We start from the raw sequence: 56655 nt of genomic DNA, 5'->3' as shown, positions 1-56655 counted from the left end.
CCTGCTGAAGGTGGCCGAGTTCAAGGAGGGCGACGTCGTCTTCGTCTCCGGTGCGGCTGGCGCAGTTGGTTCCATGGTGGGCCAGATCGCCAAGGCCATGGGTGCCTCCAAAGTCATCGGCAGCGCCGGTTCGGCGGAGAAAGTTGCCCGCCTTGTGGAACTCGGATTTGATGCCGCGTTCAACTACAACGACGGCCCGGTCCTCGAGCAGCTCCAGGAAGCTGCGGAAGAGCGCGGGATCGACGTGTACTTCGACAACGTCGGCGGGGAACACCTTGAGGCCGCCTTGGCCACCCTCACCGTCGGTGGGCGGGTGGCAATGTGTGGCGCCATCGCCCAGTACAACTCCACCGAGCCGCCGGCCGCCCCCCGGAACCTGGCCGTGGCCATCGGCAAGCAGTTGACCCTCCGCGGTTTCCTGGTGGGCGGACAGCGCCAGCACGCTGCCGAGTTTGCCCGGAAAATGGCCGGATGGCTTGCAGATGGAACCATCAGCTACGACGAGACGATCGTGGACGGCTTGGAAAACGCCCCGCAGGCCTTCATTGATCTGCTGGACGGAGCCAACACCGGAAAGATGCTCGTCCGGTTGTAGTCGCGGGTAGCCGGGTGTGACTTGCACACCCGGCTACTGCTTGGTAACAAAAAGTCAACAATCTGTCCGGGAGGGCGGCTTTGTGCTACTCCGGTGTGTTCCAGGCCACTAGGGTTGTTGCTATAAGTGCGCTTCGGCGCAGTGCTGCGAAGCCTCAGTGAAAACAGAATTTCTGCCCCGAAGTTTTTGGAAACGGACACTCATTGACCATCCGTCGTAGCGCCAATCACTTTCTTCCTGGAGGAAAATTGAAGAAACCACTGCGTGCCACCCTGAAGCGCGGTTCAATGGCCGGTGTCGCAACCGTCGGCGCAGCAGCGCTCCTGCTGACCGGCTGTGGCCAGGCCCCCGATGCCGGATCCGGCACCGCTACCAAGAGCGATTTCCTCGGATGCATCGTTTCCGACTCCGGCGGATTCGACGACCAGTCCTTCAACCAGTCCTCGTACGAGGGACTGAAGAAGACTGAGAAGGACCTTGGCATCCAGACCAAGTCGGCCGAGTCAAAGGCCAACAGCGACTTCGAAACCAACCTCAACGGCATGGTTTCCGCGGGCTGCAACCTGACCATCACTGTGGGCTTCCTCCTGGGCGATGCCACCAAGGCTGCCGCCGAGAAGAACACTGATAAGCACTTCGCCATCATCGACTTCGCTTATGACACCCCTGTAGCCAACGTCAAGCCGGTTGTCTACGACACCGCCCAGGCTGCCTACCTGGCGGGCTACGCCGCAGCGGCAACGTCCAAGACCGGCAAGGTGGGAACCTTCGGCGGCATCAAGATCCCGACCGTGACGATCTTCATGGACGGCTTCTACGACGGCGTCCAGGCCTACAACAAGGCCAAGGGCAAGAACGTCCAGGTTGTCGGCTGGGACAAGAACACCCAGGACGGCTCGTTCACCGGTGACTTCGAGAAGCAGGACACCGGCAAGCAGGTCACCATCAACCTGCTGGACCAGGGCGCGGACATCGTCATGCCCGTGGCAGGTCCGGTCGGCAAGGGTGCAGGCGCAGCCCTCAAGGAAGCCAAGGCTGCCGGCAAGGACGTCAAGCTCATCTGGGTTGACTCCGACGGCTACCTGACTGCTCCCGAGTACAAGGACCTCATGCTGACCTCCGTGGTCAAGCAGATGGGCGAGGCCGTTGAAACCGTGGTGAAGGACGACAAGGACGGCAAGTTCAGCAACGAAGCGTACGTTGGCACACTCGCCAACGACGGCGTGGCCATCGCCCCGTTCCACGACCTCGATTCCACTGTTTCTTCCGAAACCAAGTCCGAACTCGACGCCATCAAGGCGGACATTGTTTCCGGCAAGCTCGTTGTCGAATCGAAGGCAAGCCCCAAGAAGTAAGCAATTCCTGGACGCGCCGCCAGTACCGTGCCCCGGTACTGGCGGCGCGTTTTTGCCCTGACTAGGCTGATCCCAAAGCTCGTGGCTTTGGAGCTGTTCAGCCGTCCCTCGGACTCAAAGAACGGTGGGAGTTGTGAAACTCGAATTGAAGGGGATCTCGAAAGCGTTCGGGAACTTCTACGCCAACCAAGACATCGACCTTGTGGTCGAATCCGGCCAGATCCATTGCCTCCTCGGCGAAAACGGTGCCGGCAAATCAACCCTCATGAACGTGCTCTACGGGCTGTATGAGCCCACCGCCGGCCAGATCCTGGTGGACGACCAGCCGGTGAACTTCCGCGGCCCGGGCGACGCCATGGCTGCCGGCATCGGCATGGTGCACCAGCACTTCATGCTTGTCCCGGTCTTTACGGTGGCCGAAAACGTAGCGCTCGGTGCTGAGCCGACGTCGTTTGGCGGTGTCCTCAGCATCGACGAAACCCGGAAGCAGATCCGGGAAATTTCCGACAAGTATGGCTTCGACGTCGATCCAGACGCCCTGGTGGAAGACCTCCCGGTGGGCGTCCAACAGCGCGTCGAAATCATCAAGGCCTTGGTCCGGAAAGCCAAGGTCCTCATCCTGGACGAGCCCACAGCCGTGCTCACCCCGCAGGAGACCGACGAACTGCTGGACATCATGCGCCAGCTCAAAGCCGGCGGGACATCCATCGTCTTCATCTCGCACAAACTGCGGGAAGTGAAGGCCGTCTCCGACGTGATTACCGTGGTCCGTCGCGGCAAAGTCGTTGGCGACGCACCTCCCACAGCCTCACCTACTGAACTCGCCTCGATGATGGTGGGCCGCCCGGTCAGCCTCAGCCTCAACAAGGCCGCCGCGCAGCCGAAGGACACCACGTTCGTCGTCGAAAACCTGACGGTCCGGGCCGCCAACGGAACCAATGTGGTGGACGGGATCAGCTTCGACATCGCCCAAGGCGAGATTCTGGCCATCGCCGGGGTGCAGGGCAATGGTCAAACCGAACTGACCGAAGCCATCCTCGGAGTCCAGGAACACGTGACAGGTTCGGTGGTCCTGGACGGGAAGCAACTCCTGGGACTCCCCGTCAAGGACGTGCTGCGCTCCGGCGTCGGCTTTGTTCCCGAAGACCGTACCGTCGACGGTTTGGTGGGTCCTTTCTCCGTCGCAGAGAACCTGGTGCTTGACCTGTACGACCAGGCTCCGTTTGCCAGCGGTATCAGCATGAAGCCCGCCAAGGTGGCCGAACATGCCAAGGCCAAGATCGAGGAATTCGATATCCGCACGCCCTCGGCCGGTTCGGCTGCGGGAACCTTGTCCGGTGGCAACCAGCAAAAGGTGGTCATGGCCCGGGAGCTTTCCCGGCCGCTCCGGTTGTTCATCGCAAGCCAACCAACCCGTGGCGTGGACGTCGGTTCCATCGAATTCCTGCACAAGCGCATTGTTGCCGAGCGGGATGTCGGAACGCCGGTCATGATCGTTTCCACGGAACTGGATGAAGTCATCGAACTCGCAGACAGGATCGCCGTGCTCTACAAGGGCAAACTCGTGGGAATCGTCCCGGCGGGAACACCCCGCGACACCCTTGGCTTGATGATGGCCGGCGTCGGCCCGGAAGGAGGCTCCGATGACCACTAGCAGCGATGGGTCTACCAAGGACCAAACCCCTGAAGAGTCCACAGCGGAAGTACGGGCAGCAGACGTTGCCTTGGATACCGCAGGAGGGACCCTTGAGCCGTCCATTGTCCCGGTTTCGTCCCAGAGCGGAGATCCAGGACACCAACAGGGCAATCTGATGCGGCGCATTGTCATGGGCAATGGCTTCGTGTCGGTTTTGGCCGTCATTGTGGCGCTGTTCCTCGGTGGCCTGCTGATTGCCAGCACCGATTCCCAAGTTGCGAAGACCGCGGGCTACCTCTTCGCCCGTCCCAGCGATTTCCTGACCGCGCTGTGGGCTGCCATGACGGACAGCTATGTGGCGCTCTTCCAGGGCTCGGTCTTCAGTCCCCGGCAGGGCTTCAAGCCGCTCCTGGAAACGATGACGGTTGCCACGCCTCTCATCTGTGCCGGCCTGGGCGTTGCCCTGGCCTTCCGTGCGGGCCTTTTCAACATCGGTGCGCAGGGGCAAATCATCATCAGCGCCACCCTTGCCGCCTACGTCGGGTTCACCTGGCACCTGCCCTTCGGCCTGCACCTGCTGCTCGTTATCATCATGGGTGTCCTCGGCGGCGCCGCTTGGGGCGCGATCGTCGGTATCCTCAAAGCCCGGACCGGCGCGCACGAGGTCATCGTGACCATCATGCTGAACTACGTGGCCTTGTTCCTGCTGGACTTCCTCCTGAACACCGCAGCGTTCCGGCGGCCTGGGGACAACAGCCCCATCTCGCCGCGTTTGGATGAATCCGCAACCTACCCGGTGCTCATTCCGGGATCCCGGCTCCACCTGGGCTTCCTTGTGGCCATCGCGCTGACCTACGGCGTGTGGTGGATGTTGAACCGGTCCACCATCGGCTTTGAATTCCGTGCCGTTGGTGCGAACCCCATCGCAGCCCGCACGGCGGGCGTCAAAGTACCCCGGGCCACCATCCTCGTGATGGCACTGGCCGGTGCCTTGGCCGCATTCGGTGGCGTCGCGCAGGTCGCCGGCACCGAAAAGGTGCTGACCGGCGGTGTGGCGGCTCAGATCGGCTTCGACTCCATCACTGTTGCCTTGCTCGGCCGCAGCACGCCGTGGGGGACCTTCTTCGCGGGACTGTTGTTCGGTGCCTTCCGCGCCGGTGCCGTGCAGATGCAGATCCAAACCGGAACGCCCATCGACATCGTGCTGGTGGTCCAGTCCCTGATCGTCCTGTTCATCGCTGCTCCGCCACTGATCCGATCGATCTTCCGGCTGGAAGGCAAGAAAAAGAAGAAGGACAAGACGCCGAAGGCGGCCCCTGAAGCTGCCCTCGCCAACGCCACCGGAGGTGCCAAATGAGCGCGACAACCACTGCACCCAAGTCGGGTTCCACGGCCCTGCCGGCGTTCCGACCGTCCTTGAAAGTTCCCGTTTCACTGGGCGTCCTGGCCCTTGTTGCACTGGTCTTCTTTGGCTTCCTCGGCTCGGACAAGACAGCGGAGATGAAGATCAGCGATACCGGCGACGCGGTAGCCGTCCCGGCGCTGATGATTCCCGGCCAAGTGGGTGGCATCGTGCTCGGCATCCTGTTGCTGGCCATGGCTGCCTACTCGATCTACCTCTGGACACAGGGAGAAAAGTCGCCGAAGTGGCTTCCCATCGCGTTCGCCGTGGTCTTTGTTTTTGCCCTTTTGGTGTGGATTGTGGCCGGCGCCCGTCAGCCGTCCATTTCCCTGGCGGGCCTGGTGGCCGGTTCGGTGACCCTCGCGGTTCCGTTGGTCTTCGGCTCGCTTTCGGGTGTCCTGTGTGAGCGCGTTGGCGTGGTCAACATCGCCATCGAAGGCCAGCTCCTGGGCGGCGCTTTCACGGCGGCCCTGGTGGCGACCATGACCGGAAGCCCGTACATCGGCCTGATCGCCGCGGCAGCCGCCGGCGCGGTGGTCTCCATGGTCCTTGCGGTGTTCAGTATCAAATACCTCGTTAACCAGATCATCGTCGGTGTTGTGCTCAACGTCCTGGTGTCCGGCCTGACGGGCTTCCTGTACGGCACGCTCATGGTCCCCAACAAGGAACAGTTCAACACTCCGGGCCGCTTGGACATCCTGCCCATCCCGCTGCTCTCGGACATCCCCATCATTGGGCCCATCCTGTTCGAACAGTCCATCGCCGGCTACCTCATGTACATCGCTGTGGCCGTCGTCTGGTTCGGCTTGTTCAAGACCCGCTGGGGCCTGCGCGTCCGCGCCGTCGGCGAGCACCCGCAGGCTGCCGATACCTTGGGCATCAACGTCAACGCAACGCGTTTCTGGAACGTCACCCTGGGCGGTGCAATTGCCGGTATCGGTGGTGCGGTGTTCACACTGGTGACCATCGACTCCTTCACCAAGGACATCTCAGGCGGCCGCGGCTTCATTGCGCTGGCTGCCCTGATCTTTGGCCGATGGAATCCGATCGGAGCGTTCCTGGCGTCGCTGCTGTTCGGTTTTGCCTACAACCTGCAGTCCATTCTGGGCATCATCGGAACGCCCGTTCCCAGCCAGTTCATGGCCATGCTGCCGTACCTGGTGACCATCTTCGCCGTCGCCGGCCTGGTGGGTAAGTCGCGGCCACCGGCCGCAAGCGGCATACCGTACGTGAAGGGTTGACGATGCCAGCGGATGACGTCGACTGGAAGGCCCTGGAATCTGCCGCGGTCCAGGCGATGGCCAATGCCTATGCTCCCTATTCGAAGTTCCCGGTGGGGGCTGCGGCCCTCACCGAGGACGGCAGGATCGTCAGCGGCTGCAACGTGGAGAACGCCAGCTACGGGCTGACCCTGTGCGCCGAGTGCGCCCTGGTGGGCCAGCTTCACATGAGCGGCGGCGGCAGGATCGCCGCATTCTATTGCGTGGACGGCCAAGGCAACGTCCTCATGCCATGCGGACGTTGCCGCCAGCTGCTCTACGAATTCCGGGCACCCGGGATGCAGCTCATGACCACCCAAGGCATCAAAACCATGGACCAGGTGCTTCCTGACGCCTTTGGTCCTGAACACCTGGAGGAGACCCTTGACCAGCACTGAAGCCTTCGACGCTGTCCAGATCATCACGATCAAACGGGACAAGGGCACGCTCACCCCGGAACAGATCGACTGGACCATCGACGCCTATACGCGCGGCGTCATCGCAGAGGAGCAGATGGCGGCCTTGAATATGGCCATCCTGCTTAACGGCATGGACTGCCAGGAGATCTCGCGCTGGACCTCGGCGATGATCGCCTCGGGTGAGCGGATGGACTTTTCGTCGCTGACAACGCCCGACGGCGGCCGGAAGGCTACCAGCGACAAGCACTCCACCGGTGGGGTGGGGGACAAGATCACCCTGCCGCTGGCACCGCTGGTGGCTGTCTTCGGCGTCGCTGTACCGCAGTTGTCCGGCCGGGGCCTTGGCCACACAGGCGGAACCCTGGACAAGCTCGAAGCGATTCCCGGGTGGCGGGCCAACCTCAGCAACGACGAGATCATGGCCCAACTCCAGGACGTGGGCGCTGTGATCTGTGCTGCCGGATCGGGGCTGGCTCCCGCGGACAAGAAGCTCTACGCCTTGCGGGATGTCACCGGGACAGTGGAGGCCATTCCGCTGATCGCGTCCTCGATCATGAGCAAGAAGATCGCCGAAGGCACGGGCTCGTTGGTGCTGGATGTCAAAGTGGGCTCCGGAGCCTTCATGAAGGACGAAGCAAAGGCCCGGGAGCTTGCCGAGACGATGGTGGCCCTGGGCAAGGACGCAGGAGTACACACCGTTGCTTTGCTCACCGACATGTCGACGCCGTTGGGACTCACAGCGGGCAACGCCATCGAAGTGGAAGAGTCGGTGGAGGTCCTCGCGGGCGGCGGTCCGGAAGACGTCGTCGAACTCACCGTCCGCTTGGCCGAGGAGATGCTGGCCGGTGCCGGTATCCACGATGCTGATCCGGCGTCCGCGCTCAAGGACGGCCGCGCGATGGACGTCTGGAACCGGATGATCGAGGCCCAGGGCGGCGATCCCCGGGCGGCGTTGCCGGTGGCCAAGGAGTCCGAAGTGGTTTACGCCCCGGCGGATGGTGTCCTGGTCGAACTGGACGCATTGTCCGTGGGTGTCGCCGCTTGGCGCCTCGGAGCGGGCCGGGCCCGCAAGGAGGACAAGGTACAGGCCGGGGCGGGCGTCCGCATGCATGCCAAGCCGGGAGCTTTGGTGCGCGCGGGGGAGCCGTTGATGACGCTCCTGACGGACACCCCGGAGAAGTTCGATCGGGCCAAGGAAGCTCTCCGCGACGCGGTGGTCATAGCCCCCGAGGGTTCGCGCCCGGGCAGTCAGCTGATTATCAGCCGAATCGCCTAGGCTTAATTGTTCCGGGTCATCCTAGCGGGTGGCCCGGAACATTTGTCATCCGGCGCCTGTGGGGGAGCCGCCTACCTTAAGGAAACCGTGCAGGGCATCAACGATTTCATCCTGGCCGCGGCGGGACAGCCGTGGGTGCTGTTCCTGGTGTTGGCGTGCTGCCTGATTGACGGCTTCTTTCCGCCCATACCCAGCGAGTCCGTGGTGGTGGGCCTCAGCGCTGTATCCGGCAGCAGCGGAGTGCCGAACATCTGGATGCTGGGCTTCATGGCGGCCCTTGGAGCCTTCGCCGGGGACAACATCGCCTACATCATCGGCAGCCGCATCGGTACGCAGCGATGGCGCTGGATGCGCAGGCAACGGATGCAGGGTGCCTTCCGCTGGGCGGGCAAGGAACTCCGACGCCGAGCGGCCTCGCTCATCATGGTGGCCAGGTTCATTCCCATCGGCAGGGTGGCAGTCAACCTCACGGCAGGGGCCACGCACTTCAACCATCGCCGCTTTGTGCTTCTCACCGCAGCCTCTGCTCTTCTGTGGGCCTCGTATTCAGTGGTCCTGGGGTACTTCTTCGGCGTGTGGTTCGAGCACAACCACCTCCTGGGCGCCGTCATCGCCATTGTGGTGGCCGTGATCCTCGGCATTGTCATTGACCGCATCATCAGCAAAGTGCGCGGTGCGGCCCCCTTGGACGGAAAGAACATCCCCGAACAGGATGCCCCGCCTCCACCCACGGTATGACGCCCACAGCCTCCCAAGATCAGTCCGCCGGTTGACGCCTCAGCAAGGCCCGGCCGATAGCGTTAAGCGTGTGATTCCACGGCTGGGGCGTAGCGAACGACGTCCCGGCCATGGGACACTAAGAGCGACTTCGATCACACTGTCAAGTCATATTCATCTAGGAGCTACCGCCGCGTGGAGTTTTTGAACCAAATGCTCGAGCATGCAGCCGGGCAGCCCTGGATATATCCCGTACTTCTTGTCTTCTTCTTCATTGACGGATTTGCCACCATCCTTCCCAGCGAAACGGCCATTGTTGGGCTCTCGGCGCTGTCCCTTCACAGCGGAGAACCCAATCTTTGGATCCTCGGCGCCACCGCGCTGGTGGGAGCCATGGCGGGTGACAACATGGCGTACATGCTCGGCCGCAAGATCGGCCTGACCCGCTGGAAGTGGATGCGCCGCCCCAAGGTCCAAAAAATGTTCGCCTGGGCCCAGTACGAGCTCGACAAGCGCGGCGCAGTGCTGATCTTCACAGCCCGCTACATTCCCTGGGGACGGGTGGCTGTGAACTATGTAGCCGGCCAAACCGGATTCCGGCACCGGACCTTCTTCTGGCTGGACGCCTTTGCCTGCATCACGTGGGTGGCCTACTCCATCGGCATCGGCCTGCTTGCCGGTCAGTGGGTGCACCACAATCCGCTGCTGGGTGTTGGTATCGCCGTCGCCTTCGCTGTGGTGCTGGGTATCATCGTGGATCACACGCTTCGCTGGTGGCACAAATACCTCGAGAAAAGGGATCACTCCAAGGAGGCCGCCGCAGCCGCGCAGGCACCGTCGGTAGACGAGTCCCACAAGGCCGTAGTCGGCGTCGACCGTTCGAAGCCCGCTGGCTAAGGTCCGGCCGTCCCCCTAGTCTTAGTACGTGACTGAGCCCATACTTGACGCTGCCCCTGCCCTCGACTTCGATCTGAAGAGCCTGCCCAAGGTTTCTCTTCATGACCACCTGGATGGGGGCCTCCGCCCCGCCACCATCATTGAACTCGCCCGGGCTGTGGGCCACACGCTGCCCTCCACCGACCCCGTGGCCCTCGGCCAGTGGTTCCGCGACTCCGCCGATTCCGGTTCCTTGGTCCGGTACCTCGAGACGTTCGACCACACCATCGCCGTGATGCAGACCAAGGAAGGCCTGTTCCGGGTTGCAAAGGAATTCGTCGAGGACCTGGCTGAAGACGGCGTGGTGTACGGCGAAGTCCGTTGGGCGCCGGAGCAGCACCTCCAGAAGGGCCTGACCTTGGACGAGGTCGTAGAGGCAGTACAAACGGGCCTCGAAGCAGGCGTGGACGCTGCCGAAGAGCGCGGTCAGCAAATCCAGGTAGGCCAGCTGATCACCGCCATGCGCCACGCTGACCGTGGCCAGGAGATCGCCGAACTCGCGGTCCGTCACCGGACCAACGGAGCCGTTGGCTTCGACATTGCCGGTGCTGAGGACGGCTTCCTGCCCTCACGCTTCAGGGACGCCTTCACTTACCTGGCGGAAAACAACTTCCCCGCTACCATTCACGCTGGAGAGGCTGCCGGCCTGGAAAGCATCCAGTCAGCGCTCGTTGATGGCCGGGCCCTGCGTCTGGGCCACGGCGTGCGGATTGCCGAGGATATTTCGGTTGAGTTCGAGGACAACCCGGACGACAACGGCGAGGACACGGTTGGCATGGTGACCATTGGCAACATTGCCGGTTGGGTCCGCGACCGCGGAATCGCCCTGGAGATTTGCCCGTCCTCGAACCTGCAGACCGGGGCGATTTCCGGTTTCGGCGAGGGCATCGAGAGCCACCCGGTGGACATGCTCTTCCAACTGGGCTTCAACGTGACCATCAACACTGATAACCGCCTGATGAGCGGGGTCACGCTGACGGACGAGTTCGAGCTCCTGGTGGAAACCTTCGACTACGACCTCGATGACCTGCTGGAGCTGACCCTCAACGCAGCTGAGGCAGCGTTCCTGCCGCTGGATGAGCGCGAAGCCTTGGTTGAGTACATCAACGATGCCTACGCCAACCTCGGCTAACGAATCCAGCCTCGACGCACTGATTGGGACAATCGCTGCCCTTCGTGAGCACTGCCCCTGGATGGGGGCGCTCACGCACGAGTCGTTGGTTGAGTACCTGATCGAGGAAGCCTATGAAGTAGTGGACTCGATCGAAGCCGGTGCCGTTGATGATGAGCTCCGCGGCGAGCTGGGTGATGTGCTGCTCCAGGTAGTGCTTCATGCCCGGCTCGCCGAGGAACGCGGCAGTTTCGACTTCGCAGCTGTGGCCCAGGGCATCAACGCCAAGATGGTCCGGCGCAACGGGCACGTCTTCAAGGCCGACGGTTCCCTCCAGGAGACATTCCCGGCGAGCGTCGAGGAAATCATCGTCAAGTGGGACGCCGCCAAACGTGCCGAGAAGCCCGAACGCAAGGATCCCTTCGAGGGCATTCCGCCGCACCTCCCGGCGCTGGCGGCCGCGCAGAAGTCCCTTGACCGGGCGGAGCGCGCAGGGCTCGACACCCAAGGCGTCGCGTCCGCCGTCGAAATTCCTGTCATTCCGGACTCTGAAGAGGCCCTCGGTGAGTTGCTCCTGGGGATCGTCGCCGGAGCCCGGGAACAGGGATTCGACGCCGAACGGGCTCTCCGTGCCGCTGTTCGATCGTTTCAGAACCGCCAGGCCCGGCCTTCATGACGTGAAAGGTTGGAATTCGTTCCGTAACCTGAGCCACTCTGGACTACGCTAGTAGCGACGAGGACGTTGAGAATTTCCCTCCTCATTCCTGTAATTTGCCCATAAGGAGCACATCCATGGCGCTTATCGATGCCATCCACGCACGCGAGATCCTTGATTCCCGCGGAAACCCGACCGTAGAAGTTGAGGTTCTGCTCTCCGACGGCCAGATCGGCCGCGCAGCAGTTCCCTCCGGTGCTTCCACCGGCGAGCACGAAGCTGTCGAACTCCGCGACGGCGACAAGGGCCGTTACCTCGGCAAGGGTGTCCAGAAGGCCGTCGACGCCGTCATCGACGAGATCTCCCCGGCACTCATTGGCTTCGACGCCACTGACCAGCGCAGCATCGACCAGGCCATGATCGACCTCGATGGCACCCCGAACAAGGGCAAGCTGGGCGCCAACGCCATCCTGGGTGTTTCCCTGGCTGTGGCCAACGCTGCCGCAGCCTCGGCCGACCTCCCGCTTTACAAGTACCTGGGCGGCCCGAACGCCCACGTGCTGCCGGTTCCGCTGATGAACATCCTCAACGGTGGCTCGCACGCCGACTCCGACGTTGACATCCAGGAATTCATGATCGCCCCGATCGGCGCCGAGACCTTCTCCGAGGGCCTGCGCTGGGGCGTCGAGGTCTACCACAACCTCAAGGCCGTCCTCCAGGAGAAGGGCCTCTCCACGGGCCTCGGCGACGAAGGTGGTTTCGCTCCCAACCTGCCGTCCAACCGTGCAGCACTGGACCTGATCACCGAAGCCATCAAGAACGCCGGCTACACCCCGGGCACGGACATCGCCCTGGCACTGGACGTTGCCTCCTCCGAGTTCTACAAGGACGGCGCTTACCAGTTCGAAGGCAAGGCACTTTCGGCCACCGAGATGAGCGCCTACTACGCCGAACTCGTTGCCGACTACCCGCTGGTGTCCATCGAGGACCCGCTGGACGAGAACGACTGGGAAGGCTGGAAGACCCTCACCGACACCATCGGTGACAAGGTCCAGCTGGTGGGCGATGACCTCTTCGTCACCAACCCGGTCCGCCTGCAGCAGGGCATCGACGCCGCAACGGCAAACTCCCTGCTGGTCAAGGTCAACCAGATCGGCTCCCTGACCGAAACCCTGGACGCCGTTTCCCTGGCCCAGCGTTCGGGCTACACCACCATCACCTCGCACCGCTCCGGCGAAACCGAGGACACCACGATTGCTGACATCGCCGTTGCCACCAACGCCGGTCAGATCAAGACCGGTGCCCCGGCCCGCTCCGAGCGCGTTGCCAAGTACAACCAGCTGCTGCGCATCGAAGAAGAACTCGACGACGCCGCACGCTACGCCGGCCGCAGCGCGTTCCCGCGTTTCAAGGGCTAGCCTTCAGCGAAAACAGCTGACCGGTGGCTATGGTGGAAAGACCATGGCCACCGGTTCTGTTTAAGGCTGGCCAGGTTCGAAAGCAAGCGCTGCAACCCCGCCAGGCAAGCACCGGGCATTACAGGAGTGTCATGGCCACCCGTCGACCAAAAGTACCCAGGGCCGACGCCCTTGGCCGCCCTGCCGGCTCTGCACGCCCTGCCGGGGCATCCGCTTCCGGCCGTCCCGCCTCCCAGGGGACCGACGACGCCGACGTCATTACCTTGGGTGCGTCGCGCACCACCGACAAAACCTCGACGAAGACAAAATCGTCGACGGCGACAGGCACCAAGGCGGCCGGAAAGTCGGCCCCCGCTGGTGCAAAGGCAAAGAGCGGCAGCACCGGTGATGCGCACAAGCGCCCGGACAAAGGGCACTCCAAGGATGGGGCGGGCAGAGGCTCAGAACAGCTTGATCCGGTACCTGCGAAGGCATTTTCCGGCAGGATGCTGGCCTTGGCCGTGGTGATGATCGCCATCACTGTCCTCTTGGCTCCGACGGTGAAGATTTTCCTCGAGAAGCGCTCCGAAATCTCGGCCCTGGAAGCCGAGATTGCCAGCCGGAAAGCCGAGCAGACTGAACTGAACAAGCAGATCTCCCGGTGGCAGGATCCCAACTATGTGAAACAGCAGGCCCGAGACCGCATTAACATGGTTATGCCGGGTGAAACAGGTTACTGGGTGTTTGGCGGGGATGACGCCGCTGGCACCCCAGGTGGCCGCACCGGCTCCGGATCAACTGCAAACCCGGAGAATCTGCCCTGGGTGGATGCTCTCTGGGAGTCCATCAGACGATCGGCAACTGACTAGACGCGGCGCCCACCGCCGTCGTGTCCGCATGGGACACGGCAAAAAGGGCAGGAAGGTTGGCAGCGCAAGTGGAAGAGAACACGGCAGCCGTGCCGCAGGAATCCCGCCAGCCATCAGCACACGATCTTGAGGTCCTCAGCCGCCAGCTCGGCAGGCCGGTCCGGGATGTCGTTGAGATCCCCGCACGCTGTGTCTGCGGCAACCCGTTGGTAGCGGCAACTGCTCCACGGCTCAGCAACGGAACTCCGTTCCCCACCACCTTCTACCTGACGCATCCCGTGATCACGTCCGCGGTGTCGCGGCTCGAAGCGGGCGGACTCATGAACGAGATGAACGATCGCCTGGCCGGGGACCAGGAGCTGGCGGGCGCCTACAGGGGTGCCCACGAAGCCTACTTGCAGGCCCGCAACGACATTGCTGACCGCTCGGGCACCGGCGCCGTTCCTGAGATCGATGGGATCTCCGCCGGCGGCATGCCCACCCGCGTGAAGTGCCTGCATGTCCTGGTGGGCCACTCGTTGGCTGCCGGTCCCGGCGTGAACCCGCTGGGCGATGAAGCTTTGGAAGCCATTGCCGAGTGGTGGACCAAGGACCGCTGCTATTGCGACGGTGCCTGGGATACTGCGGGTGAGGCACCCTCAAGGGACTTGAGCCGCCATGGACCGCAAGGCCTTCCGGACATCGTGGGCCGTCCCGCCCCGGTGCGGAAGTCAGCGTCTTCGGCCGACGAGGGAACAGCATGAGCCGTGTCGCCGCCATCGATTGCGGCACCAACTCCATCCGCCTGCTTATCGCCGACGCGTCGGCGGGCGGGGCACCCGGGCCGCTGGCCGACGTCGTGCGTGAAATGCGGGTGGTACGGCTGGGGCAAGGCGTGGACGCTACGGGGGAGCTTGCTCCCGAGGCCCTGGAGCGGACCTTCGCGGCCACCCGTGACTATGCAGAACTGATCAACGACCATGGCGCGGAGCGGGTCCGTTTCGCGGCTACTTCCGCAACCCGCGATGCCCGCAACCGCGACGTCTTCGTGGACGGCATCCGGGACCTTCTGGGGGTGGAGCCCGAAGTCATCAGCGGTGACGAGGAAGCTGCGTTGTCCTTCGCCGGGGCCAGCAGCGCATTGCCCGCGATGGGGGAGAATGCTGTCCTGGTGGTGGATCTTGGCGGCGGAAGCACAGAGTTTGTCCTGGGTGACTCGGCAGGTGTCATCGCGGCTCGCTCGGTGGACATTGGCTGCGTGCGGCTCACGGAACGTCACCTTCGCAATGATCCGCCAACGGCTGCGCAGATCGCCGCGGCGGAGGCCGACGTCGATGCCGCGCTTGACCTCGCAGCGGAAACTGTCCCGCTGAACCGCGCCACAGCCGTGGTTGGCGTGGCGGGGTCCATCACCACCATCACAGCCCACGCGTTGGGCCTGAGCGCGTACCAGCCCGAGCGGATCCACGGTGCCTCCCTGGACCTTGCCACCATCAGCGACGCCTGCACCAACTTGCTTGAGATGACGCGGGCCGAACGCGCAGCGCTTCCCTACATGCATCCCGGCCGTGTTGACGTCATTGGCGCTGGTGCGCTGGTGTGGCGTCGTATTCTGGCGCGCCTGGCCGAGGTCAGCGATGGCAGCATCCGCACAGCCGTTTCCAGTGAGCACGACATCTTGGACGGCATCGCGCTCAGCATCCGGGACGCCGTATGACGGTGCCTCACCGGCGCACCATCTCCGCCGCGCTTGCCGCCGTGATGGCCGGCGGCGCGCTGCTTGGCGCCCTTGCGACGGCGCCAGCCGCTGCCGCGGATGCCTGGCGGGACAAAGAGTTCTGGCTCAAGGATTCCGGTGTCACCAACGCCTGGCAGGTCTCCAAGGGTGCAGGGGTCAAGGTGGCCGTCATCGATAGTGGCGTCGATGGAAACCACCCCGATCTCAAAGGTGTGGTCGTGGGCGGGACCGACGTCTCCGGAGCCGGGGCGTCCAATGGGCAGAAGAGCATTGGAGCCAAGACCGAGCACGGAACACTGGTGGCCACCATGTTGGCGGGCCGGGGACACACGACCCCGACGCCGCCACCATCAGCGCCCGCATCTGCCTCGGCATCCCCTGCCCCTGCGCCCACCACCCCTCCTGCGGGAGGACCGGAGGGGACCATCGGCGTGGCACCTGAGGCGGAGATACTCTCTGTGTCCACGTGGCTTGGCTCGCCGAACCCCGGCGGCAAGACAGACCAGGAACAGATTCCCGATGCCGTTCGCTGGGCCGTGGACAACGGTGCGAAGGTCATCAACATTTCCCTTGGCAGTACGTCTCCGGACTGGCCGCAGAGCTGGGATGCAGCGTTCCTCTATGCCGAGCAGAAGGACGTGGTGATTGTTGCTGCCGCCGGTAACAGGGTGGGTGGCAACATCCAGGTTGGTGCCCCTGCCACCATCCCGGGCGTCCTCACCGTGGCCGGTCTCGACGGCGAAGGCCGCGCCAGCGTCGACTCTTCCTCCCAGGGCATCAGCATCGGAGTGGCGGCCCCTGCCGAAAACCTCGTTGGCGGTCTTCCGGGAGGTGGCTACGCTGAGTGGGCGGGAACGTCCGGCGCCGCGCCGATCGTGTCCGGCGTGGCGGCCCTCATCCGCTCCAAATGGCCGGAGATGAGTGCCAGCCAGGTCATCAACAGAATTGTCAGTACCGCCAAGGATGCGGGAGCGCCCGGCAAGGATCCGATCTACGGCTACGGGATTCTCGATGCCGAGGCTGCGCTCAAGGGCGATGTTCCTGCCACCAGCAGCAACCCTCTGGGCTCCATCGCGGACTGGATCCGCGTGCACCGCCGTGGTGTCCTCAGCGAACCGTCACAGGCGCCGGTGGCGAGTCCGACCAGCGCCGCGCCCACGTTGGCCGATCCCACGGTTCCGGTAGCGAAGACCCCGGCGACAGTCGACGAAGCCTTGCCCGCCGCCGTCGTGCTTGGATTCGGCGCCCTTTTCATTGCCTTGGTGACCGGGGCCGCCATCCAGCTGAGGCGCGTTTCCAGGAACCCTCCAGCCGTGCCCGAAGAAGCAGAGACGGGAACCCTGGAAGTGGTGGATCCGCCCTCTAAAACGTAGCTAGTGAAGATTTTCACAAAGTACTGTACTCTGGATGCATGGCAACCACCCCAGAGCTCATTGACCGTCCCCGGGTTCTCGTCGTCGGCGGCGGCTACGTCGGCCTGTACGTAGCACTCAAACTGCAGAAGAAGATCGCGAATGCAGGTGGCATCGTCACCGTCGTAGATCCGCTGCCCTACATGACTTACCAGCCGTTCCTCCCCGAGGTGGCTGGTGGCAACATCGAGGCACGCCACGCCGTCGTCTCCCACCGCCAGCACCTGAAGCAGACTGAGCTCATCCAGGGCCGCGTCACCGGCATCGACCACGCCAACCGCACTGCAGTGGTGGCTCCGTCCGATGGCGGCGAGCCTTTCGAGATCCCGTACTTCGACGTTGTCATCGCAGCCGGTGCCATCACCCGTACGTTCCCCATCAAGGGCCTCGCGGACAAGGGCATCGGCCTGAAGACCATCGAGGAAGCCGTTGCACTGCGCAACAAGGTCCTGGAGCGCATCGAAGCCGCTTCGACCATGACCGACCCCGCAGAACGCGCCAAGGCACTGACCTTCGTGGTTGTTGGTGGCGGCTTTGCCGGCATCGAATGCCTCACCGAAATGGAAGACCTCGCCCGTGCAGCGGTCCGCAACAACCCGCGCATCCGCCAGGAAGAAGTCCGCTTCATCCTGGTCGAAGCCATGGGCCGCATCATGCCCGAGGTCACCGCTTCCCAGGCCGAATGGGTTGTGGAGCACCTCCGCAGCCGCGGCATCGAGGTTCTCCTCAACACGTCCCTGGACAGCGCCGAGGACAACCTCAAGCTGATCAACCTGCCGGACAAGACTTCCGCCGGTGAAGTCGAAGCCGATACCCTGGTGTGGGCTGCCGGTGTGCAGGCCAACCCGATGATCCGCTCCACAGACTTCCCGCTGGAACCGCGCGGCCGCGTCCGCGTCCTCCCGGACCTGCGCATCGCAGGCGACGAGGGCATCATCGAGAACGCCTGGGCAGCCGGCGACATCGCCGCTGTTCCGGACCTCACGGGCAAGGGCCTGCCGGATGGCACCTGCGTCCCGAACGCCCAGCACGCACTTCGCCAGGCCAAGAAGCTCGCCAAGAACCTCTGGGCTTCCCGCTGGAACAAGCCGCTGCACGACTACAAGCACAAGAACCTTGGTGCTGTTGCCGGCTTCGGCGAGTGGAAGGGCGTTGCCAACATCAACCTGCTGGGCCGCATCGGCCTCAAGGGCGGCCTCGCCTGGCTGGCACACCGTGGCTACCACGGCATGGCGATGCCTACTGTTGAGCGCAAGTTCCGCGTAGTGTTCGGCTGGATCCTGTCCTTCTTCGCCGGCCGCGACACCACGCAGCTGATCGACCTGGACAACCCCCGTGGTGCTTTTGTTGCAGCAGCAACCCCGGCTCCCAAGCCGGCTGCCGCTCCGGCCCCGGCTCCGGCTCCGGCGCCTGGGAAGTCTGCCGAGGAGAAGACTCCAGTAACGGCTGACGCCAAGTAGTTCACGCTCGACGGCGGCTGCTCCCCTGAGGGGAGTGGCCGCCGTCGGCGTTTAACGCCCAAGCCGCCCCTAGACTGTTCCCATGGCTGGCGAAACCGACCTGGAAAGACTCCTGGAGTCCTTGCACCCAATCGTGCGCGACGGCGACTACGTCTACGCGCTGTGGCCGCACGGCAGGCCGCTGGAAGGCGACGTGGAGGCCGCAGTCCGCGAGGCTGAAGGCCTGACCGTCGTCTTGAGGCGTGATGAAGCGGACAGGCTTGGGCTCTCCTACGACTTCGTGGCGGCATGGATCACCCTGCAGATCCATTCGGCACTGGAAGCGGTGGGCCTGACCGCTGCAGTCAGCGCCGCGCTGACGCATGCGGGGATCAGCTGCAATGTCCTGGCCGGCTTCCATCACGACCATTTGCTGGTGCCCACTGGTGACGCGGACCGTGCCATGGGTGTCCTGCAGTTATTAAGCCGCGGAATCGTGCTGCGGACCGAACAGCCGGGGGACCGGCCGGCAATTCTGGCCCTGACAGCCCAGGCGTTCTCCGTTTCACCGGTGACTGGCGAACCCGTCCAGGGAACGCCCATCGAAGTAGCTTTGCTTCGCGGGCTTTTTGACAGTGACGAGTACATTCCGGAATTGAGCATCGTGGCGGAAATTGGCGGGGACATCGTGGGCCACGTCATCAGTACCCGCGGTTGGGTGGGGGATGAGCCCTTCCTTGGCCTGGGTCCGATCGGAGTAGCTCCCACACTGCAGCGGCGGGGGATCGGCTCGGCCCTGTTGCAGGAAACTGCCACGCGCGCCGCGGCCGCCGGTGAGCCGGGCATCGCGTTGTTGGGCAGCCCCGTCTATTACCCTCGGTTCGGGTACGTTCCCGCCGTCTCGTTGGGCGTTCAGCCGCCGGAAGCCCGCTGGGGCGACCACTTCCAGGTGCTGGCACTTCCCGGCTGGCACGACGGCGTCCGCGGCACCTTCCGCTTTGCGACGCCCTTTGAAAGGCTGTAGCTGGGATACCATGGTCCGGGCGCCCCAGTAGCCCAATTGGCAGAGGCAGCAGACTTAAAATCTGCGTGTTGTGGGTTCGAGTCCCACCTGGGGCACTGCGGGAAGGGGAGCGTCTGCTCCCCTTCCCTTTTTCGTTTCCTTCTCGGAGAATCTTCCCAGCAGACTCGTAGATTCCCTACAGGCAACGAGTGTTATAGGGATGTGACCTGAATCACTTATGTTCCCGGATCAATTGCACTAGTTTGAGTCCTAATCAGGAACACCTGAGTAATCGCATCAAAGGCAGTTCGCACCTTTCGATCGAGGAGACAACGAATGTTTGATCTTTCCCAAGCGGCGCCCCGGGCCGCCAAGCTGACAGCGCTTGGCATTGGGGTGGCTCTTCTCGCCACGGCTTGTGGTGGGTCCTCTACGCCGAGCCAGACCGGCTCCGGCTCCAGTTCCGCAGCGTCGGCGGGGATTTCCTGCCCGGCTCCCAGCGCGGGGGCAGGTGCCGGCAACAGCCAGGCCGCCACCAACTCTGGACCTGTACCTCCTTCGACCACCACGACGTCCACGCCGCTGAAGATTGGATCGCTCCTGCCGACAACGGGGTCGCTGGCGTTCCTTGGCCCACCGGAAATCGCCGGCGTGAACCTCGGCATCAAGGAAGTCAACGACGCCGGCGGCGTCCTGGGCGCTCCCGTATCCGTGGTCCACCGCGATTCCGGTGACACGAAGACCGACATCGCCACGCAGTCCACCACGGCTCTCCTCGGACAAGGCGTCAGCGCCATCATCGGCGCGGCGTCCTCGGGTGTTTCCAAGACGGTCATCAACCAGATCACCGGTGCCGGCGTCATCCAGTTCTCGCCTGCGAACACGTCGCCTGACTTCACCACCTGGGACGACAAGGGACTGTACTGGCGTACTGCACCGTCCGATGTCCTGCAGGGCAAGGTGCTCGGCAACTACATGGCTACCTGTGGCGCCCAGACCGTTGGCATGATCGTATTGAACGACGCTTACGGAACCGGCCTCCAGAAGAACGTGAAGGAAGCCTTCGAAGCAGCCGGCGGCAAGGTCGTAGCCGAGGAATTGTTCAACGAGGGTGACTCCCAGTTCAGCAGCCAGGTGGACAAGGTCCTGGCCGCCAAGCCGGACGCCATCGCGCTGATCACCTTTGACCAGGCCAAGAGCATCGTCCCGCTGATCACGGGCAAGGGCATCAAGCCGACGCAGCTGTTCATGGTTGACGGCAACACCTCCGACTACAGCAAGGACTTCCAGGCCGGCACGTTGAAGGGCGCGCAGGGAACCATCCCTGGTACCTTCGCCAAGGACGACTTCAAGAAGAAGCTCCTGGCCATCGACCCGGCCCTGAAGGACTACAGCTACGCAGGTGAGTCCTACGACGCCGTGAACCTGATCTCACTGGCTGCTGAGGCCGCCAAGAGCACCAAGGGCACCGACATCGCGGCCAAGCTGAAGGAAGTCTCTGAGGGTGGCGAGAAGTGCACCAGCTACGCCGCTTGCGTGACGCTCCTCCGCCAAGGCAAGGACATCGACTACGATGGCCAGTCCGGTCCGGTCACGTTCTCAGACGCCGGCGACCCCACCGAAGCGTACATCGGTATCTACGAGTACCAGGACGACAACACCTACAAGCCGGTCCGTGAAGAGTTCGGCAAGCTCTAACCCGCCCGCTCTCCACTAAGCCCGAACAGTTCCCCTTCCGCAGGAAGGGGACCTGTTCCGTTTAAGGCAACGCGGAGTCACTTATGGCCCCTTCAGAGGCCAAACACGGGCCATAAGTGACCCCGCGTTGTTTGTGGAGTGGGTGGGAGGTTCGACGGCGGTGCTTGGGCGGGTGCCGCCGCCGTCGGTTTGTCATGGGGCGGCAGGTGCGGCTACGACCCACATTGGGCACCCTCTTTATCCGGCGCGCGGGTTTCGCGGCGTGTCACGGGGTGTGGGCGCTCGAAGTGGGTCCTGGCGGCCCGGTGGGCCCTGACAAGCGAAAGGGCGGGTCCGGGATCATGAACCTGATCCCGGACCCGCCCTTTGGCTGGTGCGGTTGCTAGACCTCGTCGGCCAACGTGCCGAGGTAGAGCTGGATGACCTTGGGGTCCTTCATCAGTTCGCGGCCAGTGCCCGTGTACGCGTCCTTGCCCTGGTCCAGGACATAGCCGCGGTCGCAGATCTGGAGACAACGGCGTGCGTTTTGTTCCACCATGATCACCGAGACGCCGGCGCGGTTGATTTCGTGGACCCGGAGGAACGTCTCGTCCTGCTTGACGGGGGAGAGGCCCGCGGAGGGCTCATCCAGGAGCAGCACCGCGGGATCCATCATGAGTGCCCTGCCCATAGCTACCATCTGGCGTTCGCCACCGGAGAGGGAACCGGCACGCTGTGCGCGCCGCTTCGCCAGTTCAGGGAACAGGCTGGCGACGAAGTCAAAGCGTTCGGCGAACACCTTGGGCCGCTGGAACATCCCCATCTGCAGGTTCTCTTCGATGGTCAACGTGGCGAACACGTTGTTGGTTTGCGGGACGAAGCCCACACCCTGGGTGACCAGCTTGTTCGCCTTCAGCCCTGTAAGGTCCTGCCCGCGCACCACAACCGTGCCGGAGTGGACCTTGACCAGGCCGAACATGGCTTTCAGCAGCGTCGACTTGCCGGCGCCGTTGGGGCCAATGATGCCGATGAGCTCGCCCTTGCGGGCTTCGATGCTGCAGCCGTTCAGGATGTTGACGCCCGGGATGTACCCTGCGACGAGGTTGGTGACCTTGACTACGGCCTCGTCTGTGGGGGCGGGGGCCGGAACCGGCATTGCACTGGTGCTGCTCATTTGCCCTCCTCTTTCCTGGGGTCGGTTGTAGTGGGCTCAGCTGAAGTGGGGGTCGCCGTCGTGGATTCAGGGATGTCCGACAGAATGCCGGCATCTTCGGTCCCGACGACCGACTCATCATCCGCTTCAAGTTCTGCCTCGAGTTCCTTGATGCCCTCGGCGTCGCCGAGATCGACGTCGTGGTGGGCGCCAAGGTAGGCGTCGATGACGGCAGGGTTCTTCATGACTTCGCCCGGAGGTCCTTCGGCAACTACCTTGCCTTCTGCCATGACCACCACCCAGTCAGCGATGTGGCGGACCATGTTCATGTCGTGCTCAACGAAGAGCACGGTCATGCCCTCGGCTTTGAGGTTCTTGATGTGGTCCAGCAGTGATTGTGTCAGGGCGGGGTTGACGCCTGCCATCGGCTCATCGAGCATGACGAGCTTGGGCTTCACCATTAATGAACGTGCCATTTCCAGGAGCTTCCGCTGGCCACCCGAGAGCGAGGCCGCGTAGTCGTCTTTCTTGGCATCCAGCTTGAACTTTTCCAGCAGGATGTTGGCTTGGTCGGTAATCTCCTTTTCACGACCACCCCACATGCCTTTGAATAGGGCCTTGGAGAGCCGTTCGCCGGGCTGGTTGGCAGCGCCGAGCCGCATGTTTTCCATGACGGTGAGCTTGCCCATCACCTTGGTCAACTGAAAGGTCCGGACCATGCCCATGCGAGCCACCTTGTAGGAGGACACGCCGGCCAGGCTGTTGCCTTCGAACTGCCACTTGCCGGTGTTGGGCGTATCGAAGCCTGTCAGCAGGTTGAACAGAGTGGTCTTGCCTGCACCGTTGGGCCCGATCAGCGCCGTGATCTTGTGGCGGGGGATTTCCAGGTATTCCACGTCCACGGCATTGATGCCCCCAAAAGAACGCGTAACGTCCTCGGCCACCACGATCGGATCGCGCTTCTTGCAGCCTGGGGTGTTTTCCCCGACGGCGATGGGGCGGGAGTCAGTCATGTAGTCGATATTTTGTTCGTTGGTCTCACTCATGCGAAAGCAAGCTCCTTCTTATTGCCGAACACGCCTTGCGGGCGGAAGATCATCAGGAGCATCAGAGCCACGCCCACCAGGATGTAGCGCAGCTGGCCGGCCTGGACTGTGGTCAGCCAGGTGATGACTCCCGATTCGATGAGGCCATAGAGCAGGCTCTGGGTCAGTGAGAGCACAACCCAGAAGATCATTGCCCCGATGACCGGCCCCAGTACCGTGGCCATGCCGCCGAGCAGGAGGCAGGTCCAGAGGAAGAACGTCAGTTCAGTGCCGTAATTGGACGGCTGGACGGCGCCGCGGGGGAGGGTGAAGATCATGCCGGCCAAGGCACCGAGGACACCGCCGATAACAAGGGCCTGCATCTTGTAGGAGTAAACATTCTTGCCGAGCGAGCGCACGGCGTTTTCGTCTTCCCGGATGCCCTTCAGCACACGTCCCCACGGGCTGCGCATGAGAAGCCAGACCAGCAGGCAGCACACGACCACCAGGGCCCAGCCGACAACGCGGATAAAGAAGTCCCTGTTGTTCATGCCCATGTACGAGCCCTCGGGGAAGGGGTTCATGGCGTAGAAGTCGCCCTCGAACGCAGCCAGGCCGTTAGCCGAACCGGTGACGCTGGTCAGCTGGTTGGTGGTGACAACGTACCGGACGATCTCCGCCGCGGCGATGGTCACGATGGCGAGGTAGTCGGCCCGCAGCCGCAGCGTGGGAATGCCAAGGATGAAAGCGAAGATCACTGAGCACAGGACCGCGATCAGCAGGCCGATGAAGAACGGTGCCTTGAAGGTCAGCGTCGAGATGGCAAAGCCATAGGCGCCCACCGCCATGAAGCCTGCCTGGCCGAAGTTCAGAAGGCCCGAGTAGCCGAAGTGAACAGCAAGGCCCAAAGCGGCAAGCGCGTAGGCCGCCGTCGTCGGACTGAAAAGTTCGCCAAGGGCGCTGGAAAGAATGAATCCGAAGTCCATGGCCCGCTCCTAACCCACACGCTCACGCCGGCCGAGGATACCCTGCGGTCGGAACAAAAGGACAACGATCATAATGAAGAGGGCGCCGACGTACTTGAGGTCGGCAGGAAGGCCGAAGACAGTCGTCAGTTCCACGAAGATGCCTACGACTATCGAACCGATCAGGGCACCGAACACCGTGCCCAGGCCACCAAGCGTCACGCCCGCGAAGATCAGCAGGAGGATTTGGGAGCCCATGTCGAAGGTTACGCCGGGCCGGTAGTAGGCCCACAGGATGCCGCCGAGCGAAGCCAGGACGCCGCCCACGATCCACACGATCCGGATGACCGAGTCGACATCGATGCCGGATGCTGCAGCCAGGGCGGGGTTGTCGGCCACCGCGCGGGTTGCCTTGCCCAGTCGGGTCTTCAGCAGGATGAAGCCGATCAAGGCGATTACCACGGCGCTGATGACCAGTGACCACAGGTTGTTGGGCGAGATGGAGACAGGGCCGATCTGGATCTCCGCACTCTGGGCACCCGGCAGCTGTTGTGTTGCGCCGCCGAAGAAGAACTGGATGACGTAACGGATGGCAAGGGCCAGGCCGATGCTGACGATCATCATGGGAACCAGGCCGGAACCGCGGCGCCGCAGCGGCCGCCACAGTCCTGCGTCCTGGACATACCCGAAGAGTCCACCACCGACCAGGGCCAGCAGGATGGCGAGCCAGAAGGGGAATCCGAAACCGTTGAACATGAAAACAAGTACGGCACCGAGGGTGACCATCTCACCGTGGGCGAAGTTGGTCAGACCCGTGGTTCCGAAGATCAGGGAGAGGCCCACGGCAGCCAGGGCGAGGAGGAGGCCGAAGCTCAAACCCGCAACGAGTCGGTTCAGGAGATTCTGCCCGAAGTCCTGTTGCTGGACCACGATGCCTTTGCCGAAGGCGAAGATGACAGACAGGTTGGACGTCTGGCTGAACGTCACGTTGCGCGGATTCTCCTGGCCGTCGGCGAGCTTGATGCCATCAGGCAGCGTTGAGGTATCAAGCTCCACCTTGTAGGTGCCCTGGACGGGGACACCGATGCTCCACGCGCCGTTGGAGCCGGAGGTGGCTTCACCTTCGAATCCGTTGCCGGAAGCTTTGATCTTGACGCCCGGTATCGGGGCGCGGGCATCGTCGCGGAGGAAGCCGCTGATGCTGTTCTGGAAATTGGTGACGGATGGCGAAGGCGAGGGGGTGGTTGCCTCCGCCGCGGGGGCGGCGATCAGCAGAACAGCAAGGAGGGATGCAAACAGCGCCCCCATTGCTCTCTGCAGTCCCTTGGACCGTCTGATGGACGGGTCGCGCAGTGTGCTTCTCAAAATGGAAACCTCCACAGTGGGGGTGGTCCCGGCTGCGCCATTGCAACCGGTGCGAACGGGTCATGGGGCTTATGAACGGTACTTGCCTTGCTGCCTCAATTGTGATCTAAGTCACCCATGTGTGGCCTATGTTACCGCTCGCGGAGACGAATGAATGCCCAGTTCGAGGGTGCAAAGATCGCGATCAGATAACAACTGTGAAGCTATAGGCAACTATTAATGTAGGAACCCTTAATGAAACATTTGTTGTACACCGGTGTGCCTAAAGTTTCACGCGGGGACGTCTGGCGCCCTGCGAACTCCGCCCCGGGTCACGGTTGAGTTTCGTCTCGGTGAACGAGGGAACTTTCCCTGCCGCGCAAGCGTGGTAATTGGTACCGTGAACTATCACTTAGCCCTTTCTCAGGAGGACACCCGTAATGGCACTTGGCGGCAACCCAGTCTTCAACGGAAAGAATTTCCGTGGAGCAAAGCAGGCCCCGCCTGTACCGCACAATCCGTACGGCCAGCAATTTAACTCCGCTGGCCGCGCCCCCGGTCAGGTCATGGATGGCCAGGCCGCATGGTCTGCCCAGCAGCAGAGCATGACCAACGAGCAACTGCAGCAGATGTACAACCAGCCGGCGGCAGGCCCCGCTGACACCGGCCGGATGACCTACGACGACGTCATCATGAAGACCGTTGCCTGCCTGGTGGCCGTCGTGGTCGGCGCCGGTGTGACGCTTCTTGTTGCGCCTGGCTTGTCCAGCCTGTTGATGATTGTCGGCGCGCTGGGCGGCTTCGTTCTTGCACTGGTCAACACTTTCAAGAAGCAGCCGTCGCCGGCACTGATCCTGGCCTATGCCGGACTTGAAGGCCTCTTCCTCGGTGGCCTGACCCGCATTTTGGACGGCATGTACCCCGGCGTCGGCCTGCAGGCTGTCATCGGTACGTTGGCGGTCTTCGGCGTTACGCTGGTGCTGTTCAAGAGCGGCAAGGTGCGCGCGACGCCAAAGATGGTGCGGTTCTTCATGATCGCAACCATCGGCTACGCAGTCTTCGCGCTGATCAACCTGGTCATGATGTGGACCGGTGCCGTGCAGGAACCCTTCGGCCTCCGCACCAGCGTTGAAATCTTCGGTATCCCGCTGGGCGTTTTCATCGGCATCCTGGCCATCGGCCTGGCAGCTTTCTCACTCATCATGGACTTCACCAGCATCGAAGAAGGCGTCCGTGCCGGCGCCCCGGAACGTTACTCCTGGGTTGCCGCGTTTGGCCTGACGGTGACGCTGGTTTGGCTGTATGTGGAAATCATCCGCTTGCTGGCCATCCTGCGAGGCGACGACTAGTCACCAATCCTCCATATGAAGAATGCCCCCGAAGCGATTCGGGGGCATTTTTTGTCGAACTAGCTCAGTCGCTCGAAAACGACCGCCATCCCCTGGCCGCCGCCGACGCACAGGGTGGCGAGCCCCAGTGTCCCGTCGCGCTCCACCAGCCCGTTGAGCAGCGTGCTGGTCATCCGTGCGCCGGTCATGCCAAAGGGATGACCAAGCGCAATGGCTCCGCCGTGGACATTGAGCTTGTCGGGATCGATCCCCAGTTCCCGGGCGCTGGCCACCACCTGAACGGCAAAGGCCTCGTTGAGCTCCACGAGGTCGATGTCATCGATGGTCAGTCCGGCCTGGGCGAGGGCGCGGCGCGTGGATTCCACCGGGCCCATGCCCATCAGTTCGGGCGAGAGTGCGCTGACGCCGGTGGATACCACCCGCGCCAGGGGTTCCAACCCGAGCTCGCGGGCCCGGGTGTCGCTCATGACCACCACGGCCGCCGCGCCATCGTTGAGCGGACAGGCATTGCCGGCGGTGACGGTACCCCCTGGGCGGAAGACGGGCTGCAGTGCGGACACCGCTTCCAAGGTCACCCCTGCGCGGGGAGAGTCGTCGTGGTCGATCACCACTCCGTCCTTGCGGGTGTAGGGCGTGATGTCCCGGGTGTAGAAACCGGAGGCGATGGCTGCCTCCGCCCGGTTCTGGCTCAACACGCCCCACTGATCCTGCTCGGCGCGGCTGATGCCGTAGCTGGTGGCAACGTTTTCGGCCGTCTGTCCCATGGAAATGTAGATATCCGGGAGGCGGCCGCCAAGCCGGGGATCCGTCCATGGAATGTTGGAGGCGGCCCGGGAGGCAGTGCGCTGGGCGGCGGCCGCGAAGGCTGGGTTGTGGTTGGCGGTATCGGTTTCGCCGGCGCCCGCCCAGTTTTGGTAGCGGGAGACGCTCTCCACTCCGGCGGAGACGATCGCCTGGGCTTCCCCGGACTTGATGGCGTGGAAGGCCATCCTCAGGGTCTGCAGGCTCGAGGCGCAGAAGCGGTTGATGGTCGCCCCAGGCACCCTGTCCAGCCCCGCCAGGACCGCGACCACCCGCGCCATGTTGGATCCTGCCTCGCCGCTGGGTTCGGCGCAGCCCAGGAGGATGTCGTCCAGCCCCCGCCCGTCCCCGGCTCCGGGGTCGAAGCCCGGGATCTTGGCCAGGGCGGCCTCCACCATGGCGGTGGCGAGGTCGTCGGGGCGTTCATCCTTGAGGGAACCTTTGAAGGCTCGGCCTATGGGGCTTCTGGCAGTGGAAACAATGACGGCCTCAGTCATGGCCCCAGCTTACGCCCGGCATTCGGTGCCGGTCCGGGCGTAGGCCGTGAGGTCACACAAGACGCAGGGCGCCTGCTGCCGGGGTTACGGTGAAAATGTCCGGTGTGGTGTAGCCCGCCGCCGCGAAGGAGCGCACGACGGCGTCCCTCACCTGCTGCTCCCGGCCCACCGGAGTCAGCGCTATGGCCGAGCCGCCGAAACCGCCGCCGGTCATCCGTGCGCCGATGCTGCCGTTTGCCCTGGCAGTGTCCACGGCGAGATCAAGCTCCGGGCAGGAGATCTCAAAGTCGTCCCGCATGGAAACATGGCTGGCGTCAAGCAGGGCGCCGATGCTCGCGGGCCCCTGTTTCCCGAGGACTTCCACTGTCTGGAGCACGCGATCGTTTTCCGTCACGACGTGCCGGACCCGCTTCAGCGTGGTCTCATCCAGCAGTCCGGACGCTTCGTCCAGACGTTCCACGCCGACGTCGCGCAGGGCTTTGACGCCAAGGATCTCGGCACCCAACTCGCAGGACGCGCGCCTGGAGGCGTAACCGCCGTCGGCGTGTGAGTGCGAGACTTTGGTGTCGATAACCAGCAGGACCAAATCCGAGGCCTCGGCATCGAAGGGGACCAGTTCAACGTGCTGGTCCCGGCAATCGAGGAAAACTGCTTGGCCTTTCGCGCCGCGCAACGATGCAGACTGGTCCATGATTCCCGTGGGTGCCCCTACAAAGAGGTTTTCCGCGCGCTGGGTGGCTAGCACGAGCGCCTCGGCCGCCAAGCCCGCGCCGGTGAGTTCGTTGAGGGCTGAGATGACAGCGCACTCGATGGCATGGGAGGACGACAGTCCTGCACCCAGGGGGACATCGGAGTCCAGCAGGAGATCGAAACCGGGGACGGCGATGCCACGTTCCTGCAAGGCCCAGGCGACGCCCAGCGGGTAGCGGGACCAGCCATCACCCGAGCCGGGTTCCAGTCCCTCCAGGTCGGCCTCCACCATGCCATGGCCGCCAAAAGTGGAGAGCATGCGCACGGTTGAATCGTCGCGGACGCGCAAAGCCACCTTCGCTGTCCTGTCGATGGCGAAGGGGAGCACGAAGCCCTCGTTGTAGTCCGTGTGCTCGCCGATCAGGTTGACGCGTCCCGGTGCCTGCCACACGCCGTCGGGAGCGGCGCCAAAGGTTTCCAGGAAGCGGTCACTGAGGGCGGTGGCGTCCGCGGTGGTGGTCATGCTCGGCTGCCTTCCATGGATATGCCGGTGGACGATGCTGCAGCGACGCTACGCAGGCGCTCCGCCACAGCTTCCGGTGTGGTGTCGTTGATGAAGGCACCCATGGCCGCTTCTGATCCGGCCAGGTACTTGAGCTTGTCGGCTGCACGCCGGGGCGAGGTCAACTGCAGGTGCAGCTGGCCCGCAGGCCGGAGTACGGGGTCAAGGGGTGCCTGGTGCCATGCCGAGATGTAGGGCATGGGAGTGGGGTACAGCGAGTCGAGCCGCTTGAGCAGATCCAGGTAGACATGCGAGAGCTCGTCGCGTTCCTCGCCGCTCAGGGCAGCGAGGTCAGGGACGCTGCGGTGCGGGACCAAGTGGATCTCCAGCGGCCAGCGGGCAGCGAAGGGGACGTACGCGCTGAAGTGCTTGGCCTCGAGCACCATGCGGCTGCCGTCGTTGCGTTCGGCACTGAGCAGGGATGCCGCGAGCGTTTCTTTCGCGTCGACGTCGTCGTAATACTTCCGGGCCACAGCGCCGAGCTGGGCTGCGCGCGGCGTCACGTAGGGGTAGGCGTAAATCTGGCCGTGCGGATGGTGCAGCGTGACGCCGATGTCAGCACCCCGGTTTTCAAAGGGGAACACCTGCTTGATGCCTGGCAGTGCGCTCAGCGCTTCGGTCCGCTGGGCCCAGGCTTCGATGACAGTGCGGGCGCGGGTTTCGCCCAGCTCCGCAAAAGAACCTGTGTGCTGCGGCGTGAAGGCGACTACCTCGCAGCGGCCGAAGGCCGGGCCGGTGAGGCCGTGGCCGTTGTGTCCCGGCGTCGGTGCTGCGGGAATGTCCCCGACAGCCGGTCCCAAGGAGGGGAAACGGTTCTCGAACACCACGACGTCATAGTCCGGCGCCGGAATTTCGGACGGGTTCGCGGCCGTGGTGGGGCAGATGGGGCACTGATCCGCCGGGGGGAGGTGCGTTCGCGTTTGCCGGTGGGCGGCGATCGCCACCCAGTCTCCGGACAGGGCATCGTACCTGACTTCACCGGGTTCGCCGCGGGCGGGAAGCAGGCGGTGATCCACCAGCGAGTCCGGTGTCCTCTCCGGCGTTCCGGGGTCGTCAAAGTAGATCAGCTCTCGGCTGTCCGCAAGGCGGGTGGTGGTGATGCGACTCATGAAATCATCATTCCACAAGTAACCAAAAACGCATAGTTTCTAACAAAAGCAAACATTGCAGGATGCGGACTTGTTGCCGGATCCCGTTGCTGCGGCGCCTGCGGAATGCAGTACCGTAATGCCATGCCTGCCTCTTCGTTGCCAGCCGACAGTGCCCATCAGTCCGCGCCGCGCCGTTTCGCCACAGGACGGCAGTTCGAACTGCGCCGTGGGGACGCCGTCGCGGTGGTCACGGAACTGGCCGCAGGGCTTCGGCTCTACGCGCGCCGTGGTGTCCAGCTGACGGAGACGTACGGCGACGACGAAATATCTCCCGGCGCCACAGGCATCACCCTGGCGCCCTGGGCCAACCGGGTGGAAGACGGGGTCTGGTACCTGGACGGCAAGAAGCAGCAGCTGGACATCACCGAGGTTTCCCGGAACAACGCCAGCCACGGCCTGCTGCGCAATACCGGTTATGTGCTGGTGGACGAATCCGAATTCTCCGTAACCCTTGAAGCCACGGTCTTTCCCCAGCATGGCTATCCGTTCCTGGTCCAGCACCGGGTGCGCTACGAGCTCGACGACGCCCTGGACCTCCGCGTTTCGCAGACCCTGGTCAACCAGTCGCAGAGCCCGGCGCCCTTCGTTCTTGGTGCCCACCCCTACCTCCGGCTCGGCGACACCGCCCCCGAAGATCTGGTCCTCACAGTCAAGGCGCGCACTCGCCTGGTAGCTGATGATCGGTTGATCCCACGCAGCACTGCCCCCGCGGATGGCCCCTACGACTTTTCGTCCGGGACCGCGGTAGGTCCGGCGCTCGTGGACGTCGCGCTGACCGAATTAGCGTTCGACGGCGGCGTGGCCCGCCATACGCTAGCCGCCCCGGACGGCCGCAGTGTCAGTTTGGAGCAGGACGAGAACTGCCATTACGTGCATGTTTTCATCACCGACACCTTCCCGGGACGATCCAAGGCCGTGGCGATCGAACCCATGACAGGGCCGGCGAACGCATTCAACAGCGGGGATGGCCTCCGGTGGTTGGCCCCTGGCGGGACGTTCACCATGAACTGGGGCATTGCCGCCTCCCTCTAGCCACTACCCCCGCCTGCGGGTCGGTTTCCCATACGGCGCGGGCTGCGGAATTATGGTTTCATGACGCCTACGCCGGACGCCAAGCCCCGTTCTGATCGCCAAATCGCCGAGGACATCCCGTACGGGGTGCGCATTGCTGCCGCCTGGTCCTGGCGTGCAGGGCTGATCCTGCTCATGATCGGTGCCTTGGTGTGGCTGCTGGGCAAGGTCAGCTTCCTCATCATTCCGGTGATGGTCGCGGCCCTGCTGGCAGGATTGCTCTATCCGGTGGTGGCCTGGCTGCGCAACCGCAAGGTTCCCAACGGGGCCGCGGTTGCCATCACGGTCCTTGGCTTCATCGGCGTGATCGCCGGCGCCCTGGCTCTGGTGGGGCGGCAGCTCGTCTCCGGGTTCGGCGAGCTCTGGCAGGAAGCCCTCACCGGAGTCCAGCAAGTTCAAGCCTGGCTGGCGGATGGCCCGCTGCACCTGACCGCGGACCAGATCGACAAGTACATCGCCGATGGTGCCAACGCCCTGCAGAACAACAGCAGCAGCATTCTCAGTGGCGCCCTTTCCTTCGGCAGCACCGCGGGCCACTTTGCCGCGGGCCTGGTCCTGGCATTGTTCATCCTGATCTTTTTCCTGTTGGAAGGAAGCCGGATTTGGGGTTTCCTGGTGCGCCTGCTGCCCAAGGCGGCGCGGCGTGCAACAGACGGTGCCGGCCGGAGGGGCTGGACCTCCATGGTCAGTTACGTCCGGATTCAGATGTTCGTGGCCTTCGTGGATGCAGTCGGGATTGGCGTTGGCGCCGCGATCATCCAGGTTCCTTTGGCGCTGCCCCTGGCGGTCCTGGTCTTCATCGGCTCCTTCATCCCGGTGGTGGGCGCGCTGGTCACCGGCGCCATTGCTGTCCTGCTGGCCCTCGTCGCCAACGGGCCGATCAACGCCCTGATCATGTTGGCCATCGTCCTGCTGGTTCAGCAGCTTGAAAGCCACATCCTGCAGCCCTTGGTCATGGGCAAGGCCGTGGCCCTTCACCCGGTGGCAGTGATCCTCACCGTGGCGGCCGGATCTTATCTGGCGGGCATCCCGGGAGCCCTGTTCGCTGTTCCACTGCTCGCCGTAGTAAACACGGCAGTTCGCTACATTGCGGGCCGGACGTGGGAACATGATGAAGGGTTGGGCGGCGTCGAACTCCAAGCTACGGCTGGCTCGGCTGGCGAGGACCATGACGCCAACTTCAAGGATGTACACCTTCCCCGGCCCGAATCCCGTCCTGCAAAGGATGGCACCGGCAAGACCAAGGCCCCAGGCAGTACCTCTGTTGAGAGAACTGTGGCCGACACCAATAAAGGAGAATAGTCAGTGAATACCCTCGATACCCTGCCCGTCACTCTGGACGATGTCCTCAAGGCGCAGGAGCTGCTCGGGGGCATTATTACCAAGACTCCTGTGGAGTCGTCGCGGGCGCTGGGGCACCTTGTAGGCGGGAACGTCTTTTTCAAGTGTGAGAACCTGCAGCGTGCCGGCTCCTTCAAGGTTCGTGGTGCCTATGTCCGCATGGCCCGGCTGACAGCCGAAGAGAAGAAGCGCGGCGTCGTGGCGGCCTCGGCAGGCAACCACGCCCAGGGTGTGGCTGTGGCGGCCAAGAGCCTGGGCATCAACGCCCGGATCTACATGCCCCTGGGTGTTGCCCTGCCCAAGCTGGCGGCGACACGCAGCCACGGGGCAGAGGTCATTCTTCACGGCCACAATGTAGACGAGGCCCTTGCCGAAGCCCAGCGCTACGCCAACGAAACCGGGGCCGTCTTCGTGCACCCCTTCGACAACGTTGACGTCGTTGCTGGCCAGGGCACCATCGGACTGGAAATCCTGGACCAGGTCCCCAACGTGGACACCATCCTCATGGGCGTCGGCGGCGGCGGGCTGCTGGCCGGTGTCGCCGTTGCCATCAAGGCCCGCGCCAAGGAGCTGGGCCGTGAGATCAGGGTCATCGGCGTCCAGGCAGAAAATGCCGCGGCATACCCACCTTCATTGGCGGCCGATGCGCTGGTGCCGCTCAAGAAAGTTTCCACCATGGCTGACGGCATCGCCGTCGGACGGCCGGGACAACTGCCGTTCAGCATCATCCGCGAGCTTGTGGACGACGTCGTTACCGTCAGCGAAGACTCGTTGGCCCGTGCGCTGATCTTCCTGCTGGAGCGGGCCAAGATGGTGGTCGAACCTGCCGGTGCCGTGGGTGTAGCCGCACTGATGGACGGCAAGATCGAAAACCCGGGGAACACCGCCGTCGTGCTTTCCGGCGGCAACATCGATCCCATGCTGATGCTCAAAGTCATCCAGCGCGGTTTGTCGGCCGCAGGCCGGTTCATGACAGTACGCATGATGCTCGATGACCGGCCCGGTTCGCTGGCCACCATCGCCCGCATCATCGCAGAAAATGATGCCAACGTCACCGGCCTGGACCACACCCGCTTGGGTGGATCCATCAGCATGGGCGATGTCTCCATCACCATCAACCTGGAAACGAAGGGCCACGAGCACGGTGAGCAGGTCCTCGGCGCGTTGCGGGCCGAAGGCTTCCAGCCCATCGTGGTGCACTGACGGGAGGGGCCCATGGTGCTGGGAACACCTGAGGGATCAAAGGCCGACGCCGAGGAATCGCTGGCGGGGCGGGCGAAGGGCGGGCTGCTCTTCATGGGCGGTTTCGTGGTCCTGCTTTATGTCATCGAAATCCTGAACACGCTGATGCGGCATGCACTTAATGCCACCTTCGGACTGCGGCCCCGTTCCATGGACGGCTTCCTGGACATCCTGACTTTTCCGTTGCTGCACGCGAACTTCAACCACCTGATTTCCAACACGCTGCCGTTGATCATTTTCGGCTTCCTGGTGTTCCTGTCCGGGATCCGTGTATTTATCACAGCTCTGGCCTTCAGCTGGCTGGGCTCGGGACTGACGGTGTGGCTCATCGGCGGGGGAGGGGTAACCGTTGGAGCCTCCGGCCTGGTATTCGGTTTCTTCGCGTTCCTGCTGGTCCGGGGTTTCTTCAACAGGAGCTGGTGGCAGATCCTGCTCTCCGTGGTGTTGTTCATGGCTTACGGCAGCATCCTGTTCGGCGTGTTGCCCACGGTGATGGGCTACATTTCCTGGCAGGCCCATCTCGGGGGAGCAGTGGGCGGCATCATCGCTGCGGTACTGCTCCGCCCCAAGCCGGCAACCGTCCTCCCCGCCCGCTGACCCAACTAGGGGACAGCAGATGCTCCACTGAGTCCTCATAGCGACGTTTGCTGTCCCCCAGTTGGGTAGCCGGCAACGCAAAACGCCGGCCCCCTCCGCGAAGGAGGGTGCCGGCGTCGTCGTTTTATGGCGCTTGTGTAAGCGTTAGCCGGAGTACGGCTTGGCGGAGACGATCTCCACCGCGATTTCCTTGCCGTTCGGAGCGACATAGCTGAGGCTGTCGCCTTCCTTGTGGCCGATGATGGCTGCACCGAGGGGCGACTTCTCGCTGAAGACGTCGAGATCGGAATCTCCGGCAATTTCACGGGAACCCAGCAGGAAGGTCTCTTCGTCGCCGGCAATACGGGCAACAACGAGCATTCCGGGTTCGACGATTCCGTCGTCGGCCGGTGCTTCGCCAACGTGGGCGTCGCGAAGAAGGACGGTCAGCTGACGGATGCGGGCTTCAATCTTGCCCTGCTCTTCCTTGGCTGCGTGGTATCCGCCGTTTTCCTTGAGGTCGCCTTCCTGGCGGGCAGCTTCGATCTTCTGGACGATTTCCGCCCGGCCAGCGCCGGAAAGGTGGTCCAGCTCAGCCTTCAAGCGGTCGAAAGCTTCCTGGGTAAGCCAAGCCGCAGTGGCGCTGTTGGTGGTAGACACGGATTTCTCCTCTGGATCTGACAATGCAAAAGACCCCGCCTCGCTGGCCACTCGTATAACTCAGTAACCAACTTAACGGGGTGAAGGTTTCATCCATTGTAGTAAATCCTCTGGACGAACCCAAACCCGTTGAGCCGTGGGTCACACAGTTGTTATTTCCCGCTGTCCACAATCCAGCAGTTGTCCACCACGCCCGAGACAGCCGGGGACTCGGTCCGGAGGGTGGTCCGCTGGATGGTGGTCCGCCCGCCATCCGGGGTGTTCTCGGGCTCGTTGGAGCCGATTTCCACCACTTCCCAACCCACTACCGCGAACTTGGAGTCCAAGGCCTTGATGGCACACTTTGCGGTGGCGCCGGGGGATTTGGTGACTTGGTAGTCCACTTCGGCCTGGGTGTCATCCACGGTGCTGTAGCCAATGTCTTTGAACGTCACGGGAGCCTGCGCGGACCCGGTTGCTACGTAAGCGGCCAGTCCGATGGCAACCACCAATGCGGCGATGACGATGTTCCGCTTGGTTTTGCGTGTCATGGCGCGCTTTTGACCGCCGTAGCGATTGGCTAGGCTGGTGCTTGCCGGTACGTGGGTGGCCGAAGGGTCCTCTGAAGTCACCCGTCCAGTTTAGTGCCGAACCCGGTGGCTCCTTGCCGCCCCACGAGCCACACCCTGAGACCAGATCCATGAAAGAGGAGCCGTCACGTGAGTGCGTCCAGCAGTTCCGACCAGCAGCTGCGGCTGCTCGCCGTCCACGCCCACCCGGACGATGAGTCCAGCAAGGGTGCAGCAACCATGGCGATGTACGCTTCCGCAGGCGTGGAAGTCATGGTCGCCACATGCACGGATGGATCCCGTGGAGACATCCAGAACCCCGCCATGGAGGATGCCCCACATCCCAAGCGGGACATGGCGGGTGCGCGCCGCAAGGAGATGGCCAACGCGGCGGCTGTCCTGGGCATCCAGCAGCGTTGGCTCGGCTTCGTGGACTCCGGGCTGCCTGAGGGTGATCCGCTTCCGCCGCTTCCGCCGGGATGCTTCGCGCTGCAGCCGCTCCAACGGGCTACGGCTCCGCTGGTGCGCCTGGTCCGGCAATTCAAGCCCCACGTCATCCTCAGCTATGACGAAAACGGCGGATACCCGCACCCGGACCACATCATGGCCCATAAGGTGGCTGTGGAAGCTTTCGAGGCTGCCGGAGATCCTGAACGGTACGCCGGCATGGGTGAACCGTGGACGCCGGACAAGCTCTATTACGACCGTGCCTTCAGCCCTGCACGGTTCCGGGCCCTGCACTTTGCCCTGGAAGAAGCCGGCCTGCAGTCTCCGTACGCCGAGCGGCTGGCGGCGTGGTTGGAGGCCGACGCCGAGGGGCACACGCCGCCCACCGGCGGTCATGAGACCACTACCCAGATCGACTGCGGCGACTTCTTTGAGGTCCGGGACGACGCCCTGCGGGCGCACCGGACCCAGATCGACCCCGTGGGCTTCTTCTTCGCCGTTTCCCCGGAGCTGCAGCGGACCGCCTGGCCGTGGGAGGACTACACCCTGATCAAGTCCCGGGTGAGCTCCGAACTGCCGGAAAAGGACTTGTTCGCAGGGATAAGATAGGAACATCGGTAGTTTCTATCGTTCGTAGAAATTGCCGGATGGCCCACCAGCATCCCGGTCACGCTTCGCCGGCCGGCACGCACCAGCTCCCATAGAAGGTTTGACCGTGCACCACTTGATTCTCGCCCTGACCGTCACTCCGTCGCCCGATCCCGCGGGCACGTTGCGGCCTGGCCTGTCGGAGGATCAGGTGACGCCGGGCACTTGGGGCTTTGTCCTCACGGCCTTCATCGTTATCCTCACGACCTTCCTGATCGTGGACATGGTCCGCAGGATCCGGCGCGTGCGCTACCGCGCACAGGTGGAGGAGGCCCGCCTGGCGGCTGAGGCCGGTGGATCTTCCGACGACGGTAACCCGGCTGGAGGGGGCGGCCCCGCCGACGGTAACGGCGACGGCGGCCAGGCTCGCTGAGGCGGCGCGGGACAGTCCTGGGCCGAGCGCCCGGGACTAGCTCAGTACCGCCATCATGATGGCGATGAAGTGTGCCGCGAAGGCCAGCACAGTAAACGCGTGGAACAGCTCATGGAAGCCGAAATGCTGCACGCTGAAATTCGGCCTTTTGAGGGCATAGAACACGGCGCCGGCAATGTAGAGGGCCCCGCCGACGCAAATGAGGATGGCGGCGGGGGCATTGGCGGCGAAGAACTGCGGGAGGTAGAACAATGCGCCACACCCGAGGGCGATGTACACCGGCACGTAGAGCCAGCGCGGGGCATGGGTCCACAACACCCGGAACAACACGCCGATGATTGCTCCGGACCACACGAGCCAGAGCAGGGTGGTGGCCTCAGGGCGCTCCAGCAGGGACCATGCCAACGGTGTGTAGCTGCCGGCGATCACCAGCATGATGTTGGTGTGGTCCAGCCGCTTGAGCAGCATGCGGACCTTGGGGGACCAGTTTCCCCGGTGGTACACGGCGGAAACGCCGAACAGCAGGAACCCGGTCAGCGCGTAGATTGCAGAGGTGATTTTGCGGTCCGGAGTCGGGGCAACTGTCACCAGGACGATCCCTGCTGCAAGGGCGAACGGGGCGGCAACCGCGTGGATCCACCCACGCCAGCGGGGCTTGGTTTCGAGGAGCTCGGCCATGTTTCAAGAGTAACCTACGTTTCGGTAGGTTACTTCTCGGTAACAAGCGCCGAGCGGTTTTTGACTGCCTGCTGCACCGGCTCACCACCTTGGGAAGGTAGCCTTGGATGTGCGTCGTCGTACAAGCAAGGAAGTCAGGTGAGTGTCCGGTGGAGCTGCCCGGTTTCCTCTATGGCTTCTATGAGCGCAAACTCCTGCGTTCCCTCAAGCAGGACCAGATCCCGCGCCACATCGGCGTGATGGTGGACGGCAACCGCCGCTGGGCACGTCAGTTCAATGCCCCGACCAGCCAGGGTCACCAGGCCGGAGCCGACAAAATCCACGAGTTCCTGGGCTGGTGCCAGGAGTTGGGCGTCAAGGTGGTGACGCTCTACATGCTCTCCACCGACAACATGAACCGCTCCGGTGAAGAGCTGGATCTGCTCATGGGCATCATCGCCAACACCATGGACCGCTTGGACGAAGACGAGGACGTGTCCGTCCACGCCATGGGCGCCCCGGAACTGCTCCCGGACTATCTCGCCGAGCGACTGAATAAACTCACCTCCCGCACGCCGGTTCATGAAAAGATCCACGTCAACGTCGCCGTCGGCTACGGTGGCCGTCGCGAAATCGTCGACGCCGTCAGGGAACTTCTGCACGACGCCGCCTCCAAGGGGCGGACCATGACAGAAGTTGCAGATGAACTTTCGGTGGACGACATCTCCCGCTTCCTCTACACCCGCGGCCAGCCGGACCCGGACCTCGTCATCCGCACGTCTGGTGAGCAGCGCCTCTCCGGCTTCCTGATGTGGCAAAGCGCGTACAGCGAGTTCTATTTTTGCGAAGCGCTGTGGCCCGCTTTCCGCAAGGTCGATTTCCTGCGGGCCTTGAGGGATTACGCGGGCCGGCAACGCCGCTTCGGAACCTGATCACGCGCCGGTTCACCGAAAATTAACGAGCCTGTCACGCGACTTGCCGGGAACGGATTGCGGAAATGAATGTGTCGGGGATTACGTTAATCCCATCAGCAGGCAAAACCGCCCGCTGATCGGGGAGGCCAGTATATGGAGCGGAACATCGCACCAGTTACATGGGAGGCCACGCCCGGCCTTCCGGCCGAGCCGCTTCACCATTAGGCCGGGCGACCGCCCGGGGCTGGAGTCGATGTGGCTATTTCTGAGCAACTGCCCGCAATGGTTTCCGACGGGGAAAGTGCAGCTACCTCTCGCGCCAAGCGGGTCCCACGAAAAGCGCGGACGGCAACGTCCGCCACGGGCCGCAGCTACGTGATCGATACCTCCGTCCTGCTTTCCGATCCCCACGCATTGTTGCGGTTCGCCGAGCACGAAGTCATCGTTCCCATCGTGGTTATCAGCGAGCTCGAAGGAAAGCGCCACGATCCCGAATTGGGCTATTTCGCCCGGAAAGCCTTGCGCCTCCTCGACGACTTGAGGATCGAACACGGGGGACTCGACCGGGCCATTCCACTGGGCAAAGATGGCGGCCTCCTCCGGGTGGAAATGAACCACATCTCACCGGATGTCCTCCCCGCCGGTTTCCGCGGGGGCGACAACGACAGCAGGATCCTGGCTGTGGCCAAGAACCTGGCCAACGAGGGCCACAACGTCACAGTGGTCTCCAAGGACCTCCCCATGCGGGTCAAGGCCTCGGCCATGGGTCTGCAAGCAGACGAGTACCGCAATGAACTCGTCAAGGACTCCGGGTGGACCGGCATGGCTGAGATCGAAGCCAACGACGACGAAATCACCACGCTCTACGGGCACGAACCGGTCTTCATACCGGCGGCGGCCGAACTTCCCGTCAACACCGGACTGGTCCTTCTCTCCAACCGGGGCTCCGCTTTGGGCCGCGTTGGGGCGGACAAGCAGGTCCGTCTGGTCAAGGGCGATCGGGACGTTTTCGGTCTCCACGGCCGCTCAGCCGAACAACGGCTCGCCATCGACATGCTGATGGATCCTTCGGTGGGCATCGTGTCCATCGGCGGACGGGCAGGCACCGGAAAGTCTGCGCTTGCCCTCTGTGCGGGCCTGGAAGCTGTGCTGGAACGCCGGGAGCACCGCAAGGTGGTGGTCTTCCGGCCGCTCTACGCTGTGGGCGGCCAGGAGCTGGGCTACCTGCCGGGATCCGAGTCCGAAAAGATGAATCCGTGGGCACAGGCCGTGTTCGACACCCTCGGCGCCCTGGTCAGCCAGGAAGTCGTGGAAGAAGTCATGGACCGCGGCATGCTTGAGGTCCTTCCGCTGACCCACATCCGCGGGCGTTCGCTGCATGACGCTTTCGTCATCGTGGATGAGGCACAGTCGTTGGAGAAGAACGTCCTCCTGACCGTCATGAGCCGCATCGGGCAAAACTCCAAGATCGTCCTCACCCACGATGTCGCCCAGCGCGACAACCTCCGGGTGGGGCGGCACGATGGCGTGGCTGCCGTGGTGGAGACCCTCAAGGGACACCCGCTTTTCGGCCACATCACGCTGACCCGGTCCGAACGCTCGCCGATCGCCGCCCTCGTGACGGAGCTTCTGGAGGGGGCCGAGATCTAGCCCCATCGACCAGGTGCAGTGCCGTCGAAGGCCAGACATCCTCTGCGTGCCAGCTCGTTCCTCGCTTTTGACGCACGCTGCCGGATGTCTGGCCTTCGCCGTGTCAGCCACCCGCCGGAAGTTCCCGGATCCCCAGGTATTTGAAGAGTTCTTCGTGGCCCCGGACCTGGAGGGGCCAGTCGGGGCGTTTGAAGGTGGCCGGGGTGAGACGGACCCTTTGGACTTCCTCGACCTTGTCACCCCAGCCATCGCGGAAGACGCCGTTGGGTTCATAGCCAAGGCTTGTGGAGACACCCAGCGACTTCCTGTTCCAGACCGCCGCATCGGATTCGGCTACTTCAGCGTCCAGATAGTCGAACGCAAAGCTCACGACGGCGGCACGCATCTCCTTGCCGAAGCCCTGGCCCTGCGCGGACTGCTTGAGCCAGGAGCCGGTACTGACGGTCTTGAGGGTCCTGAAGTTCTTGGCGCCGAGGTCCTGGACGCCCAGGAATTCGTCGTCGTGCCAGACTGCGAGGAGGAGGGTCCAATCGTCCTTGGTGAAGTTGCCGCGGCAGCGCCAGTACCACTGGGCCATGTTGGGGGCCAGCTCGTCCGCCGGCATTTCAGCCCATGGCATGCTGAAGGGGCTCTTGCCGGGTTCGTGGATGCCGGACCGCGCCGCGTCCACGGCGGCGGGGATGTCGTCGTCGAGAATCGGACGGACAGTCAACCGCGGGGTAGTGAGGGCGAGTCCGAACGGGGGCCATATGTCTGCCAGCGATGTCATCGCCGTAGCCTAACCCGAAAAGCTGGAGAGCCCTCAGGCGGCCGGCCCTATGTCCCAGGGAATGTGGCGGCGGACATCCGTCAGGTTCATCGACTCGGCCAGGAACAGGTCGTCCAGCATGTACTCGTCCACCCCCAGGATCTTCAGCCAATGGCCCACACCGGACGTATCGCCGTCCAGGCTTTGGCTGGCAACGCATACCCCCGTTCCGGCGTCGATCCTGATCAATGTCCTTCCGGGGTGAACCAGGGGTTGGGCGGGATCTGAGGGTACATAGGTCCTGCTGGGAGTCACGATGGTTTCCAAGGCCGGACGGCCTTCGTGATCCACTGTGCGGGGCTCTTCGAAAAAGACGCGGTTGGTGTCGGGGAACTCGAGGGGAACGGGAGAATTTCCTGCCAGCTCAACGGGATCCAATGCTGCGGCGAGGCGACCGTTACCGAAGGAAGGTTCTCCGTAGAGAGCCTCGGGACGACGTCGGACCAGCCCGGCGTCGTCATAGACAGGGGTCACCAAGTGCGCCGGAAGCAGCCAGGAGCGCCGTGTGGCGCTGACGTACATGTCATCCCGGGAGTCGTTGATACCGGTGGTGCTGTGCAGCAACTGCCCATCGCTTGTCTCGAGGCGGAGGGCTCCGGGGCGACGAAGCCAGGCTCTGACAATGTCGGCTCCGGTTCCAGGCCGCTCAAGGTACTCAAACCGCAGGGTTGTCCATTTCCATGGCGAAGAGCGGCATAGATTCCGGAATGTGGAGGACAAGTCAAAGCCCGGTACATCTGCACTGTAGCGCCCCATATCCACAGTTTACCCAGACGTTCAAGCGGGCTGGACGGGCAAATCGGGGTAGCATCCGAGGGTGATCCGGCGACTATCCGAACTCTGGTCAGACAGCCCTTTGGCGTTCTGGCTGCTGGCGGCTGCGTGCCTGTATTTCGTGGTGATGGCGGTCAGGCTCACCGTCATAGACATCCGAAGCCACCTGCTGCCGAACCGGATCGTGCTCCCGTCCTACGGCGTGGCGGGAGTGTTGTTGCTGGCCGCTGCTGTGTCGAAGGCCGTCCCGGATGCGGGAGTGGGGCACCCGGCCACGGCGGCACTGTTCGGAGTGCCGGGCCTGGCAGCACTGGCCGGCGGCGCGGTTCTGTGGTTTTTCTACTTTGTCCTGCGGTTCATCCATCCGCCCGGGATGGGCTTTGGGGATGTGAAGCTGGCCGGAGTGCTGGGGCTTTACCTTGGTTACCTCGGTTGGAGCCATGTCTTCGCGGGCACCTTTGCGGCGTTCCTTCTGGGTGGGCTGTGGAGCCTGGTAGTCCTGGCTACGCGTCGGGGGACACTTCGCTCGGCGATCCCGTTCGGCCCCTTCATGCTCGCCGGTGCGGCCGCCGCAATGGTGCTGCTGCCCGCATGAGACTAGCCTGTCAGCAAGGCTGCAACAGCGGCAGGATCGAGAATTCTTGTGAGGAACGCTGACCCATGGGTGCACCGGATTTCGTGTTGAAACTGCGGGAGAAGATTGGGCATGACCCTCTGTGGCTCCCGGCCGTCCGGGGTGTGGTCTTAGACGACGAAGGCAGGGTGCTGCTGGGCCAACGGGCCGACAACGGGCACTGGGCCCTCATTACGGGAATGCTGGAGCCGGGGGAGCATCCGGCACCGGGGCTGGTGCGCGAAATCTTCGAGGAAACAGCGGTGGTGGCAGAGGCAGAGCGGATCGTCGGCGTCGGCGTTGTTGGTCCGGTGACCTTTCCCAACGGCGACGTCTGCGACTTCCTGGACATCATCTTCCGCTGCAGGTACGTCTCCGGAGACGCCAGGGTCAACGACGACGAGTCCCTTGCGGTGGGATGGTTTGCCTTGGACGAACTTCCCGACATGAGCGCCGGGAACCTCGAAGCCATCAGGCTTGCCACGGAGCCCGAGGGCCCCGTGGCGTACCAGACGGAGTAGCGCAGGATCAGCCGCCGGCCTAGCGGCGGGCTGCTTCGAGCTCTTCGGCTTCGGCGCCGCCGATGGCTTCGCCACGGGCCACCATACCGGCAGTATCGGAGAGCGGGATCTGCTTCAAAGTGATAGCCAGGATCAGCGCAATGGCGATGAACGGAACCAAGTACCAGAAGACGGGCGCCAGGGAGTCGGCATAGGCGTTCACGATCGCGTCGCGCAACTGCTCCGGCAGTTGTGCCAGCGCCTGCGGGTCCAGGGTTCTGGTGGACTGGGATGCTTGCTCGGCCGATGCCCCTGCGCCCGTGAAGGCTTTGGTGAGCGATTCGGCCAGGCGGTTGGTGAAGATGGAGCCAAAGACAGCGACGCCCAGGGAGGCACCTACTTCGCGGAAGTAGTTGTTGGTGCTCGTTGCTGTGCCGATCTGGTCAGCCGGTACAGAATTCTGCACCACCAATACGATCACCTGCATGATCAGGCCCAGCCCGGCACCAAAGATGAACAGCTGCACGCAGATCATCCAGATGGGTGTCTCGGCGGTCAAAGTGGTCAACCAGAGCATGGCCAGGATGGTCAGGGCCGCACCCATGATCGGGTACAGCTTGTACTTGCCCGTCTTGGAGATCCGGATACCGGAGAAGATCGAGGTGCCCATAAGGCCCACCATCATCGGGAGCATCAGGAGGCCTGATTCGGCGGCGGAGGTCCCGGAGGACATCTGCAGGAACGTGGGAACGAACGCGATGGCTGCGAACATGCCCAGGCCCAATGTGAAGCCGATGGCGGTTGCATTGATGAAAATGGGGTTCTTGAACAGGCTCAAGGGAATGATCGGATCCTCGGCACGGCGTTCGGCCATGACGAAGGCGAAAGCGGCGAGGACCATGCCGGCGCCAAAGGCCCACGTGAGGGGAGAATCCCAGCCTTCGTCCTTCTTGCCGCCGAAGTCTGTGAAGAAGATCAGGCAGGTGGTGGCTGCGGAGAGGAAGATGACGCCCAGGATGTCGATCTTCTTTTCGGCCTTCTTGTTCGGCAGGGTCAGGGTGAACCAGGCCGTAATGAAGGCGGCGATGCCAATGGGAATGTTGATGTAGAACGCCCATTCCCAGGTGAGGTGGTCAACGAAGAAGCCGCCCAGCAGGGGACCGGCTACAGCCGAGAGACCGAAGATGGCGCCCAGCGGGCCCATGTACTTGCCGCGCTCCTTGGCCGGAACGATGTCGGCGATGATGGCCTGCGAAAGGATCATGAGGCCGCCGCCGCCCAGTCCCTGGATGGCACGGAAGATCACGAAGCCCCAGAAATCGGTGGCAAAAGCACAGCCGACTGATGCCAATGTGAACAGTGCGATGGCCACGAGGAAGAGGTTGCGCCGGCCAAGGATGTCGCCGAACTTGCCGTAGATGGGCATCACGATGGTGGTGGCCAACAGGTAGGCAGTGGTGATCCAGGCCTGGTGTTCCACACCGCCAAGCTTTCCGACGATTGTCGGCATCGCCGTGGAGACAATGGTTTGGTCCAGGCTGGACAGCAGCATTCCTGCGATCAGCGCTGAGAAGATGATCCAGATTCGTTTCTGGGTCAGCAGCAAGGGTTCTGCTGCCTTCGAGAGTGTACTCATGCGGGGTCCTTCGGTGTCTGTGCCGGGGTGGTGTCCAGCGGTTGCGAAAAGAGTTTCCGGGCGGCAGCGAGGTTCTGGTCGAGAAGCTCGCGGTAAGGCCGTGTGTTGTCCTCGGAGAAGAACTGCTGGGACGTCTTCTTGGAAACTGCGCCGAAAACGGCCGAGGCCATGATGATCTCCGGGTGGTCGGGGGTGAGGCCTTCGCGGGCGGCGATCAGTTCCATGAACTGGCGTTCCCGTGCCTCGCCTTCCAACGTCATGCGGCCCAGGAGTTGGGGCTCGGCTTTGATCGCGGCGATCAGTTGGTGGACCTCGGCACGGCTGATGGTGGAACGCTCCACGATGTCCACAGTTAGGTGGAACAGCGCGGAGAGCAGCGTTCCGGAGATGCCGTCCGTTCGGCGTGCCTCGTTCCGGTTGAACGCGTCCAGCGCATCCTGCGGAAGATCGTCGGAAAAGGCTCCGATGACGGCGTCTTCCTTGGAATGGAAGTAGTTGAAGAATGTGCGCCGGGAGATTCCCGCGTCCTCGCACACTTCCTCCACGGTATAGCCGTTGAGTCCGCGTTCGGCAGTCAAGTTGCGCGCGACGGCGGTGATGGCCAGACGTGTGGCGACCCGCTTGCGCTCGCGGAGGCCGCCGTCGTTATTTGCACTATTGCTCACAAAGTAAAGTTTTGCACTAACCTCTCAATAGTGCAAAAAGAGCGTTAGGTGTCATTCCTCATAACGAGCCCACATGCGACGACGGCCGGTACCTTCCGTCTGGAAGGTACCGGCCGTCGTCGTACTTTGGGTCTTGCTCCGGCAGTTACGCCTTGTGCGCCGGGGACGTCATGGTGGTGACGTCGAGGGCCTTGTCCAGGTCTGCTTCGGAGACCTTGCCTTCGCCCTCACCGACGAAGCCAAGCTTCTCGGTGGCCTGGCGAATGGTCAGGCCTTCCTTGACGGCGATCTTGGCGATCTTCGCGGCGTTTTCGTAGCCGATGTACTTGTTCAGCGGCGTCACGATGGACGGCGAAGCTTCGGCCAGGAAGCGGGCACGCTCGACGTTGGCGGTGATGCCGTCGATCATCTTGTCGGCCATGACGCGGCTGGTGTTGGCCAGCAGGCGGATGGACTCGAGCAGGTTGGCGGCCATGACCGGGATGCCGACGTTGAGCTCGAAGGCGCCGTTGGTGCCGGACCAGGCGATGGCGGTGTCGTTGCCGATGACCTGGGCGCAGACCATGATGGACGCTTCGCAGATGACCGGGTTGACCTTGCCGGGCATGATCGAGGAGCCCGGCTGCAGGTCGGGGATGGCGATTTCGCCAAGGCCCGTGTTGGGTCCGGAGCCCATCCAGCGGAGGTCGTTGTTGATCTTCATGAAGGAGATCGCGATGTTGCGCAGCTGGCTGGAGCCTTCGATGAGGCCGTCGCGGTTGGCCTGGGCCTCGAAGTGGTCGCGTGCTTCGGTCAGCGGCAGACCGGTGTCGGCTGCGAGCAGCTCGATGACGCGCTCCGGGAAGCCGGCCGGGGTGTTGATGCCGGTACCGACGGCGGTTCCGCCCAGGGGAACTTCGGCAACGCGGGGGAGGGCGGCGTTGATGCGCTCGATGCCGTAGCGGACCTGTGCTGCGTAGCCGCCGAATTCCTGGCCCAGCATGACAGGGGTGGCATCCATGAGGTGCGTACGGCCGGACTTGACGACGTCCTTGAACTCCACAGCCTTGCGGTCCAGGGAAGCGGCCAGGTACTCAAGGGCCGGGATCAGGTCGTTGATCAGGGCCGAGGTGGCGGCAACGTGGACGGACGTCGGGAAGACGTCGTTGGAGGACTGGGAAGCGTTCACGTGGTCGTTGGGGTGGACCACCTTGTCGCTGCCGGCGGCAGAGAGGGCGCGGGAGGCCAGCTCGGCGATGACCTCGTTGGTGTTCATGTTCGAGGAAGTGCCCGAGCCGGTCTGGAAGACGTCAATCGGGAAGTCGCCGTCGTACTTGCCGGTTGCAACCTCATCGGCTGCTGCGGCGATGGCCTCGGCGAGCTCGCCGTCGAGCACCCCCAGTTCAGCGTTCGCCAGTGCGGCTGCCTTCTTTACCCGGGCAAGGGCTTCAATGTGAGTGCGCTCAAGCGTCTTGCCGGAGATGGGGAAGTTCTCCACAGCACGCTGCGTCTGGGCGCGGTACAGGGCGTTCACGGGGACGCGAACTTCGCCCATCGTGTCATGTTCAATACGGAACTCAGTGGTGGAAGTCATGGGGCTAGCTTATGGCGATTGGACGCTTCACAGAAAACCCGCAGGGGAGTGCTACGTGCCCCGGCCAGATGGCCGGGGCACGGCTTCCTAGAGCTCGCCGATCGCGGAAACAAGGGCAGCTTGGCCCTCGCCGAGTTTGTAGGAGAGGCCGATGACGGCCACGCGGCCATCCTCAATGGCGTCCGAAATCACACGTGAGCTGTCCGCCAGGCGTTCAGCGGTCTGCTTGACGTGCTCCACCACCATGTCGTTGACGTCTTCCTGGCCGTTGCGCTTGGCCGTGAGGACCGAGGGGGTGATGCGCTCGACGAGGTCGCGGATGAAGCCCGGCGGCATTTCTCCGGTTTCCACTGCGCCCTTGGTGGCTGTCACGGCGCCGCAGCTGTCGTGGCCCAGGATCGCGATCAGGGGCACCTTGAGCTCGCTGATGCTGTACTCGAGAGAACCCAGGACGGCGTCGTCGATCACCTGTCCGGCCGTGCGCACCACGAAGGCATCGCCCAGGCCGAGGTCGAAGATGATCTCTGCGGCCAGGCGTGAATCCGCACAGCCGAAGATCACGGCGAAGGGGTTCTGGCCCTCGAGCAGGGACGAGCGGCGGGAAGCATCCTGGTTGGGATGCTTGGATTCGCCGGAAACAAATCGTTCATTGCCCTCGCGGAGGCGTTGCCAGGCCAGGGCTGGAGTCAGTTTAGTAGGCACCTTATTACTTTACGGTGCAGGTGTTGCGGGCTGCGAAAGTGTTGCGCTGCTTTGAGTCGAAGGTGACACGGCTGCCGCGCCTTGGTCTGCGGACTTCACGACGGCGTCGGCGAGCTTGGCGAATTCCTCAAGGCTTGCCGTGCCGCTGAGGATGATGGTTGTGCCCTTGTACTCGAGGACCATGCTGCGCTTTTCCTTGCCGGAGTCACGCAGTTCCCAGTCCTGACCCCCGGCATTGCGGGTTCCTGTCACCGGAAGGTTGCCGGTTTGCTGCAGGGTCCAGGTGGGATTGGCTTTGTTGGTCTGGGTGAGGCCGATGAAAGCTTCCTTGGGAGTGAGGAAACCAACCTCCCAGGTGGGGACGCCAGTTCCGCTTCCCGATTCCCAGCGGGCGTAGTTCGGGCGGAATGTGTCGCCGGTATCCGGCGTCACGGGTGTGAATCCGGCCACACCTTCGGCGTTTTTGGCGATGGAAGCCACGTCGATGGCTGGCCGGAAGCCCTCACCCTTGGGTGCGGGATTCATCAAAACGATGGGAAGGAAAGCCAGTACGCAGACCAGAAGGGCGATGACCATGCCAATGACAGAGGCGTTGGCCCGTTTGGCAGCTTTCGCCGCGATCACGGGCTTGAAGGGGGCTTCCTGGGCATTGATGGGGTCGGCCGCCGCGGCTTCAGGTTGGTTACCGGCAGCGGACTTGTCCTGCGTTTCACTCACCCCTCAATGATCCCTTATCGGGGCAGGGAACACACATCGGGCAACCTCACCACCGGTATTGCGGCCGGTGGTCATTCAACCACCCTCAGTGGACGTGGCGACTATGATCGTTGGTAGAGGAACCCCGGGTTGCCTTTGTGCAGCCTTGTCCGGTCCCGTGAATCGTCACTCGAAGAAGAGGTTCAAGTGTCTCCTGCACCAATGACCCAGCAGTATTCCACGATTTCGCCGTCGCTCGCCGTCGGCATCGACGAACCCGACCGCAACCTTGCGCTTGAACTCGTCCGAGTCACCGAAGCAGCGGCTATTGCCGGTGGCCACTGGGTGGGGTTCGGCGACAAGAACAAAGCAGACGGCGCCGCCGTCGACGCCATGCGTTCGTTCCTTCACACCGTCCACTTCAACGGCGTCGTGGTGATTGGTGAAGGCGAAAAGGACGAAGCCCCCATGCTGTTCAACGGCGAACAGGTTGGCGATGGCACTGGTCCCGAGTGTGACGTTGCAGTCGACCCCATCGATGGAACCCGCCTCACTGCGCTGGGCATCAACAACGCCCTGGCCGTGCTGGCAGTTGCCGAGCGCGGCTCCATGTTCGACCCCTCGGCTGTCTTCTACATGGAGAAGCTCGTCACGGGTCCCGAGGCTGCCGACATGGTGGACCTTCGCCTGCCTGTCAAGCAGAACCTGCACCTGATCGCCAAAGCCAAGGGCGTCAAGGTCAACCAGCTCAACGTCATGATCCTTGACCGTGACCGCCACCGTCCGCTGGTCGAAGAGATCCGCGAAGCCGGTGCACGCACCAAGTTCATCATGGACGGCGACGTCGCAGGCGCCATCGCAGCTGCACGCTCGGGCACCGGCGTCGACGCCCTCATGGGCATCGGCGGCACGCCTGAAGGCATCGTTGCAGCGTGCGCCATCAAGTCCCTCGGCGGCGTTATCCAGGGCCGTCTCTGGCCGACGTCGGACGAAGAGAAGCAGAAGGCGATCGACGCCGGACACGACCTCGACCGTGTCCTGTCCACCAACGACCTCGTTACCTCGGACAACTGCTACTTCGCGGCCACCGGCATCACCGACGGCGACCTCCTGCGCGGCGTCCGCTACCAGAAGGACCGCGTCCTGACGCAGTCCATCGTGATGCGTTCAAAGTCCGGCACTGTGCGCTTCGTCGATGCTGAGCACCACGCATCCAAGTGGGAGACGTACGCGCGCAAGGCGTAACCTCTCCTAGCAACTGAAGGACGGCGGGCATCGCCCGGCGGCTATCTCCTCGTACCTCGTCGATTTGATGCCGCTTTCGCGATACCCGCCGTCCTTCTTTGTGCCCGCCCGGTTTCGGCTTCGCGCATTCTTGGGCGGGGCGTCGCCGACGGAGTGTGCCGTCGCCACCTTCTTTGACGGCGTGGGCAGCCGGACAAGCCCTAATCAGCGGCGCGTCCCGACCCGGACGCCCGCAAAGTGGGTCGCGGCGGCACGTGGGGACATTTGAATTTGGATGGCTTCAGGGAACATGGGCGTCGAAAGCCCGACGTCGGTACTTGGGTGAGTGCCCGACGTCGGGCTTTCCATGGAGCGTGCCGCTGGGTGTACCGTCGCCACCTGCTTTGCCGCCGTAGGCCGCCCGACACGCCGTAACCACCGGCGGGTCCCGACCCGAGCGGGGCGCAAGTGGGTCGCAGCGGGACGCCGCGACGCCAATACGCCCGCCGCCTTCAGCGGAGCTTGTCGCGAACCTTCCGGGCCAGCTGGTAGGCGCCGTAGCGGAGTTTGTTGACCGGGAGGTCCCAGGTGCCGGGGTAGGAGACCTCGCGGCCACCAAAGGACTTCTTGAAGGCCGTGAAGCCGGCCCACTTGTGGTCGGGCTGGTCCTCGGGCGCGACGCCCCAGAGGTCCACGTGCTTGAGGCCCTTCTCTTTGGCGTCGGCCATGAGCGTGACCAGGAGCGGGATGCCCGCACTGAGCTTTCGGTGCGTGTCATCCAGGGCGGCGTGGGCGTAGACCCGGGTGTCTGCGGAGTCATAGGCGAAAGCGGCCGCGATGGGCTCGCCCTCCAGCTCGGCGATGAACAGAGTTCCGGCACCTGAGGGCAACAACGACGCCGCCACCTGGGTCAGGTATTCGTCGCTTTGCGGCTTGAAGCCATTACGCGCGGCGGTCAGGTGGAGGAAGTGCAGCAGGATCGAGATGTCAGACGGGTCCTGGGAAGCGCGGAATGTCACGCCCTTTTTGTGAATGTTCCGGTACAGGTTGCGGTTGGTCGGCTTCATGCCAGCCAGCACATCCTTGAAATCCCCCTCCAAGTCCACCACCCAGCTGAGTTCGGGCTGCAGGTTGACCGGCGCGGGCCGCAGGCCTCGGGCGCGAAGGAGAGGACCGGCGTCGTCCGCTGTGAAACCTGCCGCGGCCGGTTCCATGCGGACGAACACTGCATGCTCCGTCTTGGCCAAAGCCGCCAGCGCTGCCGTGGCGGCGTCAAAGGCCTCCACGGAGTCGGCCACTGGCCCATAGGGGGCGTAGATGACTTTGCCAGCAGGGTTCTTTTCCTCGATGGCAAGAAAGCTCCAGCCAGGGCCGGATTGTTCGTGGACGCGGCGTCCCAGGGAACGCTGGACTGCCGCCCATGCGGGCGTTTGAAGAAAGAATTCCATGCGTCAGTTCCCCAAGCCCGTGGTCACGGCAAAGGCAATGCTGGTCCCGGTGGCACCCTGGACGGGGTGGACGTTGACCGGAGCCTCGATGTCGGGGATGAAAGCGGCGGCGCCGCGATCAAGCTGGAGATCGCTCTTGGGCGAGTCGAGCAGCACGGAACCGGAAACAACAACGACGACGGCCGGCCCCGTCTGTGCCAGCGGCACCGGGGCTGCGTCGGGGGCGAGCTCGATGCGCTGGAGCTGGAACTCCTTGAAGGGCGGACGGTACAGTTCCTGCCCGAATTCCGTCCCACTGGCCTCGACGCGCGGAACTCCGAGAGCCTCGAAACGCACAGTCTTCAGCAGCTCCGGAACGTCCACGTGCTTGGGGGTGAGGCCACCGCGAAGGACATTGTCCGAGGACGCCATGACTTCGACGCCCAGGCCGTGCAGGTAGGCATGGACGTTGCCCGCCGGCAGGTAGACAACCTCACCGGGTTCCAGGGACAAGTGGTTCAGGAGCAGCGAAATGAGGACCCCAGGGTCGCCGGGGAAGGCCTGGTTGATGTCGAGCATCGCCGTCAACGCCTGGCGGTGTGGCTCCAGCGGCGCCCCCGCGGCCAGGACCGCCACGACCTCGTCGATGGCATCGGAGACCGCACTTCCGCCCTGGATCAGACGGCTGAAGGCGGCCCTCAATGCCGCCGCCGGTTCGGCCTGACCGAGATCGGAGACGACGTCGGTGATCACCTGCGGAACGTCGACAGCGGCGGAGTCCAGGACGTGGGCCAGGTGCTCGAAGATGGCACGGGAATTTGCGGGGGAGCGGAAGCCGCACAGCGCGTTGAACGGCGTGAGGGCAAAAATCATCTCCGGCTTGTGGTTGTCGTCGCGGTAGTTGCGATCACCGGCGTCGGGGGCGACCCCGGCGGCATTCTCCCGCGCGAATCCTTCGCGTGCTTGCTCGAGGCTCGGATGAACCTGCAGGGACAGCGGTTGTTCTGCTGCCAGGAGCTTGGTGAGGAACGGCAGGCGGGGACCGAACTCGGCGAGGCTTTCCGATCCGAGGTTGCGTTGTGGGTCGGAGGAGATGAGAGCGTCCAGGGGCTGGGTGACGCCGTTGGGGTGGATGGCCGTGGAGGGGGAGTCCGGGTGGGCTCCGATCCACATTTCGGCCTCGGGACCGCCTGACGCCTGCCGCCCCAGCAGTTCGGCGATCGCCGTCGTCGAACCCCACGCGTAGGGTCGCAAAACATTCTCAATCTGGTACACGAAAGAAAGTCCTTATCGTTGCGCTGAACGTGGGGTGGAACTTACAGGGGTGCGCACTGGCCGTTGGTGGCCACGAGGTCGCGGATGCCCTGTTCATCGCCTTGGGCCTTGAGGCCGTTCAACAATTCGATGGTGATCGGTGTGCCGTCCGGGGTGGTGGTCACAGGGGTGAAGTCTGCCGACGGTGAAGGCAGCTGGCTTGCAGGCGCCAAGGCGTTGACAGGTCCGGCCGCCATGACAGCTCCGGCTCCCACTGCCGCACCGCGGCTGCCGGGGAGCACGACGGCGTCACTCGCCTTCGGACTGTTGCTGGAGGAAGCCAGCAGTTCCTGGACCTTGGAGTGGATCACGTCGAAGTCGGGAACCGTGGAGAAGGAAGCATCGAAATCCGGGGGGCCGATCGTGAGGCGTTTGACCGGTTGGTTCTTGGACTTCAGTGCGAGATCCACGAAGCTGCCCAGCTGGTTGGACGAGATATTGGAATCAACCACCTTGGTTCCGGCGTTGGCGATGTCCTCGAACTTGGTCAGGAGGGTGGCAGGGTCCAACTGCTTGAGCATGGCCTGCTGAACGCACTGCTGGCGCGCGATCCGGGCGTAGTCGTCCACGAATTCGCGGGAGCGGCCATACCAAAGCGCGTGGAAGCCATCCAAGTGCTGGTCTCCGGCAGGGATCCAGCCGTCCGGCATCCCGTGGATGCCGTTGGCTTCGTCGGTGACCGGGCCACTGATCGGTACCCAGCCGCCGGCCTTGATACGGATGCCGCCCATGGCGTCGATGAGTTTGGCAAAGCCGTCCATGTCCACCAGGACGTACGCCTGGACGGTGATGCCGAGCGTGCCCGAGACTGCTTCCAAGGTTGCCTGGGCGCCGGGGTCCTGGACGCCAGGATAGAGGTCTTTGTACTTGTTGGTGACCTCGGTGTTGACGGCGTTGATGAGGCATTCGTCGCCGCAGTTGTAACCGTCCGGGTAGATCTTCCGCATGGGCGATCCCTCGCTGAACTGGGCGTTCTGGAGGTTGCGGGGCACGGAGATGATGGCGCTTTCGCCGGACTTTGCGTCGACGCTGATGACGGACAGGCTGTCCGGACGTCGCCCGGTCCGGTCATCTCCGGCGTCGCCGCCCATCATCAGGAAGTTGTAGCGCCCGTCCACGGGGTCGATGGCCGGACCGGCTTCGAAGATGCTGCCGATCGCGTTGCGGCTCACGTTCAGGACATAGGCCAAGTACCCCAGCGATCCGCTGGCGAGGATGGTTGAAAAAGCCACCACCACGGCAATGATGGGACGCATTCCGGGAGCAAGAAGCGTTGGCCTGATGATCCGCAGGGTGTTGAGGAACAAGTACGCCCACCCCAGAGCGAGGGCGACCAGAACAACAATGATGAACAGCGACCCGACAGGGTGGGTCACAATGCTCAGCAGCAGTGTCCGGTTGGCCACGGCAATGATTATGGTCAGCAGAGCCAGGGCCCACACAGTGAGCGTCACGCGCAGGGCAAGGCGCCCAAGCTTGCGGTCGCCCGCGACGATCTGGGCACTGCCGGGAACAAAAAGGGTGAGGAGGACCAGCACGAAGGCGCGTTTGGTCCGCACCGGTGCACTGGCACCGGATGGGTAGCGGACGGGATCAGTCAGGGCGGAACCGGGCTGACTCGGGTTCTTGTGCATGGTAGTCATCCGCTGCCTTCCTAGCGGGTGCTCCGGGCTGAAGCGTTGGCCGGGGAGAAAACTTCCTCTACTTTGCGGCGAAGGTTCTCGCCCTTCTTGCTGGCCACGTCGTTGAGCTCCTGGGCGAAATCGAGAAGATCGCCCCTGAGCTTTGCGGCCAGTTCGTCGGTGCCGGATGCGAGCATGCGCACTGCCAGGAGGCCTGCGTTGCGGGCGCCCGCTATAGACACGGTGGCTACGGGAACTCCGGCAGGCATCTGCACGATCGACAGCAGGGAGTCCATCCCGTCCAGCGTCTTGAGCGGAACGGGGACGCCGATGACAGGAAGCGGCGTCACGGAAGCCAGCATGCCCGGCAGATGCGCTGCGCCGCCGGCCCCGGCAATGATGACGCGAAGGCCACGCTCATGCGCTGTTTGGCCGTAGCTGATCATTTCCGTGGGCATGCGGTGGGCAGAAACGACGTCGGCCTCAAAAGGGATGCCGAACTCGGCCAGGGCGTCCGCGGCCGCCTCCATGACGGGCCAATCGGAGTCGGAGCCCATAACGAGTCCTACCAGCGGGGCTTGCGGTGTCGTCGTCATACGGTCTCCTCGAGTGGGGTCTGTTCGGGCGTGCGGCCATCACGGATGATGTTGGCCACTGTGGTGGCGCGCTCACGTACGGAGTCGACGTCGGCCACGGAGCTGCCGACGAGGTTGACGTGACCGATTTTGCGGCCGGGGCGAACGGATTTGCCGTAGGAGTGCACCTTCGCGGCAGGCTCGTACGCCAGAGCCATGGGGAAAGCTTTGAAGAGATCCTGGTTTTCCCCGCCAAGGAAGTTCTTCATGACAACGACCGGAGCCAGTGCGTCGGTGGCACCCAGCGGCAGGTCCAGCACGGCACGCAGGTGCTGTTCGAACTGGCTGGTGATGGAGCCATCCTGGGTCCAGTGGCCGGTGTTGTGCGGACGCATTGCCAGCTCATTGATCAGGAATCCCGCCCCGACGCCCGGAGTTTCGAACAACTCCGCAGCCATCACGCCTGTGACTCCGAGCTCGTTGGCGATGCGGAGCGCGGCTTCCTCTGCTGCAGCAGCGACTTCCACGGCAATGTTCTGGGCCGGGGCAATGACTTCATCGCAGACACCGTCAACCTGGATGGTGTGCACCACGGGCCAGGCACGGGACTCGCCACTGGGAGTGCGTGCCACCAGTGCGGAGAGTTCCCGGCTGAAGTCCACCTTCGCTTCGGCCAGGAGGGGACTCATGGCCTGGAACCAGTCCTCGGTCTCCAGGGCATCGGCGCCGGAGTCGACGATCCTGACGCCCTTGCCGTCGTAACCGCCGCGTGGCGTTTTCAGCACTACGGGCCAGCCGATCCTGTCGCCGAAGGCAACAAGCTCGTCAACGGTGTGCACGGCCGACCATTCGGGGTTGGGCAGGCCCAACCGGTCGATGGCGGCCCGCATCACGAGCTTGTCCTGGGCGTTGACCAAGGCATCGGGACCGGGCTGAACGTTCACGCCGGCATCCAACAGGGCTCTCAGGTGCCCGGTGGGGACGTGTTCGTGATCGAACGTCAGAACGTCCAGGCCTTTGGAAAACTCCAGGAGAGCGTTCAAGTCCTTGTAGTCGCCTATGGGAGCCGTAGCCACGGCGGCAACCGCCGAAACGTCCTCACCTTCGGCCAAAACGCGGAGTTCGAAGCCCAATGCGGTAGCGGGCGGAGCCATCATTCGTGCGAGTTGGCCGCCGCCAACAACGCCAATTACTGGAAAAGTCACAAGGTTCAGCCTACCGAACCAGCGACAGGATCACTGATTCTGTGGCTCTTTTGGGCCCTTTTATCCCCGGTTCTTTACCCTCTATTGGCGTTCTCACAGCGTACTCCCGGGCAGTACGTGGAAATCGGCGCTAAAATGGTCAAGGCCCATCGGCCCACTTTCAACGGCCATGGAGGGTCATGATCACCACACTTGCAGATCGCATCCGCGGACTTGCTTCGCTCTTCTGGCGCGAAGTGGCCAAGTTCGGCGCTGTTGGTGGTGTGGCGTTCGTTATCGACAACGGCCTCACGTACTACCTGATGCACGGCCCGATGACTGACAGCCCGTCCAAGGCGCGTTTTGTTGGTGCCGTGGTGGCAACAATCTTCTCGTGGATCGCCAACAGGTTCTGGACTTTCCGGCATCGCAGGCAGGACAACGTCGTGCGCGAGTTCGTGATGTTCGTCATTATCAACGGCATCGGAATCGGGATCTCCACGGGCTTCACGTTCATTGCCAACTACTGGTTGAACATCACGGACAAGAACCTGCTTTTCGCGGCCGGTGTAGTTGGCATCCTGGTGGCCACGGTAGTCCGGTTCTTTGCCTACCGCTTCCTGGTCTTCAACAAGGAACTGGATCAGGAACCGGAATTTTCGCACGACCACGAGCTTCTGGATATCCACACCAAGGCCAAAGCCGGCGCGGAAGCAGGAGCAGGCAATCCGGCAACCGGCGAGCTTCCCTCCATCAAGAAGCCCTGACGCCCGATACCCCGGGCCGCTGCCGAACGGCTGACA

At 63.4% G+C, this 56655-nt stretch carries 54 protein-coding genes and 1 tRNA gene (1 of these 55 cut by a window edge); 33 read left to right on the top strand and 22 right to left on the bottom strand.

What is annotated here, in order from left to right; translation table 11 throughout:
* The 20 genes from ACFVSI_RS12905 to ACFVSI_RS12810 form a co-directional block, all read left to right on the top strand.
* Positions 1 to 595: the 3' portion of an NADP-dependent oxidoreductase gene (locus ACFVSI_RS12905; protein ID WP_387824027.1), read on the top strand. Its footprint begins 428 nt before the window's first position; only the last 595 of its 1023 coding nucleotides appear in the window; the start codon falls outside the window, past its left edge; the stop codon is at positions 593 to 595.
* A gap of 287 nt (positions 596 to 882) precedes the next feature.
* The gene (locus ACFVSI_RS12900; protein WP_387824058.1) at positions 883 to 1950 is read left to right on the top strand and encodes a BMP family protein; all 1068 of its coding nucleotides are present in this window, start codon (positions 883 to 885) and stop codon (positions 1948 to 1950) included.
* A 133-nt stretch (positions 1951 to 2083) separates the two neighbouring features.
* Complete coding sequence (locus ACFVSI_RS12895; RefSeq protein WP_387824024.1) at positions 2084 to 3604, top strand: ABC transporter ATP-binding protein; 1521 nt, start codon at positions 2084 to 2086, stop codon at positions 3602 to 3604.
* On the top strand, positions 3594 to 4943 hold the full coding sequence (locus ACFVSI_RS12890) for an ABC transporter permease (protein ID WP_387824021.1): 1350 nt from the start codon (positions 3594 to 3596) through the stop codon (positions 4941 to 4943). Before ACFVSI_RS12895 ends, ACFVSI_RS12890 begins: the two co-directional genes overlap by 11 nt.
* On the top strand, positions 4940 to 6229 hold the full coding sequence (locus ACFVSI_RS12885; RefSeq protein ID WP_387824018.1) for an ABC transporter permease: 1290 nt from the start codon (positions 4940 to 4942) through the stop codon (positions 6227 to 6229). The genes ACFVSI_RS12890 and ACFVSI_RS12885 overlap by 4 nt, the downstream gene beginning before the upstream one ends.
* Before the next feature lie 2 nt (positions 6230 to 6231).
* The gene (locus ACFVSI_RS12880; protein ID WP_387824015.1) at positions 6232 to 6645 is read left to right on the top strand and encodes a cytidine deaminase; all 414 of its coding nucleotides are present in this window, start codon (positions 6232 to 6234) and stop codon (positions 6643 to 6645) included.
* Positions 6632 to 7942, top strand: a complete 1311-nt coding sequence (locus tag ACFVSI_RS12875; protein ID WP_387824012.1) for a thymidine phosphorylase — start codon at positions 6632 to 6634, stop codon at positions 7940 to 7942. The genes ACFVSI_RS12880 and ACFVSI_RS12875 overlap by 14 nt, the downstream gene beginning before the upstream one ends.
* A gap of 87 nt (positions 7943 to 8029) precedes the next feature.
* Positions 8030 to 8680: a DedA family protein gene (locus tag ACFVSI_RS12870; RefSeq protein WP_387824009.1), complete on the top strand. Its 651-nt coding sequence runs from the start codon at positions 8030 to 8032 to the stop codon at positions 8678 to 8680.
* Between the two features lie 192 nt (positions 8681 to 8872).
* Positions 8873 to 9556 carry a DedA family protein gene (locus ACFVSI_RS12865; RefSeq protein ID WP_387824056.1) on the top strand — a complete coding sequence of 228 codons (684 nt, stop codon included), beginning with the start codon at positions 8873 to 8875 and terminating at the stop codon, positions 9554 to 9556.
* A 28-nt stretch (positions 9557 to 9584) separates the two neighbouring features.
* A complete protein-coding gene (locus tag ACFVSI_RS12860) occupies positions 9585 to 10727 on the top strand; it encodes an adenosine deaminase (protein ID WP_387824006.1) in 1143 nt (380 codons plus the stop codon).
* A complete protein-coding gene (locus ACFVSI_RS12855; RefSeq protein ID WP_387824003.1) occupies positions 10705 to 11382 on the top strand; it encodes a MazG nucleotide pyrophosphohydrolase domain-containing protein in 678 nt (225 codons plus the stop codon). Before ACFVSI_RS12860 ends, ACFVSI_RS12855 begins: the two co-directional genes overlap by 23 nt.
* 116 nt (positions 11383 to 11498) lie before the next feature.
* Positions 11499 to 12779 carry a phosphopyruvate hydratase gene (eno, locus tag ACFVSI_RS12850; protein ID WP_142939905.1) on the top strand — a complete coding sequence of 427 codons (1281 nt, stop codon included), beginning with the start codon at positions 11499 to 11501 and terminating at the stop codon, positions 12777 to 12779.
* A 131-nt stretch (positions 12780 to 12910) separates the two neighbouring features.
* Positions 12911 to 13627, top strand: a complete 717-nt coding sequence (locus ACFVSI_RS12845; RefSeq protein ID WP_387824000.1) for a septum formation initiator family protein — start codon at positions 12911 to 12913, stop codon at positions 13625 to 13627.
* 68 nt (positions 13628 to 13695) lie between these two features.
* The gene (locus ACFVSI_RS12840) at positions 13696 to 14370 is read left to right on the top strand and encodes a DUF501 domain-containing protein (protein WP_387823997.1); all 675 of its coding nucleotides are present in this window, start codon (positions 13696 to 13698) and stop codon (positions 14368 to 14370) included.
* Complete coding sequence (locus ACFVSI_RS12835; protein ID WP_387823994.1) at positions 14367 to 15323, top strand: exopolyphosphatase; 957 nt, start codon at positions 14367 to 14369, stop codon at positions 15321 to 15323. Before ACFVSI_RS12840 ends, ACFVSI_RS12835 begins: the two co-directional genes overlap by 4 nt.
* Entirely contained in the window at positions 15320 to 16717 is a 1398-nt protein-coding gene (locus ACFVSI_RS12830) for a S8 family serine peptidase (protein WP_387823991.1), read from the top strand. Before ACFVSI_RS12835 ends, ACFVSI_RS12830 begins: the two co-directional genes overlap by 4 nt.
* A 38-nt stretch (positions 16718 to 16755) precedes the next feature.
* Entirely contained in the window at positions 16756 to 18216 is a 1461-nt protein-coding gene (locus tag ACFVSI_RS12825) for an NAD(P)/FAD-dependent oxidoreductase (protein WP_387823988.1), read from the top strand.
* A gap of 82 nt (positions 18217 to 18298) precedes the next feature.
* Positions 18299 to 19219, top strand: a complete 921-nt coding sequence (locus ACFVSI_RS12820; RefSeq protein ID WP_387823985.1) for an N-acetyltransferase — start codon at positions 18299 to 18301, stop codon at positions 19217 to 19219.
* Between the two features lie 21 nt (positions 19220 to 19240).
* Positions 19241 to 19314: transfer RNA gene (locus ACFVSI_RS12815), tRNA-Leu, on the top strand.
* A gap of 220 nt (positions 19315 to 19534) precedes the next feature.
* Positions 19535 to 20896, top strand: coding sequence for an ABC transporter substrate-binding protein (locus tag ACFVSI_RS12810; RefSeq protein ID WP_387823983.1), 1362 nt, complete (start codon positions 19535 to 19537; stop codon positions 20894 to 20896).
* A gap of 382 nt (positions 20897 to 21278) precedes the next feature.
* Here the strand turns inward: ACFVSI_RS12810 and ACFVSI_RS12805 are convergent, their stop codons facing one another.
* The 4 genes from ACFVSI_RS12805 to ACFVSI_RS12790 are packed head-to-tail and all read right to left on the bottom strand — an operon-like array spanning position 21279 to position 25326.
* Positions 21279 to 22049: an ABC transporter ATP-binding protein gene (locus ACFVSI_RS12805; protein ID WP_387823981.1), complete on the bottom strand. Its 771-nt coding sequence runs from the start codon at positions 22047 to 22049 to the stop codon at positions 21279 to 21281.
* Positions 22046 to 23074 (bottom strand): ABC transporter ATP-binding protein, encoded by a 1029-nt coding sequence (locus ACFVSI_RS12800; protein WP_387823978.1) that lies wholly within the window; start codon positions 23072 to 23074, stop codon positions 22046 to 22048. The genes ACFVSI_RS12805 and ACFVSI_RS12800 overlap by 4 nt, the downstream gene beginning before the upstream one ends.
* A complete protein-coding gene (locus tag ACFVSI_RS12795) occupies positions 23071 to 24039 on the bottom strand; it encodes a branched-chain amino acid ABC transporter permease (RefSeq protein WP_144662332.1) in 969 nt (322 codons plus the stop codon). The genes ACFVSI_RS12800 and ACFVSI_RS12795 overlap by 4 nt, the downstream gene beginning before the upstream one ends.
* Positions 24040 to 24048: 9 nt before the next feature.
* Positions 24049 to 25326: a branched-chain amino acid ABC transporter permease gene (locus ACFVSI_RS12790; protein ID WP_387823975.1), complete on the bottom strand. Its 1278-nt coding sequence runs from the start codon at positions 25324 to 25326 to the stop codon at positions 24049 to 24051.
* Between the two features lie 476 nt (positions 25327 to 25802).
* Between ACFVSI_RS12790 and ACFVSI_RS12785 the strand changes: the two genes are divergently transcribed.
* Entirely contained in the window at positions 25803 to 26711 is a 909-nt protein-coding gene (locus ACFVSI_RS12785; RefSeq protein WP_387823972.1) for a Bax inhibitor-1/YccA family protein, read from the top strand.
* Between the two features lie 59 nt (positions 26712 to 26770).
* Here ACFVSI_RS12785 and ACFVSI_RS12780 read toward each other — a convergent pair whose 3' ends face one another.
* The 3 genes from ACFVSI_RS12780 to galT are packed head-to-tail and all read right to left on the bottom strand — an operon-like array spanning position 26771 to position 30370.
* Positions 26771 to 28009 (bottom strand): acetyl-CoA C-acetyltransferase, encoded by a 1239-nt coding sequence (locus ACFVSI_RS12780; RefSeq protein WP_387823970.1) that lies wholly within the window; start codon positions 28007 to 28009, stop codon positions 26771 to 26773.
* Between the two features lie 52 nt (positions 28010 to 28061).
* Positions 28062 to 29222 carry a galactokinase gene (gene galK / locus ACFVSI_RS12775; RefSeq protein ID WP_387823967.1) on the bottom strand — a complete coding sequence of 387 codons (1161 nt, stop codon included), beginning with the start codon at positions 29220 to 29222 and terminating at the stop codon, positions 28062 to 28064.
* Positions 29219 to 30370: a galactose-1-phosphate uridylyltransferase gene (gene galT / locus ACFVSI_RS12770; RefSeq protein ID WP_387823964.1), complete on the bottom strand. Its 1152-nt coding sequence runs from the start codon at positions 30368 to 30370 to the stop codon at positions 29219 to 29221. Before galT ends, galK begins: the two co-directional genes overlap by 4 nt.
* 123 nt (positions 30371 to 30493) lie before the next feature.
* On the opposite strand from galT, the gene ACFVSI_RS12765 reads away from it, so the two are divergent.
* The 4 genes from ACFVSI_RS12765 to ACFVSI_RS12750 are packed head-to-tail and all read left to right on the top strand — an operon-like array spanning position 30494 to position 34663.
* Positions 30494 to 31444 carry an aldose 1-epimerase family protein gene (locus ACFVSI_RS12765; RefSeq protein ID WP_387823961.1) on the top strand — a complete coding sequence of 317 codons (951 nt, stop codon included), beginning with the start codon at positions 30494 to 30496 and terminating at the stop codon, positions 31442 to 31444.
* A gap of 60 nt (positions 31445 to 31504) precedes the next feature.
* Positions 31505 to 32785: an AI-2E family transporter gene (locus tag ACFVSI_RS12760; RefSeq protein ID WP_387823959.1), complete on the top strand. Its 1281-nt coding sequence runs from the start codon at positions 31505 to 31507 to the stop codon at positions 32783 to 32785.
* A 3-nt stretch (positions 32786 to 32788) separates the two neighbouring features.
* A complete protein-coding gene (gene ilvA, locus ACFVSI_RS12755) occupies positions 32789 to 34027 on the top strand; it encodes a threonine ammonia-lyase (RefSeq protein WP_262277810.1) in 1239 nt (412 codons plus the stop codon).
* Positions 34028 to 34039: 12 nt separating this feature from the next.
* Entirely contained in the window at positions 34040 to 34663 is a 624-nt protein-coding gene (locus ACFVSI_RS12750) for a rhomboid family intramembrane serine protease (RefSeq protein WP_387823956.1), read from the top strand.
* A 144-nt stretch (positions 34664 to 34807) separates the two neighbouring features.
* Here ACFVSI_RS12750 and greA read toward each other — a convergent pair whose 3' ends face one another.
* Together greA and ACFVSI_RS12740 are read right to left on the bottom strand one after the other, a co-directional pair.
* On the bottom strand, positions 34808 to 35302 hold the full coding sequence (gene greA, locus ACFVSI_RS12745; RefSeq protein WP_144661899.1) for a transcription elongation factor GreA: 495 nt from the start codon (positions 35300 to 35302) through the stop codon (positions 34808 to 34810).
* Positions 35303 to 35454: 152 nt separating this feature from the next.
* Positions 35455 to 35913 (bottom strand): DUF4307 domain-containing protein, encoded by a 459-nt coding sequence (locus ACFVSI_RS12740; RefSeq protein WP_387823953.1) that lies wholly within the window; start codon positions 35911 to 35913, stop codon positions 35455 to 35457.
* A gap of 87 nt (positions 35914 to 36000) precedes the next feature.
* Between ACFVSI_RS12740 and mca the strand changes: the two genes are divergently transcribed.
* Together mca and ACFVSI_RS12730 are read left to right on the top strand one after the other, a co-directional pair.
* A complete protein-coding gene (mca, locus tag ACFVSI_RS12735; RefSeq protein WP_387823950.1) occupies positions 36001 to 36906 on the top strand; it encodes a mycothiol conjugate amidase Mca in 906 nt (301 codons plus the stop codon).
* Between the two features lie 106 nt (positions 36907 to 37012).
* Complete coding sequence (locus ACFVSI_RS12730; protein ID WP_387823947.1) at positions 37013 to 37318, top strand: hypothetical protein; 306 nt, start codon at positions 37013 to 37015, stop codon at positions 37316 to 37318.
* 36 nt (positions 37319 to 37354) lie between these two features.
* Here ACFVSI_RS12730 and ACFVSI_RS12725 read toward each other — a convergent pair whose 3' ends face one another.
* Positions 37355 to 37996, bottom strand: a complete 642-nt coding sequence (locus ACFVSI_RS12725) for a hemolysin III family protein (RefSeq protein ID WP_387823945.1) — start codon at positions 37994 to 37996, stop codon at positions 37355 to 37357.
* A gap of 107 nt (positions 37997 to 38103) precedes the next feature.
* Between ACFVSI_RS12725 and ACFVSI_RS12720 the strand changes: the two genes are divergently transcribed.
* Entirely contained in the window at positions 38104 to 38907 is an 804-nt protein-coding gene (locus ACFVSI_RS12720) for an isoprenyl transferase (RefSeq protein ID WP_387823942.1), read from the top strand.
* A 237-nt stretch (positions 38908 to 39144) separates the two neighbouring features.
* Entirely contained in the window at positions 39145 to 40539 is a 1395-nt protein-coding gene (locus tag ACFVSI_RS12715) for a PhoH family protein (RefSeq protein ID WP_387823939.1), read from the top strand.
* A 103-nt stretch (positions 40540 to 40642) separates the two neighbouring features.
* Here the strand turns inward: ACFVSI_RS12715 and ACFVSI_RS12710 are convergent, their stop codons facing one another.
* Both ACFVSI_RS12710 and ACFVSI_RS12705 read right to left on the bottom strand, forming a co-directional pair.
* Positions 40643 to 41308: a GNAT family N-acetyltransferase gene (locus ACFVSI_RS12710; protein ID WP_387823936.1), complete on the bottom strand. Its 666-nt coding sequence runs from the start codon at positions 41306 to 41308 to the stop codon at positions 40643 to 40645.
* 33 nt (positions 41309 to 41341) lie between these two features.
* Positions 41342 to 42103 (bottom strand): hypothetical protein, encoded by a 762-nt coding sequence (locus tag ACFVSI_RS12705; protein WP_387823933.1) that lies wholly within the window; start codon positions 42101 to 42103, stop codon positions 41342 to 41344.
* Between the two features lie 61 nt (positions 42104 to 42164).
* On the opposite strand from ACFVSI_RS12705, the gene ACFVSI_RS12700 reads away from it, so the two are divergent.
* Both ACFVSI_RS12700 and ACFVSI_RS12695 read left to right on the top strand, forming a co-directional pair.
* Positions 42165 to 42716: an A24 family peptidase gene (locus ACFVSI_RS12700; protein WP_262277820.1), complete on the top strand. Its 552-nt coding sequence runs from the start codon at positions 42165 to 42167 to the stop codon at positions 42714 to 42716.
* 65 nt (positions 42717 to 42781) lie between these two features.
* Positions 42782 to 43255 (top strand): NUDIX domain-containing protein, encoded by a 474-nt coding sequence (locus tag ACFVSI_RS12695; RefSeq protein WP_387823930.1) that lies wholly within the window; start codon positions 42782 to 42784, stop codon positions 43253 to 43255.
* 19 nt (positions 43256 to 43274) lie between these two features.
* Here the strand turns inward: ACFVSI_RS12695 and ACFVSI_RS12690 are convergent, their stop codons facing one another.
* The 5 genes from ACFVSI_RS12690 to ACFVSI_RS12670 all read right to left on the bottom strand — a co-directional run bounded on the left by ACFVSI_RS12690 (position 43275) and on the right by ACFVSI_RS12670 (position 48527).
* Positions 43275 to 44870 (bottom strand): MDR family MFS transporter, encoded by a 1596-nt coding sequence (locus ACFVSI_RS12690; protein WP_387823927.1) that lies wholly within the window; start codon positions 44868 to 44870, stop codon positions 43275 to 43277.
* A complete protein-coding gene (locus ACFVSI_RS12685) occupies positions 44867 to 45535 on the bottom strand; it encodes a TetR/AcrR family transcriptional regulator (protein WP_387823924.1) in 669 nt (222 codons plus the stop codon). Before ACFVSI_RS12685 ends, ACFVSI_RS12690 begins: the two co-directional genes overlap by 4 nt.
* Positions 45536 to 45680: 145 nt before the next feature.
* Entirely contained in the window at positions 45681 to 47108 is a 1428-nt protein-coding gene (locus tag ACFVSI_RS12680) for a class II fumarate hydratase (RefSeq protein WP_387823921.1), read from the bottom strand.
* Between the two features lie 87 nt (positions 47109 to 47195).
* The gene (locus tag ACFVSI_RS12675; RefSeq protein WP_387823918.1) at positions 47196 to 47810 is read right to left on the bottom strand and encodes a carbonic anhydrase; all 615 of its coding nucleotides are present in this window, start codon (positions 47808 to 47810) and stop codon (positions 47196 to 47198) included.
* 9 nt (positions 47811 to 47819) lie between these two features.
* Positions 47820 to 48527: a DUF4245 domain-containing protein gene (locus tag ACFVSI_RS12670; protein WP_387823915.1), complete on the bottom strand. Its 708-nt coding sequence runs from the start codon at positions 48525 to 48527 to the stop codon at positions 47820 to 47822.
* Between the two features lie 201 nt (positions 48528 to 48728).
* Here ACFVSI_RS12670 and glpX point away from each other — a divergent pair, with 201 nt between their 5' ends.
* Positions 48729 to 49751, top strand: a complete 1023-nt coding sequence (gene glpX / locus ACFVSI_RS12665) for a class II fructose-bisphosphatase (RefSeq protein ID WP_186313628.1) — start codon at positions 48729 to 48731, stop codon at positions 49749 to 49751.
* A gap of 491 nt (positions 49752 to 50242) precedes the next feature.
* On the opposite strand, the gene ACFVSI_RS12660 is transcribed toward glpX, so the two are convergent.
* Genes ACFVSI_RS12660 through ACFVSI_RS12640 form a run of 5 tightly spaced genes read right to left on the bottom strand, consistent with a single transcriptional unit; the run spans position 50243 to position 55873 of the window.
* On the bottom strand, positions 50243 to 51178 hold the full coding sequence (locus tag ACFVSI_RS12660; RefSeq protein WP_387823912.1) for a lipid II:glycine glycyltransferase FemX: 936 nt from the start codon (positions 51176 to 51178) through the stop codon (positions 50243 to 50245).
* Between the two features lie 3 nt (positions 51179 to 51181).
* A complete protein-coding gene (gene manA / locus ACFVSI_RS12655) occupies positions 51182 to 52432 on the bottom strand; it encodes a mannose-6-phosphate isomerase, class I (RefSeq protein WP_387823909.1) in 1251 nt (416 codons plus the stop codon).
* 41 nt (positions 52433 to 52473) lie between these two features.
* Entirely contained in the window at positions 52474 to 54114 is a 1641-nt protein-coding gene (locus tag ACFVSI_RS12650) for an LCP family protein (RefSeq protein WP_387823906.1), read from the bottom strand.
* 11 nt (positions 54115 to 54125) lie between these two features.
* Complete coding sequence (gene purE / locus ACFVSI_RS12645) at positions 54126 to 54689, bottom strand: 5-(carboxyamino)imidazole ribonucleotide mutase (protein WP_377548958.1); 564 nt, start codon at positions 54687 to 54689, stop codon at positions 54126 to 54128.
* Complete coding sequence (locus ACFVSI_RS12640; protein WP_387823902.1) at positions 54686 to 55873, bottom strand: 5-(carboxyamino)imidazole ribonucleotide synthase; 1188 nt, start codon at positions 55871 to 55873, stop codon at positions 54686 to 54688. The genes purE and ACFVSI_RS12640 overlap by 4 nt, the downstream gene beginning before the upstream one ends.
* Before the next feature lie 179 nt (positions 55874 to 56052).
* On the opposite strand from ACFVSI_RS12640, the gene ACFVSI_RS12635 reads away from it, so the two are divergent.
* Positions 56053 to 56619 (top strand): GtrA family protein, encoded by a 567-nt coding sequence (locus ACFVSI_RS12635; protein ID WP_387823899.1) that lies wholly within the window; start codon positions 56053 to 56055, stop codon positions 56617 to 56619.
* The last annotated feature ends 36 nt before the right edge of the window (positions 56620 to 56655 follow it).

Source organism: Paenarthrobacter sp. NPDC057981 (assembly GCF_042886835.1).
Lineage (GTDB): Bacteria > Actinomycetota > Actinomycetes > Actinomycetales > Micrococcaceae > Arthrobacter.
This window is presented reverse-complemented; position numbering and strand designations above follow the sequence as displayed.

What these genes read in the sequence shown, in the direction of transcription:
- ACFVSI_RS12900 (WP_387824058.1), top strand. Translation starts at nt 883, where the DNA reads ATGGCCGGTGTCGCAACCGTCGGCGCAGCAGCGCTCCTGCTGACCGGC.
- ACFVSI_RS12890 (WP_387824021.1), top strand. Translation starts at nt 3,594, where the DNA reads ATGACCACTAGCAGCGATGGGTCTACCAAGGACCAAACCCCTGAAGAG.
- ACFVSI_RS12885 (WP_387824018.1), top strand. Translation starts at nt 4,940, where the DNA reads ATGAGCGCGACAACCACTGCACCCAAGTCGGGTTCCACGGCCCTGCCG.
- ACFVSI_RS12880 (WP_387824015.1), top strand. Translation starts at nt 6,232, where the DNA reads ATGCCAGCGGATGACGTCGACTGGAAGGCCCTGGAATCTGCCGCGGTC.
- ACFVSI_RS12865 (WP_387824056.1), top strand. Translation starts at nt 8,873, where the DNA reads ATGCTCGAGCATGCAGCCGGGCAGCCCTGGATATATCCCGTACTTCTT.
- ACFVSI_RS12855 (WP_387824003.1), top strand. Translation starts at nt 10,705, where the DNA reads ATGCCTACGCCAACCTCGGCTAACGAATCCAGCCTCGACGCACTGATT.
- eno (WP_142939905.1), top strand. Translation starts at nt 11,499, where the DNA reads ATGGCGCTTATCGATGCCATCCACGCACGCGAGATCCTTGATTCCCGC.
- ACFVSI_RS12845 (WP_387824000.1), top strand. Translation starts at nt 12,911, where the DNA reads ATGGCCACCCGTCGACCAAAAGTACCCAGGGCCGACGCCCTTGGCCGC.
- ACFVSI_RS12835 (WP_387823994.1), top strand. Translation starts at nt 14,367, where the DNA reads ATGAGCCGTGTCGCCGCCATCGATTGCGGCACCAACTCCATCCGCCTG.
- ACFVSI_RS12830 (WP_387823991.1), top strand. Translation starts at nt 15,320, where the DNA reads ATGACGGTGCCTCACCGGCGCACCATCTCCGCCGCGCTTGCCGCCGTG.
- ACFVSI_RS12825 (WP_387823988.1), top strand. Translation starts at nt 16,756, where the DNA reads ATGGCAACCACCCCAGAGCTCATTGACCGTCCCCGGGTTCTCGTCGTC.
- ACFVSI_RS12820 (WP_387823985.1), top strand. Translation starts at nt 18,299, where the DNA reads ATGGCTGGCGAAACCGACCTGGAAAGACTCCTGGAGTCCTTGCACCCA.
- ACFVSI_RS12810 (WP_387823983.1), top strand. Translation starts at nt 19,535, where the DNA reads ATGTTTGATCTTTCCCAAGCGGCGCCCCGGGCCGCCAAGCTGACAGCG.
- ACFVSI_RS12805 (WP_387823981.1), bottom strand. Translation starts at nt 22,049, where the DNA reads ATGAGCAGCACCAGTGCAATGCCGGTTCCGGCCCCCGCCCCCACAGAC.
- ACFVSI_RS12800 (WP_387823978.1), bottom strand. Translation starts at nt 23,074, where the DNA reads ATGAGTGAGACCAACGAACAAAATATCGACTACATGACTGACTCCCGC.
- ACFVSI_RS12795 (WP_144662332.1), bottom strand. Translation starts at nt 24,039, where the DNA reads ATGGACTTCGGATTCATTCTTTCCAGCGCCCTTGGCGAACTTTTCAGT.
- ACFVSI_RS12790 (WP_387823975.1), bottom strand. Translation starts at nt 25,326, where the DNA reads ATGGGGGCGCTGTTTGCATCCCTCCTTGCTGTTCTGCTGATCGCCGCC.
- ACFVSI_RS12785 (WP_387823972.1), top strand. Translation starts at nt 25,803, where the DNA reads ATGGCACTTGGCGGCAACCCAGTCTTCAACGGAAAGAATTTCCGTGGA.
- ACFVSI_RS12780 (WP_387823970.1), bottom strand. Translation starts at nt 28,009, where the DNA reads ATGACTGAGGCCGTCATTGTTTCCACTGCCAGAAGCCCCATAGGCCGA.
- galK (WP_387823967.1), bottom strand. Translation starts at nt 29,222, where the DNA reads ATGACCACCACCGCGGACGCCACCGCCCTCAGTGACCGCTTCCTGGAA.
- galT (WP_387823964.1), bottom strand. Translation starts at nt 30,370, where the DNA reads ATGAGTCGCATCACCACCACCCGCCTTGCGGACAGCCGAGAGCTGATC.
- ACFVSI_RS12765 (WP_387823961.1), top strand. Translation starts at nt 30,494, where the DNA reads ATGCCTGCCTCTTCGTTGCCAGCCGACAGTGCCCATCAGTCCGCGCCG.
- ACFVSI_RS12760 (WP_387823959.1), top strand. Translation starts at nt 31,505, where the DNA reads ATGACGCCTACGCCGGACGCCAAGCCCCGTTCTGATCGCCAAATCGCC.
- ACFVSI_RS12750 (WP_387823956.1), top strand. Translation starts at nt 34,040, where the DNA reads ATGGTGCTGGGAACACCTGAGGGATCAAAGGCCGACGCCGAGGAATCG.
- ACFVSI_RS12725 (WP_387823945.1), bottom strand. Translation starts at nt 37,996, where the DNA reads ATGGCCGAGCTCCTCGAAACCAAGCCCCGCTGGCGTGGGTGGATCCAC.
- ACFVSI_RS12720 (WP_387823942.1), top strand. Translation starts at nt 38,104, where the DNA reads ATGTGCGTCGTCGTACAAGCAAGGAAGTCAGGTGAGTGTCCGGTGGAG.
- ACFVSI_RS12710 (WP_387823936.1), bottom strand. Translation starts at nt 41,308, where the DNA reads ATGACATCGCTGGCAGACATATGGCCCCCGTTCGGACTCGCCCTCACT.
- ACFVSI_RS12705 (WP_387823933.1), bottom strand. Translation starts at nt 42,103, where the DNA reads ATGGGGCGCTACAGTGCAGATGTACCGGGCTTTGACTTGTCCTCCACA.
- ACFVSI_RS12695 (WP_387823930.1), top strand. Translation starts at nt 42,782, where the DNA reads ATGGGTGCACCGGATTTCGTGTTGAAACTGCGGGAGAAGATTGGGCAT.
- ACFVSI_RS12690 (WP_387823927.1), bottom strand. Translation starts at nt 44,870, where the DNA reads ATGAGTACACTCTCGAAGGCAGCAGAACCCTTGCTGCTGACCCAGAAA.
- ACFVSI_RS12680 (WP_387823921.1), bottom strand. Translation starts at nt 47,108, where the DNA reads ATGACTTCCACCACTGAGTTCCGTATTGAACATGACACGATGGGCGAA.
- glpX (WP_186313628.1), top strand. Translation starts at nt 48,729, where the DNA reads ATGACCCAGCAGTATTCCACGATTTCGCCGTCGCTCGCCGTCGGCATC.
- ACFVSI_RS12660 (WP_387823912.1), bottom strand. Translation starts at nt 51,178, where the DNA reads ATGGAATTCTTTCTTCAAACGCCCGCATGGGCGGCAGTCCAGCGTTCC.
- ACFVSI_RS12650 (WP_387823906.1), bottom strand. Translation starts at nt 54,114, where the DNA reads ATGACTACCATGCACAAGAACCCGAGTCAGCCCGGTTCCGCCCTGACT.
- purE (WP_377548958.1), bottom strand. Translation starts at nt 54,689, where the DNA reads ATGACGACGACACCGCAAGCCCCGCTGGTAGGACTCGTTATGGGCTCC.
- ACFVSI_RS12635 (WP_387823899.1), top strand. Translation starts at nt 56,053, where the DNA reads ATGATCACCACACTTGCAGATCGCATCCGCGGACTTGCTTCGCTCTTC.